Origin of the sequence: Leifsonia sp. C5G2 (assembly GCF_013359685.1) — a bacterium.
Lineage (GTDB): Bacteria > Actinomycetota > Actinomycetes > Actinomycetales > Microbacteriaceae > Leifsonia.
The window spans coordinates 279,723-334,718 of the sequence record NZ_JABFMV010000003.1; the positions used below are offsets into that span (position 1 = coordinate 279,723).

58 protein-coding genes and 1 pseudogene (2 of these 59 running past the window's edge) are annotated in these 54,996 nt (G+C 71.8%); 19 read left to right on the forward strand and 40 right to left on the reverse strand.

From position 1 onward, the window contains the following. From HNO83_RS06065 to HNO83_RS06085, 5 genes are all read right to left on the reverse strand, one after another. A protein-coding gene (locus tag HNO83_RS06065; RefSeq protein WP_175336609.1) for a prephenate dehydrogenase crosses the window boundary here: on the reverse strand, positions 1-727 show its 5' portion. Its footprint begins 362 nt before the window's first position; only the first 727 of its 1,089 coding nucleotides appear in the window; the start codon lies at positions 725-727; its stop codon lies beyond the left edge, outside the window. A gap of 120 nt (positions 728-847) precedes the next feature. Then, complete coding sequence (locus HNO83_RS06070) at positions 848-1,612, reverse strand: pseudouridine synthase (RefSeq protein ID WP_175336610.1); 765 nt, start codon at positions 1,610-1,612, stop codon at positions 848-850. Further along, positions 1,602-2,252, reverse strand: coding sequence for an SMC-Scp complex subunit ScpB (gene scpB / locus HNO83_RS06075; protein ID WP_175336611.1), 651 nt, complete (start codon positions 2,250-2,252; stop codon positions 1,602-1,604). The genes HNO83_RS06070 and scpB overlap by 11 nt, the downstream gene beginning before the upstream one ends. Next, complete coding sequence (locus HNO83_RS06080; RefSeq protein ID WP_175336612.1) at positions 2,242-3,084, reverse strand: segregation and condensation protein A; 843 nt, start codon at positions 3,082-3,084, stop codon at positions 2,242-2,244. Before HNO83_RS06080 ends, scpB begins: the two co-directional genes overlap by 11 nt. Continuing rightward, on the reverse strand, positions 3,068-3,928 hold the full coding sequence (locus HNO83_RS06085) for a ParA family protein (RefSeq protein WP_249776547.1): 861 nt from the start codon (positions 3,926-3,928) through the stop codon (positions 3,068-3,070). Before HNO83_RS06085 ends, HNO83_RS06080 begins: the two co-directional genes overlap by 17 nt. 155 nt (positions 3,929-4,083) lie before the next feature. On the opposite strand from HNO83_RS06085, the gene HNO83_RS06090 reads away from it, so the two are divergent. Beyond that, a complete protein-coding gene (locus HNO83_RS06090) occupies positions 4,084-4,602 on the forward strand; it encodes a GNAT family N-acetyltransferase (protein ID WP_249776548.1) in 519 nt (172 codons plus the stop codon). 73 nt (positions 4,603-4,675) lie between these two features. Here the strand turns inward: HNO83_RS06090 and xerD are convergent, their stop codons facing one another. The 8 genes from xerD to tyrS all read right to left on the reverse strand — a co-directional run bounded on the left by xerD (position 4,676) and on the right by tyrS (position 13,012). Continuing rightward, positions 4,676-5,581, reverse strand: coding sequence for a site-specific tyrosine recombinase XerD (gene xerD, locus HNO83_RS06095; RefSeq protein ID WP_175336614.1), 906 nt, complete (start codon positions 5,579-5,581; stop codon positions 4,676-4,678). Next, on the reverse strand, positions 5,578-6,204 hold the full coding sequence (locus HNO83_RS06100) for an NUDIX domain-containing protein (protein WP_175336615.1): 627 nt from the start codon (positions 6,202-6,204) through the stop codon (positions 5,578-5,580). The genes xerD and HNO83_RS06100 overlap by 4 nt, the downstream gene beginning before the upstream one ends. Continuing rightward, positions 6,204-7,943: a CTP synthase gene (gene pyrG, locus HNO83_RS06105; protein ID WP_349627093.1), complete on the reverse strand. Its 1,740-nt coding sequence runs from the start codon at positions 7,941-7,943 to the stop codon at positions 6,204-6,206. Before pyrG ends, HNO83_RS06100 begins: the two co-directional genes overlap by 1 nt. 34 nt (positions 7,944-7,977) lie before the next feature. Next, positions 7,978-9,720, reverse strand: coding sequence for a DNA repair protein RecN (gene recN, locus HNO83_RS06110; protein ID WP_175336616.1), 1,743 nt, complete (start codon positions 9,718-9,720; stop codon positions 7,978-7,980). Beyond that, entirely contained in the window at positions 9,713-10,630 is a 918-nt protein-coding gene (locus HNO83_RS06115) for an NAD kinase (RefSeq protein WP_349627098.1), read from the reverse strand. Before HNO83_RS06115 ends, recN begins: the two co-directional genes overlap by 8 nt. 97 nt (positions 10,631-10,727) lie before the next feature. Further along, positions 10,728-11,528: a TlyA family RNA methyltransferase gene (locus tag HNO83_RS06120; protein ID WP_175336618.1), complete on the reverse strand. Its 801-nt coding sequence runs from the start codon at positions 11,526-11,528 to the stop codon at positions 10,728-10,730. Then, positions 11,515-11,670, reverse strand: coding sequence for a hypothetical protein (locus HNO83_RS06125; protein WP_175336619.1), 156 nt, complete (start codon positions 11,668-11,670; stop codon positions 11,515-11,517). Before HNO83_RS06125 ends, HNO83_RS06120 begins: the two co-directional genes overlap by 14 nt. A gap of 22 nt (positions 11,671-11,692) precedes the next feature. Beyond that, entirely contained in the window at positions 11,693-13,012 is a 1,320-nt protein-coding gene (tyrS, locus tag HNO83_RS06130) for a tyrosine--tRNA ligase (protein WP_175336620.1), read from the reverse strand. 141 nt (positions 13,013-13,153) lie between these two features. Between tyrS and HNO83_RS06135 the strand changes: the two genes are divergently transcribed. Further along, positions 13,154-13,783, forward strand: coding sequence for a DNA-binding protein (locus HNO83_RS06135; RefSeq protein ID WP_175336621.1), 630 nt, complete (start codon positions 13,154-13,156; stop codon positions 13,781-13,783). Beyond that, positions 13,780-14,382 carry a hypothetical protein gene (locus HNO83_RS06140; RefSeq protein WP_175336622.1) on the forward strand — a complete coding sequence of 201 codons (603 nt, stop codon included), beginning with the start codon at positions 13,780-13,782 and terminating at the stop codon, positions 14,380-14,382. The genes HNO83_RS06135 and HNO83_RS06140 overlap by 4 nt, the downstream gene beginning before the upstream one ends. Positions 14,383-14,437: 55 nt before the next feature. Here the strand turns inward: HNO83_RS06140 and HNO83_RS06145 are convergent, their stop codons facing one another. From HNO83_RS06145 to HNO83_RS06195, 12 genes are all read right to left on the reverse strand, one after another. Then, complete coding sequence (locus tag HNO83_RS06145) at positions 14,438-15,457, reverse strand: hypothetical protein (protein WP_175336623.1); 1,020 nt, start codon at positions 15,455-15,457, stop codon at positions 14,438-14,440. A gap of 348 nt (positions 15,458-15,805) precedes the next feature. Further along, the gene (locus HNO83_RS06150) at positions 15,806-16,435 is read right to left on the reverse strand and encodes a DNA-3-methyladenine glycosylase (RefSeq protein ID WP_175336624.1); all 630 of its coding nucleotides are present in this window, start codon (positions 16,433-16,435) and stop codon (positions 15,806-15,808) included. A gap of 1 nt (position 16,436) precedes the next feature. Further along, positions 16,437-16,559, reverse strand: a complete 123-nt coding sequence (locus HNO83_RS20555; protein ID WP_283810064.1) for a hypothetical protein — start codon at positions 16,557-16,559, stop codon at positions 16,437-16,439. Continuing rightward, positions 16,559-18,013 (reverse strand): argininosuccinate lyase, encoded by a 1,455-nt coding sequence (argH, locus tag HNO83_RS06155; protein ID WP_175336625.1) that lies wholly within the window; start codon positions 18,011-18,013, stop codon positions 16,559-16,561. The genes HNO83_RS20555 and argH overlap by 1 nt, the downstream gene beginning before the upstream one ends. After that, entirely contained in the window at positions 18,010-18,981 is a 972-nt protein-coding gene (gene argF, locus HNO83_RS06160) for an ornithine carbamoyltransferase (RefSeq protein ID WP_175336626.1), read from the reverse strand. The genes argH and argF overlap by 4 nt, the downstream gene beginning before the upstream one ends. A gap of 37 nt (positions 18,982-19,018) precedes the next feature. Next, positions 19,019-20,164 carry an acetylornithine transaminase gene (locus HNO83_RS06165; RefSeq protein WP_249776550.1) on the reverse strand — a complete coding sequence of 382 codons (1,146 nt, stop codon included), beginning with the start codon at positions 20,162-20,164 and terminating at the stop codon, positions 19,019-19,021. 92 nt (positions 20,165-20,256) lie between these two features. Then, the gene (gene argB / locus HNO83_RS06170) at positions 20,257-21,159 is read right to left on the reverse strand and encodes an acetylglutamate kinase (protein WP_175336627.1); all 903 of its coding nucleotides are present in this window, start codon (positions 21,157-21,159) and stop codon (positions 20,257-20,259) included. Positions 21,160-21,164: 5 nt separating this feature from the next. Next, positions 21,165-22,319 (reverse strand): bifunctional glutamate N-acetyltransferase/amino-acid acetyltransferase ArgJ, encoded by a 1,155-nt coding sequence (gene argJ, locus HNO83_RS06175; RefSeq protein WP_175336628.1) that lies wholly within the window; start codon positions 22,317-22,319, stop codon positions 21,165-21,167. Further along, positions 22,316-23,374: an N-acetyl-gamma-glutamyl-phosphate reductase gene (argC, locus tag HNO83_RS06180; RefSeq protein ID WP_175336629.1), complete on the reverse strand. Its 1,059-nt coding sequence runs from the start codon at positions 23,372-23,374 to the stop codon at positions 22,316-22,318. Before argC ends, argJ begins: the two co-directional genes overlap by 4 nt. A gap of 310 nt (positions 23,375-23,684) precedes the next feature. After that, the gene (pheT, locus tag HNO83_RS06185; RefSeq protein ID WP_175336630.1) at positions 23,685-26,231 is read right to left on the reverse strand and encodes a phenylalanine--tRNA ligase subunit beta; all 2,547 of its coding nucleotides are present in this window, start codon (positions 26,229-26,231) and stop codon (positions 23,685-23,687) included. Continuing rightward, complete coding sequence (gene pheS / locus HNO83_RS06190) at positions 26,231-27,271, reverse strand: phenylalanine--tRNA ligase subunit alpha (protein WP_175336631.1); 1,041 nt, start codon at positions 27,269-27,271, stop codon at positions 26,231-26,233. Before pheS ends, pheT begins: the two co-directional genes overlap by 1 nt. A 109-nt stretch (positions 27,272-27,380) precedes the next feature. Further along, complete coding sequence (locus tag HNO83_RS06195; RefSeq protein ID WP_175336632.1) at positions 27,381-28,181, reverse strand: TrmH family RNA methyltransferase; 801 nt, start codon at positions 28,179-28,181, stop codon at positions 27,381-27,383. Between the two features lie 86 nt (positions 28,182-28,267). Here HNO83_RS06195 and HNO83_RS06200 point away from each other — a divergent pair, with 86 nt between their 5' ends. After that, positions 28,268-28,648 carry a hypothetical protein gene (locus HNO83_RS06200; protein ID WP_175336633.1) on the forward strand — a complete coding sequence of 127 codons (381 nt, stop codon included), beginning with the start codon at positions 28,268-28,270 and terminating at the stop codon, positions 28,646-28,648. A 3-nt stretch (positions 28,649-28,651) separates the two neighbouring features. Here the strand turns inward: HNO83_RS06200 and HNO83_RS06205 are convergent, their stop codons facing one another. Then, positions 28,652-29,230: a TetR/AcrR family transcriptional regulator gene (locus tag HNO83_RS06205; protein ID WP_175336634.1), complete on the reverse strand. Its 579-nt coding sequence runs from the start codon at positions 29,228-29,230 to the stop codon at positions 28,652-28,654. A 78-nt stretch (positions 29,231-29,308) separates the two neighbouring features. Here HNO83_RS06205 and HNO83_RS06210 point away from each other — a divergent pair, with 78 nt between their 5' ends. Next, entirely contained in the window at positions 29,309-30,196 is an 888-nt protein-coding gene (locus tag HNO83_RS06210) for an aldo/keto reductase (RefSeq protein WP_175336635.1), read from the forward strand. Positions 30,197-30,265: 69 nt separating this feature from the next. Here HNO83_RS06210 and rplT read toward each other — a convergent pair whose 3' ends face one another. The 3 genes from rplT to infC are packed head-to-tail and all read right to left on the reverse strand — an operon-like array spanning position 30,266 to position 31,542. Beyond that, positions 30,266-30,658: a 50S ribosomal protein L20 gene (gene rplT, locus HNO83_RS06215; RefSeq protein ID WP_175336636.1), complete on the reverse strand. Its 393-nt coding sequence runs from the start codon at positions 30,656-30,658 to the stop codon at positions 30,266-30,268. Positions 30,659-30,691: 33 nt separating this feature from the next. After that, a complete protein-coding gene (gene rpmI, locus HNO83_RS06220; RefSeq protein WP_175336637.1) occupies positions 30,692-30,886 on the reverse strand; it encodes a 50S ribosomal protein L35 in 195 nt (64 codons plus the stop codon). Further along, on the reverse strand, positions 30,886-31,542 hold the full coding sequence (infC, locus tag HNO83_RS06225) for a translation initiation factor IF-3 (RefSeq protein ID WP_175336719.1): 657 nt from the start codon (positions 31,540-31,542) through the stop codon (positions 30,886-30,888). Before infC ends, rpmI begins: the two co-directional genes overlap by 1 nt. Before the next feature lie 268 nt (positions 31,543-31,810). On the opposite strand from infC, the gene HNO83_RS06230 reads away from it, so the two are divergent. Next, positions 31,811-32,185 (forward strand): DUF1844 domain-containing protein, encoded by a 375-nt coding sequence (locus tag HNO83_RS06230; RefSeq protein ID WP_175336638.1) that lies wholly within the window; start codon positions 31,811-31,813, stop codon positions 32,183-32,185. A gap of 1 nt (position 32,186) precedes the next feature. Beyond that, on the forward strand, positions 32,187-33,983 hold the full coding sequence (locus HNO83_RS06235; protein WP_175336639.1) for a gamma-glutamyltransferase family protein: 1,797 nt from the start codon (positions 32,187-32,189) through the stop codon (positions 33,981-33,983). Between the two features lie 83 nt (positions 33,984-34,066). Here HNO83_RS06235 and HNO83_RS06240 read toward each other — a convergent pair whose 3' ends face one another. From HNO83_RS06240 to HNO83_RS06250, 3 genes are read right to left on the reverse strand one after another with little or no spacing between them, the layout of a single operon-like run. After that, positions 34,067-35,452, reverse strand: coding sequence for a pyridoxal phosphate-dependent decarboxylase family protein (locus tag HNO83_RS06240; protein WP_175336640.1), 1,386 nt, complete (start codon positions 35,450-35,452; stop codon positions 34,067-34,069). 48 nt (positions 35,453-35,500) lie between these two features. Continuing rightward, positions 35,501-36,931 (reverse strand): amidase, encoded by a 1,431-nt coding sequence (locus HNO83_RS06245; RefSeq protein ID WP_175336641.1) that lies wholly within the window; start codon positions 36,929-36,931, stop codon positions 35,501-35,503. Positions 36,932-36,940: 9 nt separating this feature from the next. Then, the gene (locus tag HNO83_RS06250; protein ID WP_175336642.1) at positions 36,941-38,098 is read right to left on the reverse strand and encodes an alpha/beta hydrolase; all 1,158 of its coding nucleotides are present in this window, start codon (positions 38,096-38,098) and stop codon (positions 36,941-36,943) included. 103 nt (positions 38,099-38,201) lie between these two features. Here HNO83_RS06250 and HNO83_RS06255 point away from each other — a divergent pair, with 103 nt between their 5' ends. The 4 genes and pseudogenes from HNO83_RS06255 to HNO83_RS06270 form a co-directional block, all read left to right on the forward strand. After that, on the forward strand, positions 38,202-38,597 hold the full coding sequence (locus tag HNO83_RS06255; protein WP_115696134.1) for a GntR family transcriptional regulator: 396 nt from the start codon (positions 38,202-38,204) through the stop codon (positions 38,595-38,597). Further along, on the forward strand, positions 38,594-39,526 hold the full coding sequence (locus tag HNO83_RS06260) for an ABC transporter ATP-binding protein (protein WP_175336643.1): 933 nt from the start codon (positions 38,594-38,596) through the stop codon (positions 39,524-39,526). The genes HNO83_RS06255 and HNO83_RS06260 overlap by 4 nt, the downstream gene beginning before the upstream one ends. After that, positions 39,523-40,320: a hypothetical protein gene (locus HNO83_RS06265; RefSeq protein ID WP_175336644.1), complete on the forward strand. Its 798-nt coding sequence runs from the start codon at positions 39,523-39,525 to the stop codon at positions 40,318-40,320. Before HNO83_RS06260 ends, HNO83_RS06265 begins: the two co-directional genes overlap by 4 nt. Before the next feature lie 202 nt (positions 40,321-40,522). Continuing rightward, a pseudogene (locus HNO83_RS06270) lies at positions 40,523-40,882 on the forward strand (DMT family transporter); the annotation flags it as partial. 210 nt (positions 40,883-41,092) lie between these two features. Here the strand turns inward: HNO83_RS06270 and HNO83_RS06275 are convergent. The 6 genes from HNO83_RS06275 to HNO83_RS06300 form a co-directional block, all read right to left on the reverse strand. Then, positions 41,093-41,323, reverse strand: coding sequence for a hypothetical protein (locus tag HNO83_RS06275; RefSeq protein WP_175336646.1), 231 nt, complete (start codon positions 41,321-41,323; stop codon positions 41,093-41,095). A gap of 2 nt (positions 41,324-41,325) precedes the next feature. Then, positions 41,326-41,871: a DUF2781 domain-containing protein gene (locus tag HNO83_RS06280; RefSeq protein ID WP_175336647.1), complete on the reverse strand. Its 546-nt coding sequence runs from the start codon at positions 41,869-41,871 to the stop codon at positions 41,326-41,328. Positions 41,872-41,891: 20 nt separating this feature from the next. Further along, complete coding sequence (locus tag HNO83_RS06285; RefSeq protein ID WP_249776522.1) at positions 41,892-42,944, reverse strand: hypothetical protein; 1,053 nt, start codon at positions 42,942-42,944, stop codon at positions 41,892-41,894. An 89-nt stretch (positions 42,945-43,033) separates the two neighbouring features. After that, positions 43,034-43,612 (reverse strand): GNAT family N-acetyltransferase, encoded by a 579-nt coding sequence (locus HNO83_RS06290; RefSeq protein ID WP_175336648.1) that lies wholly within the window; start codon positions 43,610-43,612, stop codon positions 43,034-43,036. Between the two features lie 35 nt (positions 43,613-43,647). Next, positions 43,648-44,340 carry a uracil-DNA glycosylase gene (locus HNO83_RS06295; RefSeq protein WP_175336649.1) on the reverse strand — a complete coding sequence of 231 codons (693 nt, stop codon included), beginning with the start codon at positions 44,338-44,340 and terminating at the stop codon, positions 43,648-43,650. Positions 44,341-44,345: 5 nt separating this feature from the next. After that, a complete protein-coding gene (locus HNO83_RS06300) occupies positions 44,346-44,867 on the reverse strand; it encodes a phosphoribosyltransferase (protein WP_175336650.1) in 522 nt (173 codons plus the stop codon). Between the two features lie 42 nt (positions 44,868-44,909). Here HNO83_RS06300 and HNO83_RS06305 point away from each other — a divergent pair, with 42 nt between their 5' ends. Both HNO83_RS06305 and HNO83_RS06310 read left to right on the forward strand, forming a co-directional pair. Next, entirely contained in the window at positions 44,910-46,388 is a 1,479-nt protein-coding gene (locus HNO83_RS06305) for an MFS transporter (RefSeq protein ID WP_175336651.1), read from the forward strand. A 2-nt stretch (positions 46,389-46,390) separates the two neighbouring features. Further along, entirely contained in the window at positions 46,391-47,182 is a 792-nt protein-coding gene (locus tag HNO83_RS06310) for an aminoglycoside adenylyltransferase domain-containing protein (RefSeq protein ID WP_217498748.1), read from the forward strand. 3 nt (positions 47,183-47,185) lie between these two features. Here HNO83_RS06310 and HNO83_RS06315 read toward each other — a convergent pair whose 3' ends face one another. Together HNO83_RS06315 and HNO83_RS06320 are read right to left on the reverse strand one after the other, a co-directional pair. Then, complete coding sequence (locus HNO83_RS06315) at positions 47,186-47,887, reverse strand: potassium channel family protein (protein WP_175336652.1); 702 nt, start codon at positions 47,885-47,887, stop codon at positions 47,186-47,188. A 3-nt stretch (positions 47,888-47,890) separates the two neighbouring features. Continuing rightward, the gene (locus HNO83_RS06320; protein ID WP_175336653.1) at positions 47,891-48,670 is read right to left on the reverse strand and encodes an SDR family oxidoreductase; all 780 of its coding nucleotides are present in this window, start codon (positions 48,668-48,670) and stop codon (positions 47,891-47,893) included. Positions 48,671-48,778: 108 nt separating this feature from the next. On the opposite strand from HNO83_RS06320, the gene HNO83_RS06325 reads away from it, so the two are divergent. The 6 genes from HNO83_RS06325 to HNO83_RS06350 all read left to right on the forward strand — a co-directional run. After that, complete coding sequence (locus tag HNO83_RS06325; RefSeq protein WP_175336654.1) at positions 48,779-50,101, forward strand: bifunctional o-acetylhomoserine/o-acetylserine sulfhydrylase; 1,323 nt, start codon at positions 48,779-48,781, stop codon at positions 50,099-50,101. Between the two features lie 120 nt (positions 50,102-50,221). Beyond that, positions 50,222-51,037, forward strand: coding sequence for a potassium channel family protein (locus tag HNO83_RS06330; protein ID WP_175336655.1), 816 nt, complete (start codon positions 50,222-50,224; stop codon positions 51,035-51,037). 40 nt (positions 51,038-51,077) lie between these two features. Continuing rightward, the gene (gene metX, locus HNO83_RS06335; RefSeq protein ID WP_175336656.1) at positions 51,078-52,283 is read left to right on the forward strand and encodes a homoserine O-acetyltransferase MetX; all 1,206 of its coding nucleotides are present in this window, start codon (positions 51,078-51,080) and stop codon (positions 52,281-52,283) included. A 15-nt stretch (positions 52,284-52,298) separates the two neighbouring features. Beyond that, entirely contained in the window at positions 52,299-53,465 is a 1,167-nt protein-coding gene (locus tag HNO83_RS06340) for a sensor histidine kinase (protein WP_175336657.1), read from the forward strand. A 20-nt stretch (positions 53,466-53,485) separates the two neighbouring features. Next, on the forward strand, positions 53,486-54,679 hold the full coding sequence (locus HNO83_RS06345) for a hypothetical protein (RefSeq protein ID WP_249776523.1): 1,194 nt from the start codon (positions 53,486-53,488) through the stop codon (positions 54,677-54,679). Between the two features lie 33 nt (positions 54,680-54,712). Beyond that, positions 54,713-54,996, forward strand: partial view of a response regulator gene (locus HNO83_RS06350; protein ID WP_175336659.1) — the start only. It continues 370 nt past the right edge of the window; the window shows 284 of its 654 coding nt (coding positions 1-284); its start codon is at positions 54,713-54,715; its stop codon lies off the right edge, out of view.

Genomic DNA, 54,996 nt, shown 5'->3' on the forward strand with positions numbered 1-54,996 from the left:
GGATCTCGACGATCGCCGGAGCGTTCGCCCCGAGGATCTGCACCCACAGCTCCGGCTCGCTCGCCGCGATGCGCGTGACGTCGCGCACGCCCTGGCCGGCCAGCGCGAGCGCCGCGTCGGGTGAGTCGGTCAGCCGCTTGGCCATGAGGGAGGAGACGATCTGGGGGGCGTGCGAGACGAGCGCGACGGCGGCGTCGTGCTGCGCAGCCTCCATCTCGACGGGCGTCGCGCCGAGGTCGAGGATGAGCGCCTCGACCAGGCTCACCGCCGAGCGCGGGTTCTCCGGACGGGCGGCCACCACCCAAGGGCGGCCGACGAACAGGTCGGCGCGCGCCGCGGACGGCCCGCCGCGCTCGCGCCCGGCGAGCGGGTGCCCGCCGACGTAGCGGGACAGGTCGACCCCGGCCTGCTCGAGCTCGGCGAGCGGCGCGACCTTGACGCTGGCCACGTCGGTGACCACGGACCCGGGATGCGCCGCCAGCTCGTCGGCGATGACGCGGCCGGTCAGATCCGGCGGCACGGCCACGACGATCAGCGCCGGCTCCGCTCCCCCGTCGTCGAGACGCCCGGCGCCATAGTCCGCGGCCAGCCGGAGGTGGGCAGGCGAGGCGTCGGCGAGCACCACGTCGACACCGCGGGCGCGCAGCCCGAGTCCGACGGACGCGCCGAGCAGCCCCGCGCCGACGACACGGACAGGCCCGGTCAAGCGGGCAGCGATCTCAGTCACCCGTCCACCCTATCCAGCGCCGCCGACCCCCGTTCACCGCGGGCTTCATTCGTGCCGAATGTGCGCTATTCGTCACGGATACCGCACATTCGGCACGAATCGCGGCGGGGAGCCGACGCGTCAGCGGGACTCGCGGGAGATGGTGAGCAGCTGGCCGAGCTCGGCCTTCGTGAGGTCGCGCAGCTGGCCGACCTTGAGGGTGCCGAGGTGCAGCGGTCCGAACTGGCGGCGCACGAGCTCGACGACCGGGTGACCGACCTCGGCGAGCATCCGCCGCACGATCCGGTTGCGACCGGAATGCAGCGTGATCTCGACCAGCGACTCCCCCTCGCGCTGGTGCGACTGCAGCAGCTTGGCCTTGTCGGCGGCGATCGGGCCGTCCTCCAGCTCGACGCCCTTCGTCAGCCGCGAGAGCGTCTGCGGCGTCACGAGCCCGCGCACGCGCGCGATGTACGTCTTGGTCACACCGAACGAGGGATGCGCCAGCACGTGCGCCAGCTCCCCGTCGTTGGTGAGGATGAGCAGCCCGGAGGTCTCCGCATCCAGCCGGCCCACGTTGAACAGCCGTTCGGGATAGCCGGCCGTGAACCGCGACAGGTCGGGGCGCCCCTGCTCGTCGCGCATCGAGCTCACCACGCCGACCGGCTTGTTGAGCATCACGTAGCGGCGGGAGGTGTCCAGCTGCACCGCCGTTCCGTCGACCGCGACCTTGTCCGTCGCGGGGTCGATGCGGCTGCCGAGCTCGGTCACGACCTTCCCGTTGACGGTGACCCGGCCGGCGACGATGAGGTCCTCCGACACCCGCCGCGAGGCCACGCCGGCGGCCGCCATCACCTTCTGCAGGCGCTCGCCCTGCGAACCCTGCGCGCCGGTCTCAGCGGACATCGCCGTCGAATCCGTCGGCGCCGTCGCTGAGGAGCGGCGAGATCTTGGGCAGCTCGTCGATCGAGTTGATGCCGAGCTGGGTGAGCAGCAGGTCGGTGGTGCCGTAGTTGATCGCGCCCGTCTCGCTGTCGGTGAACAGCTCCGTGATGAGGCCGCGGCCGAGCAGCGTCCGCACCACCGAGTCCACGTTGACGGCACGGATGGACGCGACGGCCCCACGGCTGATCGGCTGCTTGTACGCGATCACCGCGAGCGTCTCCAGCGCCGCCTGCGACAGCTTGGTCGGGTTCTGCTGCAGCACGTACCCGGAGACGACCCCGTCGAACTCCTCGCGCACGTAGATCCGCCAGCCGCCGCCGACCTCGCGCAGCTCGAATCCGCGGCGGACGCCGCCGTCCTCGCCGTCGAAGTCGGCGACCAGGGCCGCGATCGCGGTGCGCACGCGCCTCACCGGCGCGCCGACGGCGGTCGCCAGCGTGACGACGCTCATCGGCTCGTCGGCGACCATCAGGATGGCCTCCAGCGCGCGCTCGATCCGCGCGTCCTCGACCGGCGCCGGCACCTCGGTGGTGTCCGTCACATCGTCGCCGCTGACCACGACCTCCTCGACCGCGTCCGCGGCCACGTTCTCAACCGTCATAGTCGGCTCCCAGATTCGACAGGTTCTCCTCGGACCAGTGCTCCGCCGTCCAGCGCAGCGTCAGCTCCCCCAGCGGCTCCAGCTGCTCGAACGCGAGCGCCGCCCGGCGGTACAGCTCGAGCACCGCGAGGAACCGGGCGACGACCACGCCCTTCTGCTCCGCGCCGGCGACCAGCTGCCGGAAGCTCATCGGCTCGCCGTGCCGCAGCATCCCGACCACGATCGCCGCCTGCTCCCGGATGCTGATCAGCGGAGCGTGCAGATGGTCGAGCCCGACCACGGGAATCTCGCGGGGCGTCATGGCCAGGGTCGCGAGCGCGGCGAAGTCGTCGAGGCTCAGCGTCCAGACCAGCTCTGGCGTGCTCTGACGGAACTTGTCCTCCAGCCGCACCGTGCGCGCGTGGCGGGCGCGCTCGGTTTCCAGCCGCTGGGCGAACCAGGCGGACGCCTCCTTGAAGGCGCGGTACTGCAGCAGCCGGGCGAACAGCAGGTCGCGCGCCTCGAGCAGGGCGACGTCCTCGGCATCCACCAGCTCGCCCTGCGGGAGCAGCCCCGCCACCTTGAGGTCGAGCAGGGTCGCCGCGACGAGCAGGAACTCGCTCGCCTCGTCGAGGCTCTCGTCGGTGTCGAGCTGCCGCAGGTAGGCGATGAACTCGTCCGTGACCTTGCTCAGCGAGATCTCGGTGATGTCGAGCTCGTGCTTGGTGATGAGCGAGAGCAGCAGGTCGAACGGGCCCTCGAAGTCGCCGAGCGAGACGCGGAACCCCGCAGGCTCTGCGGCTTCGGCCGCCGCGGCGGCGTCCGGTTCGGCCGTGTCAGGCGACGGCGCCACGGAACACCAGTTCCCGCGCCAGCTGCCGGTACGCCTCCGCCGCCTGGTGCTCCGGCGCGAACTGCGTGATCGGGGTGGCGGCGACCGACGCGTCCGGGAACTTCACCGTACGCGAGATCACCGTCTCGAGCACCCGGTCGCCGAAGGCGTCGACGACGCGCTCCAGCACCTCGCGCGAGTGCAGCGTGCGCGAGTCGTACATGGTGGCGAGGATGCCGTCGAGCTCGATCGCCGGGTTGAGCCGCTCGCGCACCTTGTCGATCGTCTCGATCAGCAGGGCGACGCCGCGCAGCGCGAAGTACTCGCACTCCAGCGGGATGAGGACGCCGTGGCTGGCGGTCAGGGCGTTGACGGTCAGGATGCCGAGCGAGGGCTGGCAGTCGATCAGGATGACGTCGTAGTCGTTCGACACCTTGCGCAGCACGCCGGCGAGGATCTGCTCGCGCGCCACCTCGTTGACCAGGTGCACTTCGGCCGCCGACAGGTCGATGTTCGCCGGGATGATGTCGAGGCCGGGGACCGACGTGGTCTGGATGGCCCCGTGCACATCCGCGTTGCGGTTCAACAGCAGGTCGTAGATCGTCGTGGCGTCGTGCGTCTGCGCCCCGAGACCGGCCGAGAGCGCGCCCTGCGGGTCGAAGTCGATGGCGAGCACGCGGCGGCCGTAGTCGGCGAGCGTGGCACCCAGGTTGATGGAGGTGGTCGTCTTGCCGACGCCGCCCTTCTGGTTGCAGAGCGCGATGATCTTCGCCGGACCGTGCTGCGCGAGCGGAGCAGGTGCGGGGAACGCGCGCAGGGGACGACCGGTGGGCCCGGGCTTCACGGCGATGGATGCGTCATCCATGCCCGGAAGCTGGGTCTCGACCTCGTCGTTGCGCGTCACCTGGGTGTTCCTCGTCCCTCTCATCACCGGTTCTGTCAAGGGAACAGTCTATGCGCGCCGTGCCCCGCTTGCGGGGCGTGCGCCCGGCGGTTCGGTACGGTGGTCGGGTGCAGCCGATGCCGTCCGCTCTGGAGACCCCGCGCCTGCGCCTGCGCCCGCGCGACGGGCGCGACGCCGGGTGGAACCTCGCGCTGCTGGCCGAGCGCCCGCTGGGCCGCGCGGCCGGAGGCCTCGAGGAGGAGCGCGAGCGGCTGGATGCGCAGCGCGCCGCGTTCGACGAGCGCGGCTTCGGGCTGTACACGGTCGAGCTCGCCGAGACGGGTGAGCCGGTCGGCTATTGCGGGCTCGTCGTCGGCCGGGCGACCGCTGCGCAGCCGGAGCTCGCCTACGAGCTGCTGCGCGGGCACGTCGGCAGCGGGTACGCGACCGAGGCCGCGGCGGCCGTGGCGGACGCCGCGTTCGACGCCGGGTTCCCCGTGGTCTGGGCGACGGTGGCGACCTGGAACGCGCCGTCGTTCGGCGTGCTCCGCAAGCTCGGCTTCGCCCCGACGCGCCGGGCCGGCTTCGACGGCGGCTACGTCTTCGTCTGGCTGCGCCGCCGCGCCCCGCGCCGCCGGCACCGCACCCTCCCCTGACCCCGCGCGTTCGTCACGAACGGCGCGCGTTCGTCACGAATCGCGTCGATTCGTCACGAATCGCGACCGGGGGTCAGCGGGCCCGGGGGTGCGCGGAGACGTAGACGTCGCGGAGGGTGTCGGCGGTGACCAGCGTGTAGATCTGCGTGGTGGCGACGGAGGAGTGGCCGAGCAGCTCCTGCACGACGCGGACGTCCGCTCCCCCGGCCAGCAGGTGCGTCGCGAACGAGTGGCGGAGGGTGTGCGGCGAGACGTCCATGTCGAGCTTCGCGCGCTCGGCGGCGGCGCGGATGATCAGCCAGACGTTCTGCCGCGACAGCCGCGCGCCGCGCATCCCGAGAAACAGCGCGGGGGTCGCCCGGCCGCGCGCCGACAGCACGGGACGTGCCCGCACCAGGTACGCCGAGACGGCCGCCTGGGCGTACGAGCCGAGCGGGACGATGCGCTGCTTGCTGCCCTTTCCGGTGAGCCGCACGACGTCGGTGTCGATCACGTCGTCCACGTTGAGCCCGACCGCTTCGCTGACGCGCGCTCCGGTCGCGTACATCAGCTCCAGCAGGGCCTTGTCGCGCAGGTCCGCGACCTCGTCGCCGTCCGTGGCGGCGAGCAGCGCGGACACCTGCTCGACCGTGATCGCCTTCGGCAGCCGGCTCGGGAGCTTCGGCGGCCGCAGGTCGCGTGCGGCGTCCACCTCCACGCGGCCCTCCTCCAGCAGGAAGCGGTGGAACCCGCGCACCGTCGACAGCATCCGGGCGAGGGATGACGCGGTCAGCGGCGACTCCTCCCGCGTCCCCAGGTGCACGGCGAACGCGGAGAGGGTCGCGGGCGTGACCGCGGCGACGTCCGCGACGCCCTGCTGCTCCAGCCAGTCGCCGTAGACGGCGAGGTCGCGCCGGTAGGCGGCCACCGTGTTCGCCGAGAGGCCGCGCTCGATGGCGACGTGCCGCAGGAAGGCGTCGACGTCGGCCGCGACGGTCATCTGCTCAGCTTGGGATGGCTCGGCCACGGCTCGTCCGCCGCGCCGAGCGTGCTCCATCCCTGCTCCCGCGCGGTGCGTGCGGTGAGCAGGGCGATGATCAGCGGGGCGTTGTGGACGCGGCGCTGCAGCACCGCCTCCACCGCCTCGTCGAGCGGCGTCCAGCGCAGCTCGATGTCGGCCTCCTCCGCCTCCCGGTCGAACGCGGAGCCGGTGGGGCGCACGCCGCGCGCGAGGTAGAGGCGGATCGACTCGTCGTTGCCGCCGGGGCTGGTGAACACGTCGCTGAGCACGTTCCACTCGTCGGCCTCGAGGTCGGTCTCCTCGGCCAGCTCGCGCTTCGCCGCGGCCAGCGGGTCCTCGCCGTCCTGGTCGAGCAGCCCGGCCGGGATCTCCCAGTCGCGGTGCCGGACGGGGTGGCGGTACTGCCGGATGAGCAGCACGCGGCCGTCGTCGTCCATCGCCAGGACGGCGACGGCCCCGGTGTGGTCGACGTACTCGCGGGTGATCTCCTCGCCGTTGTAGCGGAAGACGTCGCGGCGGACGTTCCAGATCTTCCCCTCGAAGGCCGTCTCGGTGGAGACGATCTCCGGGTGGAACGGCTCGTCGTTCAGCTCCGCGGCCATCAGGCCCCGGCCGCCAGCTCGGCCTCGGCCTCGGTGTCGGCCTCGGTGACCTCGAAGAGCAGGCTGGCCTTCTGGCGCTCGAGCGCCGCCCCCACGAGGCCGGCGAACAGCGGGTGCGCGCGGTTCGGGCGCGAGCGCAGCTCCGGGTGCGCCTGCGTCCCGACGTAGAACGGGTGCACGTCACGCGGCAGCTCCACGTACTCGACCAGGTGCCCGTCGGGCGAGGTGCCGGAGAACCACAGGCCGGCGTCGGCGATCTGCTCGCGGTAGTTGTTGTTCACCTCGTAGCGGTGACGGTGACGCTCCGACGCCTCCGGGGCGCCGTACAGCTCCTCGACGATCGAGCCCTCGGCGAGGTTCGCCGGGTACAGGCCCAGGCGCATGGTGCCGCCCAGGTCGCCGCCGGCGATGATGTCCACCTGTTCGGCCATGGTGGCGATCACGGGGAACTCGGTCTCCGGGTCGAACTCGGACGACGACGCACCGGCGAGGCTCGCCTCGTGGCGCGCGTACTCGATGACCATGCACTGCAGGCCCAGGCACAGGCCGAGCGCCGGGATGCCGTTCTCACGGGCGAAGCGCAGCGCTCCGACCTTGCCCTCGATGCCGCGCACGCCGAACCCGCCGGGCACGCAGATCGCGTCCACGTCGCTCAGCTGCGCCGCGGCGCCCTCCGGGGTCTGGGCGTCGTCGGAGGCGATCCACTTCAGCTTCACCTTGGTGCGGTGGGCGAAGCCGCCCGCGCGCAGCGCCTCGGTGACGGACAGGTACGCGTCGGGCAGGTCGATGTACTTGCCGACCAATCCGATGGTGACCTCGTGCTTCGGGTCGTGCACCGCCTCCAGCAGCCGCGCCCAGCCGTCCCAGTCGACGTCGCCGGCCTTGTCGAGGCCCAGCTGGTCGATGATGTACGCGTCGAGACCCTGCTCGTGCAGCATGGTCGGGATGTCGTAGATCGACGGAACGTCGACCGCGTTCACCACGGCCTGCTCGTCGACGTCGCACATGAGCGCGATCTTGCGCTTGTTGCTCTCGGACACCGGCCGGTCGCTGCGCAGCACGAGCGCGTCCGGCTGGATGCCGATGGAGCGGAGGGCCGCGACGGAGTGCTGCGTCGGCTTGGTCTTCTGCTCGCCGGAGGCGTTCATGAACGGCACGAGCGAGACGTGCACGAAGAAGCAGTTCTTGCGACCGAGCTCGTGGCGCACCTGACGGGCCGACTCGATGAACGGCTGCGACTCGATGTCGCCGACCGTCCCGCCGATCTCGGTGATGATGACGTCGGGCGCAGGCTCGCCGTCGGGGCCGGGCTGCGCCTGCAGCCGCATCCGGCGCTTGATCTCGTCGGTGATGTGCGGGATGACCTGCACCGTGTCGCCGAGGTACTCGCCGCGGCGCTCCTTGGCGATCACGTTCGAGTAGATCTGCCCGGTGGTGACGTTCGCGGACTGGCCGAGGTTGATGTCGAGGAAGCGCTCGTAGTGCCCGATGTCGAGATCGGTCTCCGCGCCGTCGTCGGTCACGAAGACCTCGCCGTGCTGGAACGGGTTCATGGTGCCCGGGTCCACGTTGAGGTACGGGTCGAGCTTCTGCATGACGACGCGGAGACCGCGAGCCGTCAGAAGGTTGCCGAGAGAGGCGGCCGTGAGACCCTTCCCCAACGAAGAAACGACACCACCTGTCACGAAGATGTGCTTGGTAATGCCGTTGTTTGAGCCCGCGTCTGAATTATCCACCACGGGCTTGTAGCTTATCACCTGAACCGGGGCACCCTCAGCGCCGTGCCGCGGCAGCCAGCTCGACGAGCTCGCGGGCGTGGGCGAGCCCGCTGTCGGAGTCGGGCAGGCCGGAGAGCAGGCGCGCCATCTCGGCGATGCGCTCGTCGCCGTCGAGGCGGCGGACGCTGGAGGCGGTCACCGCGCCGTCGCTGCCCTTGACGACCGTGAGGTGGTTGTTCGCGAAAGCGGCGACCTGGGCCAGGTGGGTCACCACGATCACCTGCGCCGACTCGGCCAGGCGGGCGAGCCTGCGGCCGATCTCGGTCGCGGAGGCACCGCCGACCCCCGCGTCGACCTCGTCGAAGATGAACGTCGGAACGGGGTCGCTTCCGGCGATGACGACCTCGATCGCGAGCATGACGCGCGACAGCTCGCCGCCGGACGCCCCCTTGCCGAGCGGGCGCGGTTCGGCGCCGGGATGCGGCTGCAGCAGGATCGCGACCTGGTCGCGCCCGGTCGCGCTGTACGTGGTCAGGTCGTCGGGGTCGCGCTGGGTCACCTCGACGACGATCCGCGCGTCCGGCATCGCCAGGGCCGAGAGCTCCTCGCTGACCGCCTCGGCCAGTCGCGCGGCCGCCGTCGTGCGCTCGGCGCTGAGGCCGGCGGCGAGCTCGCGCACGAGGGCGGCGTCCTCCTCGACCTCACGGCTCAGCTCGTCGATGCGGTCGGCGTCGCCGTCGAGCTCCAGCAGCCGGAGGCTGCCGGTCTCGAGGGTGCGGATGACGTCGTCGAGCGTCGGACCGTACTTGCGCACGAGCGACGCGAGCTCGGCGCGGCGCTCCTGCACGACCTCGAGCTCCTGGGCGCCGTCGGTGTCGAGCGCGGCGAGGTAGGTGGACAGCTGCGCCGCGATGTCGGAGATCAGGTAGTTCGCCTCGGCGACCGAGTCGGCGAGCGGCTGCAGGGCGGAGTCGTGCGGCGCGACGCGCTCCAGCTGGCGCCGGGCGTTGTCGAGCAGGCCGAGCGCGTCGGCCCCCTCGGACTCCTCGGCGCTGAGCAGCTCACGGGCGGCGGCGGCGGCGAGCCGCAGCTCTTCGAGGTTGGTGAGGCGTTCGGCGCGCTCCGCCAGCTCGTCGTCCTCGCCGGGCTGCGGCGCGAGAGCCTCGATCTCGGCCATCGCGATGCGCAGGTCCTCGGCCTCGCGGGCGCGGCGGTCCTGATCGGCCACCAGCTCGTCCAGCTCGGCGCGGTTGTCGCGCCAGCGGTGGAACACCTGCTCGTACGTGTCGAGGGCCGCGGCGAAGGAGGGGCCGGCGAAGCGGTCGAGCGCGGCCCGCTGCGCGATCGCGGAACGGAGCCGGATCTGGTCGGACTGGCCGTGCACGACGACCAGCTGCTCGCCGAGCTCGGTCAGCACGGCGACCGGAGCGCTCCGGCCGCCGACGACCACGCGCGAGCGGCCCTCCGCCGAGACCGAGCGGCTGAGCACGAGCTCCGACTCGTCGGCATCGATCGCATCCACGTCTCCCCCGGCATCGCGCACCCGCTCGACGACGTCGCCCGCCGAGGGCACGCGCCAGCGGCCCTCGACCCAGGCCTGCGTGCTGCCGAGGCGCACGGCGCCGGTGTCGGCGCGCTCGCCCAGCAGCAGCCCGAGCGCGGACACGACCATGGTCTTGCCCGCGCCGGTCTCGCCGGTGATCGCCGTGAAGCCGGGCCCCAACGGCAGCGAAGCGTCTGCGATGACGCCAAGGTCTCTGATCGAGATCTCCTCGATGCCTCCACGCACCTCAGTCACGCCCGGCCGGCCCCCTCCATCCCGTCACGGGAAGGTTGAACTTGTGCACGAGGCGGTCGGTGAACGGCCCCGGGTGCAGCCGCGCGAGCCGCACCGGGATGGGCGACCGGCGCACGACGACACGCGCGCCGCGCGGCAGGTCGAACGGACGGCGGCCGTCGCACCAGAGGATGCCGGCGCCGCCCGCGCGGTCGAGCAACTCGACCGCGAGAGACGAGTCGGCGTCGACCACCAGCGGCCGGGAGAACAGCGCGTGCGCGCTCAGCGGCACGAGCAGCAGCGCGGCGACACCCGGCCAGACCACCGGACCGCCCGCGGAGAACGAGTACGCGGTGGAGCCGGTCGGCGTCGACATGACGACGCCGTCGCAGCCGAAGCTCGACATCGGGCGGCCGTCGACCTCGATGACGACCTCGAGCATCCGCTCGCGGCTCGCCTTCTCGACCGTCGCCTCGTTGAGCGCCCAGCTCTCGTAGACGACCTCGCGGCCGACCTTGACGCGGGCGGAGAGCGTCATGCGCTCCTCGACCTCGTAGTCCTTGGCCAGTCCGCGCGCGACCGCGGTCTCGAGGTCGTCGCGCTCGCTCTCCGCGAGGAAGCCGACGTGGCCGAGGTTCACGCCGAGCAGCGGGGCCGAGCAGCCGCGGACCAGCTCGGCGGCGCGCAGGATGGTGCCGTCGCCGCCCAGCACGATCACCAGCTCCAGCTCGCTCGCGGGCACGTCGTCGCCGAGCACGGCGACCGCGTCGAGCGACGGATCGGCGGCCAGGAGGTCTCGACGCTCGTCGGCGCTGAGCACGGGGACGACGCCCGCATCGAGCAGTTGCCGGGACACCCGGACACCCGCCTCGAGCGAGTCTTCACGACCGGTGTGCGCGACGACGAGGATGTACCGCGTCGCTCCACCGATCTGTGCCACGTCGTCTCCTCTCGAAAGCCGTCCTCCCATTCTGTCTGTTTTCGGCTGGGAAACGGTGCCGCAGGCCGGGTTTGTGGAGAACGTTCACCTAGCGCGAAAGGCGCACGACCTCCTCGCGCAGCCCGGAGGGGTCCTGCGCGCCCGCCCGGAACCAGCCCAGGTACTCGTGGTTTCCGTGTCCGCCGGCGATCGGGGAGGCGATCAGCCCGGCCGTGCCGAGCCCTGCGTCATGGGCGGCCCACAGCACGTCGGAGATGGCGTCGGCGCGCAGCCCGGCATCCCGGACCACGCCCTCCCGGATGCCCTGCCTGCCCACCTCGAACTGCGGCTTGATCAGCAGCACGAGGTCGGCGACACGCACGGCCGTCGCCACGAGGGCCGGGAGCACCTGGGTCAGCGAGATGAAGGAGAGGTCGGCCACGACGAGATCGGGCAGCACGTCGTCGCCGGTGAGGCCCGCGAGCACGTCGGGACTGAGCGATCGCACGTTGACGCCCTCGTACGACTCCAGGCGTTCCTCGCCGTGCAGCGCGGGCGACAGCTGGCCGTGACCGACGTCGACGGCGATCACGCGCGCGGCCCCGCGCTCCAGCAGCACCTGGCTGAACCCGCCGGTGGAGGCACCGGCGTCGAGCGCCACCCGGCCGGCCGGGTCCACACCGAACGCATCGAGCGCCCCGATCAGCTTGTGGGCGCCGCGGCTGACGTAGTGGTCCGCCCCGGCGACCTGGACGTCCTGCCCCTCGCCCACTTTGGCGGAGGCGCGCGTCTCCGGGCGGCCGTCCACCGTCACCAGCCCCTCGGCGATCAGCGTCGCCGCGTGCGAGCGCGACCGGGCCAGGCCGCGCTCGGCGAGGGCGACGTCCAGGCGACGGTCAGCCCCGGCCATGCTCGTCGTCGCCTTCCAGCGTGCGGCGGAGCTGCTCGTGCAGCTGCGCGTACGCCTCCGCTCGCGCGGCCAGCGGCTGCTCCTCGATCACGTCCAGGCGGTCGACGAGGCCGTCCGGGACGGCCTGCTGCTCATCCGACATGGGTCAACCGTACGTCAGAGCGTCACGCGACGAAGACACCCGCGAGCGTCTTCTTGCCGCGCCGCAGCACGACCATGTCGCCGGGGAGCACGTCGGAGCCGATCGTCTGCTCCGCGTCCTCCACCTTCGCGTTGTTGACGTAGACGCCGCCCTGGGCCACCGCCCGGCGCGCCTCGCCGAGGCTGGAGGTGAGACCGGTGTCGACCAGCGCCTGGGCCACGGTGGACGACGGCTCGGTCGTGGTGGTGTTGGGGAGCTCTCGCAGGGCGGCCTCGAGCGTCGTCTCATCCAGGGCGGACAGGTCGCCCTGGCCGAACAGCGCCTGGGAGGCCGCGATCGCCGCGTCCGTCGCCGCCACGCCGTGGACGAGCGACGTGACCTCGAAGGCCAGCCGGCGCTGCGCCTCCCGCTTGAACGGCTCGTCGGCGACCTTCTGCGCGTACTCCTCGATCTCGGCGCGCGACAGGAACGTGAACACCTTGAGCCGGTCGATGACGTCGGCGTCGTCGGCGTTGAGCCAGAACTGGTACATGGCGTACGGCGTGGTCATGGTGGGGTCGAGCCAGATGGCGTTCCCCTCGCTCTTGCCGAACTTGGTGCCGTCGCTGTTCGTGATCAGCGGCGTCCCGATGGCGTGCACGTGGACGCCCTCCACCTTGCGGATGAGCTCGGTGCCGCTGGTCAGGTTGCCCCACTGGTCGCTGCCGCCGGTCTGCAGCACGCAGCCGTATTGGCGGTACAGCTCCAGGAAGTCCATGCCCTGCAGGATCTGGTAGCTGAACTCCGTGTACGAGATGCCCTCGTCGGAGTTGAGGCGCGCGGCGACGGCGTCCTTCTTCAGCATGGTGCCGACGCGGAAGTGCTTGCCGATCTCGCGCAGGAAGTCGATCGCCGACAGCGGCGCCGTCCAGTCGAGGTTGTTCACCAGGCGCACGGCGTTGTCGCCCTCGTCGGAGAGGAAGCGGGTGACCTGCGCCTGCAGCGAGCGCACCCACTCGGCGACCGTCTCCTTGGTGTTCAGCGTGCGCTCCGCAGTGGGGCGCGGGTCGCCGATGAGGCCGGTGGAGCCGCCGACGAGGCCGAGCGGGCGGTGCCCGGCGAGCTGGAGGCGCCGCATCGTGAGCAGCTGCACCAGATTGCCGAGGTGGAGGCTGGACGCCGTCGGGTCGAAGCCGCAGTAGTACGTGATCGGGCCGCCCGACAGCAGCTCCTTCAGCGCGGACTCATCGGTGGAGACGTGGACGAGTCCCCGCCACGTCAGCTCGTCCCAGATGTCGTCGAAGGACGCGTCATTGGTCTGTTCGCTCAGCGTGCGCTCGCGGGTGGGTGCGGTTTCGGACACCCGATCAGGCTACCAGCGGGAGCGGTCGGCCTTCTGGCGGCGATCAGGTCCACAGCCCTGATCGCCTAGCCATCAGGCCCACAGTCCTGATAGACTCCGGATCAGGGATTCAGACCTGATGACCGACCTGAGGGGAGAGCCATGTTCGTGGTCACGGCCGACCAGGTCGACAGCCGACGGCGAGCCGACCTGGTCGCATCCACTCTCGACACCCTCGGCGAGCGCTTCGCCGGCAGGCTCGCGCTGCCTCCCGACCGGAACGCCGGCGACGAGCTGCAGGCCCTCACCGCCGACGCGGCCACCGCGCTCGAGCTCGTCCTGACGCTCACCCGCGAGGGCGCGTGGAGCGTCGGCCTGGGGATGGGGCGGGTACGCCTCCCGCTCCCCGCGAACACACGCGAGGCGACCGGCGACGCGTTCGTCGCCGCCCGGGCCGCCGTCACCCGTGCGAAGCGCGCCCCAGCCCGTTTCGCGGCCTCCGCCGAGGTCGCGCCGGAGCCGGCGGTGGACGTGGAGGCCCTCGTCACTCTGCTGCTGACCCTGCGCGAGGGCCGCACCGCGGCCGGGTGGGAGCTCTATGACCTGGTCGTCGCGGGCCACACGCAGGCGGAGGCCGGTGCGCGTCTCGGCATCACGCCGCAGTCGGCGAGCGACCGGGCCCGCGCCGCCGGCCTCCGGGCGGAACTGGCCGCCATCCCCGCCCTGACTAGGCTGTTGGCACGCGCCGACGCCGCCCAGGCACCGGAGCGGGACGCCGAGGAGGACGCATGACGAGCTGGCCGCCGATCCCCGCCGCACTGGCCTCGATCTGGCCGCACGCGCTGTGGGCGCTCGCCCTGATCCTGCTGATCGCCTCGCTCGGCTGCATCGCGGTGACTCTGCGGTCGCCGCGCCGGCCGCTCGTCTACTGCGCCGCGGGGCTCCTCGCGGCGGCCGTGATCGTGGTGCTCATCCCCCTGCAGCATGCGCCGTTCGTCTACCAGCTGCTCATCGGGATCACCGCGCTCGCGCTCGCCGTGCTCGGCGGCTGGCCGGCGTCCCAGCTCGTGCTGGCGCTCGCGACGCGGGACACCACCCGGCCGAGCCCGCACGACGGCATCCTGGTGCGGGCGCTCACCCCGGAGGGCGAGACCACGCGGGAGGTCCTGCGCGGAGGGACCACGATCGGCCTGCTGGAGCGCCTCGCCGCCGCCGGGACGATCATGGCGGGCTTCCCCGAGGGGCTCGCGGTGCTGATCGCCATCAAGGGCGTCGGCCGCTTCACCGAGCTCGAGCAGGCGGAGGCCCGCGAGCGCTTCATCATCGGCACGCTGACCAGCATCGTCTGGGCGTGCGTCTGCGCCGGCGTCTTCCGCATCGTCGCGGGCTGACGTCCTGCTGCGACGGCGCCCGCCTCCGAGCGGAGACGGGCACCGTCGTCGGACGTCAGTCGACGGTCGCGACCAGCTTGCCCTTCGCAAACGCCACATGGAGCCTGACGTATCCAATTTCACCAGTCACGTCCTCAACCGCCGGCTCTCCGGAATAGTTCGGCCCTGAGATCCTCGCAGTGAACGAACCGCTTGTCATACCTATGCCTCGGTCAGAGAAGAGCACCCGCGGATACTCGACGATCGTCACCGCTGCGTTCGCCTTCGAGGTCGGAATGTCATCGGGATAGTCCAGTGAGATGCCGCAATCCTCGACGTCGTCGAAAGTCGTCTTCGCTGCACAAGCATCGAAGTGAGCATTGACCTGCTCCTGCGCTTCCTCGATGTAGGCATCACTGGGAGCCAGGGCGAAATCGAAGTCGTCGAATTCTGGCGAGATGACGAACTTCTTGTCACCTGCGAGGGTGAAGTATTTGTTCGACGGAGAGACCCCGTATACGCCCGGGTAGGCGCGGAGGCCGTCTGCTTTGTCGCCGACTACGACATCCGACCCGACCACCTTGTACTCCAGCTTGTATGGGGCGCTGGGAACCGCTCCGGCAAGTCCCTCGCTTACGAACCATCCCTTATCGTCGCGATCGACGTAGACGTACCACGAGTACGACTTACCGCTCAGCTTGAACTTTACTGGTACGTACGTCCTGTCCGAGCGAGCACTCTTGTCGGCCTCGCCTACGGAGACCGCGGTGATGCGTTCTGCCTTGCTCAGCGCCTGACCGGTGAGGAGCGCGTTGTCCTCGTCCTTCGTGTCGACACGGGCCAGCGTGCTGGCCGCGGCGGCGTCGCCCTTCGCGATCGCATCCAGGTACTGCTGGGCAGTCGCCTTCGCCCCTCCGCCGGCGCCGGCGACGAGGTTCACCCCGACGACGCCGGCCACGACGGCGAGCGCCACGAACGCCAGGCCGCCGCCGCCCGCCCACCACATCCACGGCTTGATCGCGCGCTTCGGCTCCGGCTCCGGCGCGCCCGGCATCGGGGGCGGGAAGGCGCCGGCCGGCATGCCCTGATCTGTCATCTCTTGTCTCCTCAACGATTCGAGCCCGGGACGCGATGGGATCGGGTCGCCGATCGGTCCGGGAAGTGTTCGCCCATAGAGACGCGGATGCGGCGCCCTTCATGACGCCGATTGCAGGTATTCGTCGCGCGGTCGGCGGCGCGGACGGACGCGCGGGCGAGCACGGGCATCGATCGGTGCGGCCGGGCGGCCCTCTGGGGAAGGACCTTCAACCCGGCCGCACGGTCCGAAGACCTCGAGCAGTGCAGCGAGAGTCAATGCTCGACTCTCACACAGTGCGGCACGGGCGGCCCTGAAGCCTAGGCACCATCTGGATGCCTCGAGCACACCGCGCGACGACCCGGCCGCTCAGTCGTGGGACTTGGGGTGGCGCTTGTAGGGCGAGACGGTGGGGTCGCCGGGCAGCCAGTAGCGCCAGGGGAAGGCGAGACCGCCGCCCGCGCCCGAGACACCGGTGCGCAGGCCGGCGACATAGTCGGCCTGCTCGTCCGGGAGCAGCAGGTCGAAGGGCGGCGCGAACACGTCGGCGCCGTCGTCGGCGAGGCTCATCCCTGCGGCGACCACGAGCCGGGCCGGGCCTCTGGCCAGGTCGCGGTGCGGGATGCGGCGGCCGGTGAACCCGACGCGCCGGCGCTCGGCCAGCACCTCCCCCTCGACGACCTCCGCCGCGCGCAGCAGCACCGCCGACGCCTCGCCCTCCGGCGAGCAGACGATGTTCGCGCAGACGTGCATCCCGTAGGTGAAGTACGTGTACACGTGGCCGGGCGGCCCGTACATGACCGCATTCCGCTTGGTCCGGCCGCGGAAGGCGTGCGAACCGGGGTCGAGGCCGTCGCCGATGTACGCCTCCACCTCCGTGATCCGCAGGGCGACCGGCCCCTCCTCGGAGTCGTGCCGGAGCACGGCGCCCAGCAGCCGCGGGGCGACCTCCAGCGAGGACGCCAGGAAGTCCTCCCGCCGCGGGCGGTGCAGCGTCACGTCAGAAGATCCGGCCGCCCGCGGCGACCGCCACGATCAGGCCGACCACGATCACGGCGACCGCGACCACCACGACGACCGTGATGATCCACGGCCGCTTCTTCTCGGGTTCCCACCGCGCCATCAGACCAGGTCCCTTCGTGAGGCGCGCAGGGAGAGCGCCGCCTTGCGCACGTGCTCGGTCAGCGCGGCGAGCTGCTCGGCGACCCGGTCGGGAGCGGTCCCGCCGACGCCGTCGCGGCTCGCGACCGACCCTTCCACCGAGAGCACGGAGCGCACCTCCGGCGTCAGCAGCGGAGACACGGCGGCCAGCTGCTCGTCGGAGACCTCGTGCAGCTCCAGCCCGTTCTCCTCGGCGAAGCGCACCAGGCTGCCGCTCAGCTCGTGCGCCGTCCGGAACGGGACGTGCTGCTTCACCAGCCACTCGGCCACATCCGTGGCGAGCGAGAAGCCCTGCGGCGCCAGCTCCGCCATCCGCTCTGTGTCGAAGCGCAGCGTCGCCACCATCCCGGTGAACGCCGGAAGCAGGACCTCGAGGGTGCGCACCGAGTCGAAGACCGGCTCCTTGTCCTCCTGCAGGTCGCGGTTGTACGCGAGCGGGAGTCCCTTCAGCGTGGCGAGCAGGCCGGTGGCGTTGCCGATCAGGCGGCCGGACTTCCCCCGGGCTAGTTCGGCGATGTCCGGGTTCTTCTTCTGCGGCATGATCGACGACCCGGTCGAGTAGCCGTCGTCGAGCGTGACGAAGCCGAACTCGCGCGTGTTCCACAGGATGATCTCCTCGGCGAACCGCGACAGGTCGACGCCGATCTGGGCGGCGACGTACGCGAACTCGGCCACGACATCCCGTGCGGCCGTTCCGTCGATCGAGTTCTCGGAGCTGCGCGCGAAGCCGAGCTCCCTGGCCACCAGCAGCGGGTCGAGGCCGAGCGTCGAGCCCGCCAGCGCGCCCGCCCCGTACGGGGAGACGTCGGCGCGCGCATCCCAGTCGCCCAGGCGCTGCAGGTCGCGCACCAGCGGCCAGCAGTGGGCGAGCAGGTGGTGCGCGAGCAGCACCGGCTGCGCGTGCTGCAGGTGGGTGCGGCCCGGCATGACGGCGGTGGGATGCGCCCCCGCCTGCGACGCGATGGCGTCGACGAGCGCGATCAGCTGTTCGGCGATGATGCCGGCGTGGTCGCGCAGGTAGAGCCGGATGAGCGTGGCGATCTGGTCGTTGCGGCTGCGGCCGGCGCGCAGCTTGCCGCCGAGCTCGGCCCCCGCCCGCTCGATCAGCCCGCGCTCGAGGGCGCCGTGCACGTCCTCGTCGGTCTCGGCGGCGACGAACGCACCGGAGGCGACATCGGCGTCCAGCCGGTCGAGCGCGGACAGCATCCCGTCCAGCTCCTCAACCGTGAGGTAGCCCGCGGCGGCCAGCGCCTTGGCGTGGGCGCGGGATCCCGCGATGTCGTAGGCGGCGAGCTCCCAGTCGAAGTGCGTCGACTTGCTCAGAGCGGCGAGCTCGGGCGACGGTCCGCCGGCGAACCGGCCGCCCCAGAGCGAGCCCTCGCCGGTCTTGCCGACGCCGGTGGTCTCGTCGGTCATGCTGCGCTCCCGTTCTTCTCCAGCGGCCCGTTCTTCTCCAGCGGCCCGTTCTTCTCCAGCAACCAGGCGAGCAGCGCCTTCTGCGCGTGCAGGCGATTCTCCGCCTCGTCCCAGATCACCGACTGCGGGCCGTCGAGCACGTCGGCGCTGACCTCGTAGCCGCGGTACGCGGGCAGGCAGTGCAGGAAGATCGCGTCCGGATCGGCGAGACCCATCAGGCGGGAGTCGACGGTGTAGTCGCCGAAGACGGCGACGCGCTCGGCCTTCTCGTCCTCCTTGCCCATCGAGACCCAGGTGTCGGTGACGAGCACGTCGGCTCCCGCAGCGGCCTCGGCCGGGTCGGTCAGCACGGTCACCGAGCCGCCGGTGCGGGCGGCGATCGCCTCCGCGTCGGCCACGACGGCCGGGGACGGCGCGTACGACGCGGGCGCGGCGATGCGCACGTGCATGCCCGCCGTCGCGCCGCCGAGCAGGTAGGAGTGCGCCATGTTGTTGGCGCCGTCGCCGAAGTAGCTCATGGTCAGCCCCTCCGTGCGGCCCTTGTGCTCCCGGACGGTCAGCAGGTCGGCGAGGATCTGGCAGGGGTGGAAGTCGTCCGACAGGGCGTTGACGACCGGGACGCGCGTCCCCTCCGCCATCTCCTCCAGCCCTGACTGCGCGTAGGTGCGCCACACGATCGCGGAGACCATCCGCTCCAGCACGCGCGCGGTGTCGGCCAGCGACTCCTTGCCGCCCAGCTGGCTCTCCCCGCTCTGGATGATGAGCGGGCTGCCGCCGAGGTCCGCGATCCCGACCGCGAACGAGACGCGGGTGCGGGTCGAGGTCTTGTCGAAGATCACCGCGACGGTCTGCGGACCGGCGAGCGGCTTCACCGAGAAGCGGTCGCGCTTGAGGTCGGCGGCGAGCGCCAGCACCTCCGCCTGCTCGGCGGGGCTGAGGTCGTCGTCGCGGAGGAAGTGCCGGGTCATGCAGTCCGCCATTTCTTGGGTCGTCGTGGGGAGGAGGTCAGAGGGAGGCGAGCGCGCGGCCGAAACGCTCACGGAACTCCGCGAGCTCGGCGTCGCCGACGATGAGCGGCGGCGCCAGCCGGATGCTCGACTCGTTCGGGGCGTTGATGATCAGACCGTTCGCGAGCGCCGCATCGGAGAGCCGGTGCGCCTCGCCGTCGGTCAGACCGATCCCGATCAGGAGGCCGTGGCCGCGCACGTCGTCGATGAGCGGCGAGCCGAGCGAGCGGATGAGCTGCTTCAGCTCCTCGCCGCGGCGCGCGGCGTTGCCGACCAGGTCGGAGCGCTCGATCTCGGCCAGCACGGCGTTGCCCGCGGCGGTCGCCAGCGGGTTGCCGCCGAAGGTCGACCCGTGCTGCCCCTGCGTGAACAGGTCGGAGGCCCAGCCGAAGGTGACGAGTGCGCCGATCGGCACGCCGCCCGCCATGCCCTTCGCGACGGTGACCGCGTCCGGGAGGATGTCCGCGTGCTGGTAGGCGAACCACCGGCCGGTGCGGCCGACGCCCGTCTGGATCTCGTCGACGATCAGCAGCGCGTGGTGCTTCTCGGTGAGCTCGCGGGCGCGGCGTAGGAAGCCCTCCGGCAGGTCCAGCACGCCGGCCTCGCCCTTGATCGGCTCGACGAACAGGGCGGCGACCCGGTCGTCGATGGCCGCCTCCAGCGCCTCGATGGTGGAGTCGATGTGCTCGACGCCGCCCGGAAGCGGCTCGAACGCCTCGCGCATCGGCGGCTTGCCGGTGAGCGCGAGCGAGCCCATGGTGCGGCCGTGGAAGGCGTTGTGCAGGGCGAGCACGCGCGTCTTCCTGCCGTGCGGCCCCTTGTTCAGGCGGGCGAGCTTGAAGGCGGCCTCGTTGGCCTCCGCGCCCGAGTTGCCGAACAGCACGCGGCCCTCCTCGCCCGCACCGGTGATGGTGCGGAGCCGCTGGGCGAGCTCGAGCTGCGACGGAGTGGAGAAGTAGTTGGAGACGTGGGCGAGCGTCGCCACCTGCGCGCTCACCGCATCCACCAGCGCGGGATGCGCGTGGCCGAGCGCGTTGACCGCGATGCCCGCGAGGAAGTCGAGGTACTCGTTGCCGTCGACGTCCCACACCCGGCAGCCCTCGCCGCGCACGAGCATGCGCTTCGGGGTCGCCAGGGTCCGCATGATGGCGTCGCCGAACGGCGCCTTCCACCCTCCGTCGAGCCAGGCGCCCGCGACCTCCCCGGTCGTGGTCCCGCTCCCGTTCAGCGCCTCGCTCACGCGGGCACCACCTCCGTCCCGATTCCGGACTGCGTGAAGACTTCGAGCAGGATGGAGTGCGCCACCCGCCCGTCGATGATGGCGGCCTTCGCCACTCCCCCGTCGACCGCGTCGAGGCACGCCGCCATCTTCGGGATCATGCCCGACTCCAGCGACGGCAGCAGCGCGCGCAGCTCGTCCGCGCCGATCTTCGACAGCAGCGAGTCGCGGTTCGGCCAGTCGCTGTAGAGGCCGGCCACGTCGGTGAGGATGACGAGCTTCGCTGCGCCCAGGGCGACGGCGAGCGCGGCGGCCGCGGCGTCGGCGTTGACGTTGAGCGCCTGGCTCGCGTCGTCGACATCCGGTGCGATCGAGGAGACGACCGGGATGCGGCCGGCGGCGAGCTGCGTGAGCACCGCCTCCGGGTCGACCGCCACCACGTCTCCGACGAGGCCGAGGTCGACCTCCTCGCCGTCCACGACGGCCGCACGCCTGCGGCCTTGGAACAGCCCGGCGTCCTCGCCGGAGAGGCCGGCGGCGAGCGGTCCGTGCTTGTTGATGTTGCCGACGATGTCGCGATTGATCTGGCCGGTGAGGACCATCCGGACCACGTCCATCGCCTCGGGCGTCGTCACGCGGTAGCCGCCGCGGAACTCGGACGCGATGCCGAGCCGGTCGAGCATCGCCGAGATCTGCGGGCCGCCGCCGTGCACCACGACAGGGCGGAGGCCGGCGTAGCGCAGGTAGACCATGTCCTCGGCGAAGCTGCGCTGCAGCTCCTCGCTGACCATGGCGTTGCCGCCGAACTTCACCACGATGATCTGGTCGTGGAAGGTCTTCAGCCACGGCAGCGACTCGATCAGGGTCGCGGCCTTCGCGGCGGCCTGCTCGTGGTCGGCGGTCTGTTCGTCGTCGGTCATCGTCATCAGCTGGCGTACGCGCTGTTCTCGTGCACGTAGTCGTGCGTGAGGTCGTTGGTCAGGATGGTCGCCGTCTCCTCGCCCGCGTGCAGGTCGATCAGGATGTGGACCTTCCGCGGAGTCAGGTCGACCAGGTCGCGCGGCTGGTCGGGCTCCCCGCCGGTGCAGATCTGGACGCCGTTGATCGCGACGTCGATGCCGTACGGGTCGAACTCGGCGTCGGTGGTGCCGACGGCGGCCAGCACCCGGCCCCAGTTGGGGTCGTTGCCGAAGATGGCGGCCTTGAAGAGGTTGCTGCGCGAGACGGCGCGGCCGACGGCGACGGCGTCGTCCTCACTCGCGGCGCCCACGACCTCGATCGCGATGTCGTGGGAGGCGCCCTCGGCGTCGGCCTGCAGTTGCTCGGCCAGGTCGCGGCACACCGCGGTGAGCGCGAGGGTGAAGGCCGCCTCGTCGGGCTCGACGCCGCTCGCGCCGGAGCCGAGCAGGGCCACGGTGTCGTTGGTGGACATGCAGCCGTCGGAGTCGAGCCGGTCGAAGGTGACGCGCGTGGCGGAGCGGAGGGCGGCGTCCAGCTGCTCGGAGCTGAGCACGGCGTCGGTCGTGAGCACGACGAGCATCGTGGCGAGACCCGGCGCGAGCATCCCGGCGCCCTTGGCCATGCCGCCGATCGTCCAGCCCTCGGGGGCGCGGTGCGCCGCCTCCTTCGGGCGCGTGTCGGTGGTCATGATGGCCTCGGCCGCGCCGAGCCCCGCGTCGGTCGCGAGTGCGGTGGCCGCCGAGGAGACCCCGGCGATCAGCTTGTCGAGCGGTAGCTGGTCGCCGATGAGTCCGGTGGAGCAGACCAGCACGTCTCCCGCGGAGACCTCCAGCTGCTCCGCGACCGCCTCGGCCGTCGCGTGCGTGGTCTGGAAGCCCTGCGCGCCGGTGTAGCAGTTCGCGCCTCCGGAGTTCAGCACGATGGCCGAGACCACGCCGTCCTGGATGACGCGCTCGCTCCACAGCACCGGGTTCGCCTTGCAGCGGTTGGTGGTGAAGACGGCGGCCGCCGAGGTCAGCGGGCCGAGGTTCTTGACGAGCGCGAGGTCGCGCTTCCCGCTCGCCTTGAGGCCGGCGACGACGCCGGACGCGGCGAACCCGGAGGGGGCGGTGACGCTCACGGTGCGACTCCGTTCACGGTCAGGCCCGCGGTCTCGTCGAGGCCGAGGGCGATGTTGACGGACTGCACGGCGGCGCCGGCCGTCCCCTTGTACAGATTGTCGATCGCCAGCACGGTGACGACCCGGCCGGCGGCCTCGTCGAGGGCGACGCCGATCAGCACGGTGTTCGCGCCGAGGACATCGGAGGTGCGGGGCACGGTTCCTGCGGGCAGCACCTGCACGAACGGTTCGCCGGCGTAGGCCGCCTCCCACGCCTGCTGCACCTGCTCCGCCGTCGTGCCGGGCTTCACCCGCGCCGTCGACGTGGCGAGGATGCCGCGCGACATCGGCACGAGCACCGGGGTGAACGACAGTGTCGGGGCGGCGGCTCCGGCCTTGCGGAGGTTCTGCTGGATCTCCGGGATGTGCCGGTGCGTCCCGCCGACCGCGTACGGGTTCGCGGAGCCGAGGATCTCGCTGGCCAGGTACATCGTCTTGAGCGACTTGCCCGCGCCGGAGGGCCCGACGGCGAGCACGGAGACGATGTCCGCATCCTCGATCAGCCCGGCCTGGATGCCCGGCGCGAGGGCCAGCGACACCGCGCTCGCGTTGCAGCCGGGGGCCGCGATGCGACGGGCGCCGACCAGGTGCTCGCGCTGCTTGCCGACCGTGCCGTCGGCGGCGACGACCGGCAGCTCGGGGACGCCGTACGCCCAGGCGCCGAAGTGCTCGCCGCCGTAGAAGGCCGCCCAGTCCGCCGGGTCTTCGAGCCGGTGGTCGGCGCCGCAGTCGACGACGACGGTGTCCTCCGGCAGCTGGGCGGCGATCTCGCCGGAGGTGCCGTGCGGCAGGGCGAGGAAGACGACATCGTGGCCGGCCAGGTTCTCCGGCGTGGTGTCCTGCAGGGTGAGGTGCGCGAGCGAGCGCAGGTGCGGCTGGTGCGCGATCAGCGGGTGGCCCGCATTCGAGTGCGCGGTGACGGTGCGGATCTCGAGGTCGGGGTGGGCGGCCAGGATGCGCAGCAGCTCACCGCCCGCGTATCCGGATGCGCCTGCGACGGCGACCGAGAGAGTCATGCTTCTTCCTTTTCGAGTGGACGACGGGAGTCTCGGCGACGGCGGCGCCCACGTCGATCCACAGCTTCAGGACCGCCCGGAACGCCGCCTAGCTTCGGCGGTCGCGCAGGCGTCGGCGCAGGGCGCGGGCGGCGAGAGCCGCACGCGTCGAAGCGGTGCGCCGGACGGAAAGCATGCGACAACCCTAGCGCGCCCGCCCCGGGCGCCGCCAAATCCGGCCGTCGCGGCGACTGCGGTGCTCTGGAACGACCGCGGCGCGGCGAACGACCGCAGTCGTTCCGCCGCGCCGCCGTCACGGGTGGTCGCCGCCCTACTCGCGGATGGTGGCGCCGAACAGATCGCCGGCCCGGGCGGCGCCGGCGAGCTTGGCCTCGCTCGCCTCCGCCGCGGTGAGGGTGCGGTCGAGGGCGCGGAAGCGCAGGGCGAAGGTGAGGCTCTTGCGCCCCTCCGGAAGCCCCGGGCCGCGGTAGTCGTCGACGAGCCGGATGTGCTCCAGCAGCTCGCCGGCGCCCTCCCGGACCGCGCGCAGCACGTCGCCGGCCGGTGCGTCCTCGGGGACGACGAGCGAGAGGTCCTGCGTCGCCGCAGGGAAGCCCGCGATCGCCCCGGCGACGATGTCGGCGGGAGCGACGGCGATGAGTGCGTCGAGGTCGAGCTCGAACACCGCGACGACGCGCGGGAGGTCGAACTCGTGCGCGAGCGCGGGCAGCAGTTCGCCGGCGTAGCCGACCGGGACCGCCGAGCCGTCGGCGGCGCGCGCGACGAGCTCTGCCGTGCGCCCCGGATGCAGCGCCTGGTGCGACGACTGGACGACGTCGACCGTCACGCCGACCGCCGCGGCCGTCTGCCGCACCATGTCGAGTACGTCGACGAGTCCTGCCGGCGCGGCGGGCATCCCGGGCTGCTTCTCGACGGCGTCGCCGACCACCAGGCCCGCGAGGTGCCGCGGCTGGGCGGGGATGCCGGCGTTCAGGCCCGCGAGCACGTCGTCGCCGGGGAGCGCAGCGCCGGGCGGCAGCGTCTCGCTGCCGATCGGGCCCTCGCCCGGACGGAACACCGTGCCCAGCTCGTACACGCGCAGGTCGACCAGGCCACGGGCGAGGTTGCGCTTCGCTGCGTCGATCAGGCCGGGGAGGAGCGAGGCGCGCAGGTAGGGGGCCGTCGCGTCCAGAGCGTTCGCCAGCCGCACCGCGGGAACCGCCGCACCCGCCTCCGCGGTGCCGAACAGGTCGTTCTGTGCCTCGCCGACGAACGGGAAGGACAGCACCTCCGTCGCGCCGTTGTCGGCCAGGATCTGCGCGACACTGCGGCGCAGCCGCTGCTCGCGGGTCAGGCCGCGGCCGGGAGGCGCGACGGGCAGCACCGACGGGATGCGGTCGTAGCCCACGATGCGGGCCACCTCCTCCGCCAGGTCCGACTTGTCGCGCAGGTCGGGGCGCCACGTCGGGGGCGCGACGAGCAGGCCGCCGCCGGTCGCGGTGACCCGGCCGCCGATCTCCGCCAGCGCGCCGCGGATCTCGTCGTCGGTGAAGTCGACGCCGATGAGCGAGGCGATGTAGCCGTCGGGCAGGCGGATGGGCTCCGCCGCCACCGAGGCGTCGAGCAGCGAGCCGAGGTCGTCGGCGTGGCCGCCCGCGAGCTGCTCGAGCAGCTGCACGACGCGTGCCGCCGCGGCGACCGCGACCTGCGGATCCACCCCGCGCTCGAAGCGCTTGGAGGCCTCGCTCGGCAGCTTGTGGCGACGTGCGGTGCGGGCGATCGACACCGGGTCGAAGTTGGCCGCCTCGATGAGCACGTTGCGGGTGCCTGCGCCGATCTCGGTGGAGGCGCCGCCCATGACGCCGGCGAGGCCGATCGCGCCGGAGCCGTCGGCGATCACGAGGTCTTCCGGGTCGAGCTTCCTGGTCTGGTCGTCGAGCGTGACCAGGGTCTCCCCCGGCGCCGCGCGGCGCACCACGATGCCGCCCGAGAGCTTGTCGAGGTCGTAGCCGTGGATGGGCTGCCCCAGCTCGAGCATGACGTAGTTGGTGATGTCGACGATGAGCGAGATCGAGCGGATGCCGGCGAGCTTCAGCCGCGCGATCATCCACGCGGGCGTCGGGCGGGTGCCGTCGACGTCGCGGACCACGCGCGTCACGAAGACGCTCGCGCCGACGCGCCCGCGGATGGGCGCGGTGTCCTCGATCGTGACGCTGAACCCGCTGGCGTGCTCGGCGGCGGCGCTCACCGGCACCGCGTCGGCCGGGTCGCGGAAGGCCGCGCCCGTCGCGTGGGAGTACTCGCGGGCGATGCCGCGGATGGAGAACGCGTAGCCGCGGTCGGGCGTGACGTTGACCTCCACCGCCGCGTCGTCGAGCCCGAGCAGGGCCACGGCGTCGGCGCCGACCTCCGGGTCGAGCCCGAGCGTGGTCAGGCGCAGGATGCCGTCGTGGTCCTCGCCGAGGCCGAGCTCGCGCGCCGAGGCGATCATGCCGTCGGAGATGTGGCCGTAGGTCTTGCGGGCCGCGATCGGGAAGGGTCCGGGCAGCACGGCGCCCGGCAGCGTCACGACGACCTTGTCGCCGGGGAAGAAGTTGCGCGCGCCGCAGACGATGCCGCGCACGTCGGCGCCGCCGTCGGCCGCGGCCTGCCCCTCGGGCGCCACGCGCACCTGGCACCAGCGGATGGTCTTGCCGTTGCTCTGCGGCTCCTCGACGAACTCCAGCACCTGGCCGACGACGATCGGCCCGGACAGGTCGAAGGTGTGGATGTCCTCCTCCTCGAGCCCGACGGAGACGAGGGCGGCGTGCACCTCCTCCGGCGTCGTTCCGGGCTCCAGGTCGACGAACTCGCCGAGCCAACTCAGGGGGACGCGCATCAGACCACCATTCCGAACTGCTGGGAGAACCGGACATCGCCCTCGGCCATGTCGCGCATGTCTTTGACGTCGTTGCGGAACATCAGGGCCCGCTCCACGCCCATCCCGAAGGCGAAGCCCGAGTACACGTCGGGGTCGATGCCGGCCGCGCGCAGCACATTGGGGTTGACCATGCCGCAGCCGCCCCACTCGATCCAGCGCGCGCCGCCCTTGAAGGTCGGGTGCCAGAGGTCGAGCTCGGCGCTCGGCTCGGTGAACGGGAAGTAGTTGGGCCGCAGGCGCACGCGCGCCTCCTCGCCGAACAGGGTCTTGACGAAGTGGTCGAGCGTGCCGCGCAGGTGCGCCATCGTCAGGCCCTTGTCGACGGCGATGCCCTCGGTCTGGGTGAAGACCGGGAGGTGGGTCGCGTCGAACTCGTCGGTGCGGAAGACACGACCCGGCGCGATGCGGTAGACCGGCGGCTCGTCGGTCAGGAGGGCGCGGAGCTGCACGGGCGAGGTGTGGGTGCGGAGCACCAGGTGCGCGTCGGTGGGCTCCACGAAGAACGTGTCCTGCATCGCGCGCGCCGGGTGGTCGGCGTCGAAGTTGAGGGCGTCGAAGTTGTACCACTCGCTCTCGAGCTCGGGGCCCTCGGCGAGCTCCCAGCCCATGCCGATGAAGACGTCGGCGATGCGCTCCTGCAGCAGGCTGAGCGGGTGACGCGCACCGGGGGTCCAGCGCGAGGGCAGGGCGGTGACGTCGAGCGTCTCCGCGGCGAGCTGAGCCGCCTGCTCCTGCTCCGCGATCTGCGCCTCCTTGGCCGTGAACGCCTGGTTCACGCGCGCGCGGGCGCCGCCGACGAGCTTGCCTGCCGCGGCCTTCTGGTCGCCGGGGAGCGACCGGATGCTCGCGTTCAGGCGCGCAAGGGGCGAGCCCTCCGCCGTGTGGTCGTGGCGCACCGTCTTGAGGGCCGCCGAGTCGCTCGCGGCGTCGATCGCGGCGAGCGCCGCCGAGACGGCCGCTTCGACCGCGGATTCGGTGATCTCCGTGGTATCTGACACGGTCACCCAGTCTAGTCGGCGCGCTCTCCCTCACTCCGCCCGGTCCGGCGAGGTGCTCGTCGTTGCTGTCGACACGCCGCGCGAGGCAGCGACGACGAGCACCTCGCGGTCAGGAGCGCTGCGCAAAGGCCGATTCGTAGAGGCAGACGGAGGCGGCGGTGGCGAGGTTCATCGACTCCGCGCGGCCGTAGATGGGGACCGTGACCACACGGTCGACCAGGTCGAGCAGCTCGTCGGCGAGCCCGTGCGCCTCGTTGCCGAACACCCAGGCCGTCGGCCGGGAGAGCTCGCCGTCGCGGCGGGCGGCGAGCAGGTCCTCGCCCTTGATGTCGGCGGCGAGCACCTGCAGTCCGGCCGCATGGGCGCGGCCGACGACGTCGGCGAGGCCTGCGCCGACGGCGACCGGCACGTGGAACAGGGACCCGGTGGTCGAGCGGACCACCTTCGGGTTGTAGAGATCGACGGTGCGCCCGGTCAGGATGACGGCGTCGGCGCCCGCGGAGTCGGCTGCACGGATGATCGTGCCCGCGTTGCCCGGGTCGCGCACCTCCTCCAGCACCGCCACGAGCTTCGGGGAGCCGGTGAGGATGTCGCGGATCGAGGTCGGGAACTGCCGCGCGACCGCGACGAAGCCCTGCGGCGTGACGGTGTCGGCCATGGCGACCAGCACGTGCTCGGTGACGAACTCGACCTCGATGCCGGCGTCGGCCGCGGCGCGCGCGATGTCGGGGTACCGCTCCAGCGCGGTGGGGGTGGCGAAGAGGTCGACGAGCAGCTCCGGGCGGAAGCCGAGCGCCTCCTCGACGGCCTGCGGCCCCTCCAGGAGGAAGAGCCCCGTCTCCGCGCGGGCGGGACGCTTGGCGAGCTTGGCGACGGCCCTGACGCGCGGCGAGCGCGGGTTGTCCAGCATGGCACCAGCTTAGGGGCGATGAACCGTGCGGCTCCGCGTCTCGTGATGAACACGAGACCAGAGGAGGTCGAACGATGAGGACATGGATGAGGACGGCGTGGATCGCCGGCGGCGCGGCGGTCGCACTGGGGCTCGGCACGGCGGCCGCGGTCGCGGCGACGGGCGGCGGCGAGGGCGCGGACGACGGTCCTCGCATCGTGCAGAGCAGCATCCCGGCCGTGGTCGACCGCACCCCGCGCCCAACCCCGAGCGACCTGCCGAGCACGGTACCGGTCGCACCGCCCACCACCCACGACTTCGGGGAGGACCACGGCGCGGACGCCCCGGCTACCCACGACGTCGGCGACGACCACGGGGTGGACGACCCGGCCACGCACGACCTGAGCGACGACCACGGCGCGGACGACCCGGCCACGCACGACGTCGGCGACGACCACGGCTCTGGCGGCCACGGCGCCGACGACTGAGCGCTACTCCCCCGCCGCGAGCCCGCGGACGAGCAGGTCGAGCAGCCGTCCGGTCTGCCCGGGGTCGGCGCTGTTCGCGGTGGTCAGGAACACCCCGATCATCGCGGCGGTGACGTCGTCCGCCGCCATCCCCTCTCGGAACACGCCCTGCTCCGCGCCCGCCGCGAGGATGAGGCCGACCGCTTCGTTGACGCGGCGGCGCGTGTCCGCCGACTCCGCGGCCGACCGGATCGCGCCCGCCCGCACCGACTCCGCCATCCCGCGCTTGGTCGCGATGAACCCGGCGTAGGTATCCAGGAAGGCGCGGAGGGCCGCATCCGGCGTGTGCCGGGCGAGCAGGTCGGGCACGGTCGCGAGCACCGCATCCAGTTCGCTGGCGTACACCGCCGCGACCAGCTCCTCCCGGGTCGGGAAGTTGCGGTACAGCGTCCCGATGCCGACCCCGGCCGAGCGCGCGATCGCCTCCAGCGACGCGTCCTCGCCCGCCGCGGTGAACGCGGTGCGCGCGGCGTCGAGGATCGCGGCGCGGTTGCGCGCGGCATCGGCGCGCGGGCGCCGCGCGGCGCGGGTGACGTCGGACAAAGTGGAGGCACCTCCGGTTAAGTGCTACGGTCACAAGAGCGGAGGCTCCTCCGCTTCAGCCTCATTCTAGGAGGGGATATGACCGGAACCATCACCCGACCCGGCGGAACGGCCCAGCTCGGCACGCGCACCGTCTCGCGCGTCGGCTACGGCGCCATGGCGCTCGAGCGCTTCGAGTACGATCCTGAGGCCGCCGTCGCGCTGCTCCGTCGCGCCGCCGAACTCGGCATCGACCACATCGACACCGCCGACTTCTACGGCCGGAGCGTCTCCAACGACCTGATCCGCCGCGCGTTCGGAAGCGACGAGGCGGTCACGGTCGTCACCAAGGTCGGCGCCGTCCGGGTCGAGGGCGGCACGTTCCCGCTCGCGCTCGAGCAGCGCCCGGAGCAGCTGCGCGAGCAGGTGCACGCCAACCTGCGCTCGCTCGGCCGCGACCGGCTGGACGTGGTCAACCTGCGCCGGCCGGAGGTCGGGCCGGGCATCACCGTCCCCGACGACGAGCTGGTGGACCTCGACGACCAGTTGGCCGAGCTCGTCGCCCTGCGCGACGAGGGCACCATCGGCGCGATCGGGCTCAGCGCCGTCCGCCACGCCACCGTCCAGCGCGCCCTCCCCGCGGGCATCGTGTGCGTGCAGAACGCATTCTCGGTGCTCTCCCGCGAGTTCGAGGACGCGCTCGCGCTGTGCCTGGCCGAGGGCGTCGCGTGGGTGCCGTATTTCCCGCTCGGGAGCGGGTTCCCGCAGCTGCCCAGCGTCACGGAGGACCCGGTGGTCCAAAGCGTCGCCTCGGAACTCGGCGTGACGCCGGCCCAGGTCGGACTGGCGTGGCTGATCGGTCACGCCCCGAACATCCTGCTCATCCCCGGCACCGGCAGCATCCCGCACCTGGAGGAGAACGCGGCGGCCGGCGGCGTCTCACTCACTGCGGAGCAGCGGGAGCGTCTGGACGCGATCGCCGCCTAGCGAGGCCGCGAGAACAGAAAACGGCCCGGGCGACAGCTGTCGACCGGGCCGTTCACGTTGGTGGGTCGCTTACGCGGCGGCGTCCGCCTTCGGGGCCGAGGTGTCGGCCGGCAGCGCCTTCTTGGCGGTCTCGACGAGGGCCGCGAAGGTCGCGGGCTCGGTGACGGCCAGGTCGGCGAGGATGCGGCGGTCGACCTCGACGCCCGCCAGGTTCAGACCCTGGATGAGGCGGTTGTAGGTGAGGCCGTTCGCACGGGACGCGGCGTTGATCCGCTGGATCCAGAGACGACGGAAGTCGCCCTTCTTCTGGCGGCGGTCGCGGTACGAGTAGACCAGCGAGTGGGTGACCTGCTCCTTGGCCTTGCGGTAGAGGCGCGACCGCTGACCGCGGTAGCCCTCGGCGCGCTCGAGGATGACCCGACGCTTCTTGTGGGCGTTGATCGCCCTCTTCACTCTTGCCATTAGTCGATTCCTTCTTGAAGTACGTGTCGGGGGTTACTTGCCGAGCATCCGGCGGATGACCTTGGCATCCACCTCGGGCACGACCTGCTCGGCGTTCAGACGGCGCTTGCGGCTGCTGGACTTGACCTCGAGGTTGTGGCGCATTCCGGACTGCTGCTTCATCACCTTGCCGCTGCCGGTGAGCTTGAAGCGCTTCTTGGCTCCGGAGTGGGTCTTCTGCTTGGGCATTACTTCTCCTCGTTCGTCGCCTGGGCGGGCGAACTCTCGTCGGACTGAGCAGCGTCGGCTGTCTCAGCAACCGCCTCCTGGTCGCGCCCCTGGGCGCGCGCCTTCGAAGCGGCACGTACTGCGTTGGCCTCGGCCTTGGCCTCGGACTTGTTCTTGAGCGGGCTGATGATCATCACCATGTTGCGCCCGTCGATCGTGGGGTTCGACTCCACGGTCCCGAGCTCGGCGACGTCCTCCGCGAAGCGCTGCAGCAGGCGCACGCCCTGCTCCGGGCGCGACTGCTCGCGTCCACGGAAGAGGATCATGGCCTTCACCTTGTCGCCGGCCTTCAGGAAGCCCTCGGCGCGCTTGCGCTTGGTCTCGTAGTCGTGCTTGTCGATCTTGAGGCGGAAACGGACCTCTTTGAGGATCGTGTTCGCCTGGTTGCGCCGGGCCTCCTTGGCCTTCTGCGCAGCCTCGTACTTGAACTTGCCGTAGTCCATGATCTTGGCGACCGGCGGCTTGGAGTTGGGCGCGACTTCGACCAGGTCGAGGTCGGCCTCCTGCGCGAGTCGCAGAGCGACCTCGATCTTGACGACACCGACCTGCTCACCGCTGGGGCCGACGAGTCGAACTTCGGGGACGCGGATACGGTCATTCGTACGGGGATCGCTGATGTTTTTCTCCTCTGATCAAGCGATGCTTCTCGGCCACGGAAGGTCGGTGACGTTCCGGCGAAAGAGGAGGTTCCACGCACCAGCACGGCCTGCGATCTTTCGATCACAGGCCTGGTACCGCACCCTGTCTACCCCCGCGTTCGCACGCGGTGGCGGAGTGCAACGACCCGGTAACCTGTATAGCGGTCAAGCGCGGGTGGGAGGAATCTCCACTTTCGTACCGGGACATCAAGCCCCGGAGCCTGAAGAATTCTAGCAGAGGAAAGCAGTGAGCGACACATCCTTCACCTTCGACGACTCCGCCGACGACGCCGACGGTGTCGCGGAGGCCACCCGCGACATCGCGGAGGTCCCCGCCGTCGAGGTGATCACCACCACCGCCGTGCACCTGATGAGCGCCGCCGCGGTCAAGACCGGCCTCGCCGACGACCCGGAGAACCAGACCGATCTGGATGAGGCGCGCAAGCTGATCGACGCCCTCGCCGGCCTCGTGACCGCGAGCGCGGCGCACGTCGGCGACCAGCACGCCCGCAGCCTGCGCGACGGCCTGCGGTCGCTGCAGCTCGCCTTCCGCGAGGCCTCGGCCATCCCGGACCCGATCGGCAAGGGACCGGGCGAGAAGTACACCGGCCCCGTCAGCTGACATGGCGTTCACGCCGCCTGCCGTGTTCACCACCCGGCCCACCCTGCAGGGAACGTTCGGGATGAGCGCGTCGACGCACTGGCTCGCCACCGGAGCGGCCCAGGCGGTGCTGGAGCGCGGCGGGAACGCGTTCGACGCGGCCATCGCCGGCGCGTTCGTGCTGCACGTGGTCGAGCCGCACCTCAACGGCCCGGGGGGCGACCTCGTCGCGCTGTTCGCGACCGCCGACGACCCGACGCCGGTCGTGCTGAGCGGGCAGGGGCCGGCGCCCGCCCATGCGACGCCGGAGCACTACCGGGCGGAGGGTCTGGAGCTCGTGCCGGGCTCCGGAGCGCTCGCCGCGGCCGTCCCCGGCGCGGTGGACGCCTGGCTGCTGCTGCTGAAGGACCGCGGCACCTGGGAGCTCGCCGACGTGCTGGCCTTCACGATCGGCTACGCGGAGGATGGCCACCCGGTGCTCGAACGCGTGTGCGCCACGATCCGCACCGTCGCACCGCTGTTCGCCGAGCACTGGCCGACGTCCGCCGAGCAATGGATGCCCGGCGGACGCATCCCGGAGCCCGGCCAGCTGATCGCGAACCCGGCATACGCGCGGGTCCTCCGCGGTCTGATCGCAGCGGGGGACCCCGCGGGCAGCCGGGAAGAGCGGATCGAGGCGGCCCGCACAGAGTGGGCGACCGGCGCGGTCGCGACCGCGGCCGCCGCCTTCGTGCGCACCCCGCACCGGCACTCCGACGGCGCCGACCACGCGGGCGTCATCGCCGAGGACGACTTCGCCGCCTACCGCGCGGCCTACGAGCCCGCGGTGACGCTCGACTTCCGCGGCAGCACCATCGCGAAGGCGGGCGCCTGGACGCAGGGGCCGGCGCTGCTGCAGACCCTCACGCTTCTGGACGGCTTCGACGACGACCGGCTCGACCCGTCGACGGAGCTCGGCGCCCACACCGTGCTGGAGGCGCAGAAGCTCGCGTACGCCGACCGCGACGCGTACTACGGCGACGCCGACGTTCCGCTCGACGTGCTGCTCTCCCCCGGCTACGCCGACGCGCGCCGCGCGCTGATCGGCGAGACCGCGTCGGCCGAGGTCCGGCCCGGCGAGGTGCCGGGGGTGGCGCCGTTCCGTCCGCCGCTGCGGACCGCGTACACCCCGCCCTCCGGCATCGCGAGCGAGGGCGTCGGCGAGCCGACGGTGTCCCGGAGCGGCGAGACCCGCGGCGACACGTGCCACATCGACGTGGTCGACCGCTGGGGCAACATCGTCTCGGCGACGCCGTCGGGCGGCTGGCTGCAGTCGTCGCCCACCATCCCCGAGCTCGGCTTCTGCCTCGGCACGCGTCTGCAGATGACCTGGCTGGAGGAGGGCGGTCCGGCGACGCTCACCCCGGGCCGGCGGCCGCGCACCACGTTGACGCCGACGCTGGTGCTGCAGGACGGCGTTCCGGTCGCCGCGCTCGGCTCGCCCGGCGGAGACCAGCAGGACCAGTGGCAGCTGCTCTACCTGCTGCGCACGATCGTGGGAGGCTACACGCCGCAGCAGGCGATCGACGCGCCCGCGCTGCACACCACCTCCATCGCGGAGTCGTTCTGGCCGCGCACCTGGACCCCAGCGGGCGCCGTGGTCGAGGACCGCCTGGGCGACGACGTGATCGCGGGACTCGTGGCGCGCGGTCACCGCGTGGTCCGGGCGGGCGACTGGACGCTCGGCCGCCTCTCCTCCGTCGGCCGCGACCCCGGGACGGGCGTGCTCTCGGCCGCCGCCAACCCGCGCGGCATGCAGGGCTACGCCGCAGGCCGCTGACACCTGCCGCGCGACTGCGGCCCCCCGTCACGTCTGCGGCGGCGCGCGCAGCCGCAGACGTTCCGGCGGGCCGCAATCGCGGCTCAGCCGGCGGCGGCGGCGGCGACGGCCCGGCGGACGGCCTCCACGGTGCGGGAGGCCTCGTCCGCGTCGGTCAGCCAGTTGCTGACCGAGAAGCGCAGCACCGCACGGCCGTGCCAGGTCGATGCGGAGGCGAGCGCACGCCCGTCGGCGAGCAGCGCCTCCCCCACGGCCCGCGTGCGCTCGTCGCTCCCGAACGCCGCGCACACCTGCGTGTAGACGACATCGTTGAGCACCTCGCCGCCGGGTAGGCCGCGCACACCGTCTGCGATGACCGTCGCCGAGTCCGCCAGCCGCTGCACGAGCTCCGCGACGCCCTGCCGTCCCAGCTGCGCCAGCGTCGCGTACACCGGGACGCCGCGCGCCCGCCGCGACAGCTCCGGCACCCGGTCGGACGGGTCGGCCACCGAGTCCGACGAGGCGAGGTAGGCGGCGTGCTGCGCCATGGAGCGGTGCAGCGCCCCGGGATCCGCCACGGCGACGATGCCGCAGTCGTACGGCACGTTCAGGGTCTTGTGCGCGTCCGTCGCCCAGGAGTCGGCGTCGGCCACCCCGGCGACGAGCGGCCGGAGCGCCGGAGCGGCCGCCGCCCACAGTCCGAAGGCTCCGTCCACGTGCACCCAGGCCCCGGCGCGGTGCGCGACCCCGATCGCCTCCGCGAACGGGTCGAACGCGCCCGAGTGGATGTTGCCCGCCTGCAGCACGACGATCGCCGGCCCCTCGCCCTCGTCGAGCGCCTCCGTCAGCGCGTCCACGCGCATCCGGCCCTGCTCGTCGACGGGGATGGCGCGCCCGTGGCCGAGTCCGGCCATCGACGCCGCGCTGTCGACCGAGCCGTGTCGCTCGGCCCCGACGAAGAGCCGCACCGCGGGACCGCCCGCGAGGCCGTCGGCGGCGGCGGCCCAGCCCACGCGCCGCAGCACCTCGTCGCGGGCCACCAGCAGGCCGGCCAGGTTGGCCACCGTCGCGCCCGTGACGAAGCCGATCTCCGAGCCCGCGGGCAACCCGAGCAGGTCGACGAGCCATTCGGCGGCGAGCTCCTCGGCACCGGCGACGCCCGGGGTCACCGAGCGCAGGCCGTTGTTCTGGTCCCACGCCGAGGTGAGCCAGTCCGCGGCGAGCGCCACCGGCTGCGCGCCGCCCATCACCCAACCGTGGAAGCGGGGCGAGTGGATGCGCATGAGCCCGGGCTCCGCCGCCTCCGCCAGGTGCCGGAGCACCTCGACGGCGCCGGGTCCGCGTTCGGGCAGCTCCCGGCCCAGCGCATCCTTCACCTGTTCGACGTCGGCGCGGGGCGGGATGCGCCCCTCGCGCACGTCGCCGAGCCAGCGCCCGGCGAGCGCGACGGCCTCGTCGAGCGCCGGTCGGAACGCATCCTGGTCGCTCACGCGGGCATGCTAGCGGTCCACCCGCTCTTGCGGGAGTCCCCTACCGGATCACCAGACCGGCGGTCGGCGGTCGGCCCAGCGCACGCGCCGCTCCAACTGCGCCGCCAGCGAGAGCAGCGTCCGCTCGCCGCCGGGCCGCCCGATCAGCTGCACGCCCATCGGCAGCCCGTTCTCGGTCTGCGAGACCGGGAGGACGATCGCGGGCAGCCCGGTCACGTTGAGCATCGAGGTGAACGGCGTGTACTGCACCTGCTGGGCGAAGTTCCGCTCGCCGTCCTCCTGGTCGTACCAGCAGACGGGCCGCGGGGTCAGCGCCATGGCGGGGGTGAGCACGGCGTCGAACGACGACAGCTGCCGGACGAACGACCGCTCGTACGCGGTCAGCGCCGACAGCGCCTCGCTCAGCTCGCGGGCACTGAGCGAGCGTCCCCGCTCGACCAGCCAGGCCGTGAGGGGTTCCAGCAGTCCCAGCCTCTCGCCCTCGGCCGGGATGCGCGCGGCGCCGGCCTGCCAGATGGTGCGGAACGCGGGCGCGTAGCTGTCGTCGGGCTCGAGCGCGGTCTCCTCCAGGCCGTGGCCCATCCCCGAGAAGGCGTCCACCGCGGCCTCGAGCGCGGCCATGGCCTCCGGCGCGATCTCGATGTCGTACGCGCCGTCCCACGCGGAGGTGGTCATCACCCCGAGCTGGAACCGGCCCTCCCCGCGCACGGCCGTTCCGAGGAAGGGGCCGTCGTCGTCGTAGGGCGCACGCAGCGTGTAGTGGTGGTCGATCGTGCCGTCCGGCCGCTTCGCGATCATGCCGTCGAGCAGCAGGGCCGCGTCGGCGGTGGTGCGGGCGAGCGGGCCGTCGACGACCAGGCCGGCGAGCGACTCGATGCCGCTGCCGGCGGGCACCAGCCCGCGGGACGGCTTCAGCCCGACGAGGCCGCAGGCGGCGGCCGGGATGCGGATGCTGCCGCCGCCGTCGGATCCCGGCGCGAACGGCAGCAGCCCGGCGGCGACCGCCACGGCCGCACCGCCGCTCGACCCTCCCGCCCCGAGCCGGGTGTCCCAGGGGTTGCGCGCGGGCGGCGCGGCGAGCGACTCCGTGTAGGCGGGGAGGCCGAACTCGGGCGCGTTGGTCTTGCCCAGGCTGACAGCGCCCGCGTCGTCGAGGGTGCGGACGATCTCGTCGCTCTCCTCGGGGACGAACCCGGCCATGGCCCGCGAGCCGAACCCGGTCGGGACGCCCGCGCGCTGCCAGAGGTCCTTGTCGCCGGAGGGGAGGCCCCACAGCGGAGCCGTCTTCGGCACGCTCTCCGCGACCTCCTCGGCCCGCTCGAGTGCCCGGTCGCGGGTGACCGTCACGAACGCCCCGAGCTGCGGGTCGAGCCGCTCGATCCGGTCGAGGTAGTGCGCGGCGAGCTCCCGGGGCGACACCCGCCCGGTCTGCAATTCCTGCCAGAGGTCGAGGGCGGTCAGCTCGTGGAGGTCGGCCATGGCGCCAGGCTAACCCAGCCGGTCGTCCTCGCGTGCGGCGGAGAGGAACTCCACCACCGCGTCCGTGAAGCCCTCCGGGTCGACGTTGTACTCCCAGCCGTGCTCCGCGGGCGGCGACTCGATCAGCCGAACCAGGGAAGGGTTGGCCATCGCGAACAGCACCGAGCACGACAGCGGCACCTGGCGGTCGCCCGCCGAGTGGATGACGAGCGCCGGAACGGTGAGCCGCTCCGGCCGCGTCCAGTCCAGCTGCACGAAGTCGATCGGCTCCGGGAGGCCGACACGGGCGCCTGACCGGGCGTCCGAGAGCGTGCGGAGCGCCGCCGCCGCGACCCACCCGGGCAGCCGTCGCTCGCGGGCACCCTGGCGGATCGCGGCGCGCCAGTCGGTCACCGGAGCGATCAGCACCAGCCGGTCGATCAGGTCGCGGTGCGCGCTGCGCTCGGTCAGCTGCAGGGCGATCGCCGCGCCGAGGGACCAGCCGATCAGCACGACGCGCTCGGCGCCGCAGTCGACCGCGTGGCCGATCGCCGCGTCCACGTCGATCCACTCGCGCGCGCCGAGCGAGGATACCCGCCCACCCTCGGCGTCCGGCGCCTCGCCGTCGCCGCGGTACGAGACGACGAGCGAGGTCATCCCGAGCGCGTCGGCGGCGGGGACGGCCCGGAGCGCGCCGATGCGCGTCGACCCCAGCCCGTGGATGTGGACGGCCCACGTCGTGGAGCGGTCCCGCCCGGTGGGGGCGATCTCCCAGGCGGGCGCGACTCCCCGGGCGACCGGCACCGCCACCTCCCGGAAGCCCGGCGACAGGTCCGCAGGCCCGGCGTGCACGTGCCCGGTCCAGCGGCCGCGGACGTGTCCCGCCAGGTCGCCGGTCACGGTCACGAGCTCCCGCGTGACCGTGCCTTCGACCGGGTCGAGCCCGCACACCGGGCCGACGACGGCGTGACCGCCGCTGCCGAACCACAGCCCGAACAGGCCGGCGTGCGTCGTCCACCGATCGGCCTCGAGGGTCACGGTCGCCGCGTCGCTCCGGTGGATGCGCGTCACGCGCGGCCGGCCATGGACCACGACGGCGCGCGCGGCCGCGATCCCGATGCCGCCCGCGATGCGCCCCACGATCAGGACGAGTGCGACGATGCACCCGACAGCCAGAAGCCAGCCCATACCCTCCAGACGAGGCGGGGACCTCGAACATGACGGGGGTCTTGACAGAACCCCGTCCGGCCTGGTTGGTTAGTTACATGAGTAATGAACCGGTGAGGCTCGGATGATCGACGAAGGCAAGCCGATCTTCGTGCAGATCGCCGAACAGATCGAGGACGACATCATCGACGGGGTCTACCCCGCCGAGACGCAGGTGCCGTCGACCAACGAGTTCGCCGCCTTCTACCGGATCAACCCCGCGACCGCGGGCAAAGGCGTGAACCTCCTCGTGGACGCGGGGATCCTCTACAAGAAGCGAGGCATCGGCATGTTCGTCTCCGACGGCGCGCGCGAACGACTCGTCGCGAAACGGCGCGACGCGTTCCGCGACGAGTACGTCCGTCCCCTCCTGGCAGAAGCCGCGAAGCTCGGCATCGGCCCCGACCAGCTCTCCCGGATGATCGCGACGGCCGCAGCGCCCGAGCCGACCACACCCCTGACGAAAGGACTGAGCGCATGAGCGCCGCCCCCGCCCCCGCCTCCATCGCCCCGGCGGTGCAGGTCACGGGCCTCACCAAGCGGTACGGCACGTTCGCCGCGATCGACGACGTCAGCCTCCGCATCGAGCCCGGCCGCATCCACGGGCTGCTCGGCCGCAACGGCGCGGGCAAGACCACGCTGATGCAGCTGATCACCGGCCAGGATTTCGCGACCGAGGGCGACATCCACGTCTTCGGCGAGAAGCCGACCGAGAACGCGCGGGTGTTGCAGAACATCTGCTTCATCAAGGAGAGCCAGCGCTACCCCGAGGACTTCCAGCCGAAGCACGTGCTGCGCAGTGCGCCCTGGTTCTTCGAGAACTGGGACGCGGAGTTCGCTGAGCAGCTGGTGGAGGAGTTCCGCCTCCCGATGAACCGCCGCATCAAGAAGCTGTCCCGCGGTCAGCTCTCCGCCATCGGCGTGATCGTCGGCCTCGCCTCCCGGGCACCGCTCACCTTCTTCGATGAGCCGTACCTCGGCCTCGACGCGGTCGCGCGACAGCTGTTCTACGACCGCCTCCTCGAGGACTTCGCGGAGCATCCACGCACGGTCGTGCTGTCGACGCACCTGATCGACGAGGTGGCCAACCTGCTCGAGCGGGTGATCGTCATCGAGCAGGGTCGCATCCTCATGGATGAGGACGCCGAGACCCTGCGCACCTCCGCCACCACGGTCGTCGGGCCGCGGGCGGCCGTCGAAGCGTTCGTGCGGAGCCGGGAGGTCATGCACCGCGACGGCCTCGGCGGTCTCTCCTCCGTCACCGTCGCGGGGCTCGGGCCCGCCGACCGGGCGGAGGCCGCCGCCGCGGGCCTGGAGCTCGCACCCGTGTCCCTCCAGCAGTTGATCGTCCGCACCACCGGGGTCCGCTCGCCGGACGCCCACGAGACAGGAATCGAGCAGAGCGCATGACCGCAGCACACCCCCCGGCACACCCTGCGGCCGCACCCGGCCGCGCGCCGGCCGCCGCACCCGGCGCCGGAGCGCGCATCTGGCGGGTCGTCCGGCTGAACCTCGTCAACAAGTGGACCGTGATCTGGATCCCCGCGATGATCATGTTCTTCATCGGCGTCGTGAACTGGCTGATCTGGTGGATCATCTGGTCGGCCAGCGCGCCCGGGGACCGGGCCGACGCCATGGACGGCACCCAGTGGAGCGGCGGAGCGTTCTACATCTTCGTCTACATGATGGTGATCGCCATCCAGGTCGTCTCCTCCACCTTCCCCTTCGCGCTGGGCTACAGCGTGACGCGCCGCGACTTCGCGATCGGCTCCGGCCTGACCTTCCTCGTGCTGGCCGCCGGGTACGCGCTCGGGTTCGCGCTGCTGTCGACGCTCGAGGAGTGGACGAACGGCTGGGGGCTCGGCGGACATCTGTTCACGTCGGTGTACTTCGCCGGAGAGACGTTCGCAGGGCGCCTGTTCATGGTGTTCGCCGCGATGCTGTTCTTCTTCGCGGTCGGCGCCTTCTCGGCGGCCCTGTTCATGCGCTGGCGGATGTACGGCATCCTCGCCGCCGGCGCCGTGCTCGCCCTGCTGATCGTCGGGGCCGTCGCGCTGCTCACGTATACGCAGAACTGGCCGGCCGTCGGCGAGTGGTTCGTCGCGAACGGTCCGATCGGGGTGACCGCCTGGCTGCTCCTGCCGACCGTCGTCGCGGCCGCAGCGGGCTACGCGGTGCTCAGCAGGGCGACGCCCCGCAGCTGACCGCACAGGCCGTCCGGAGGGGGTCCGGACGTGGACGTGGCCGGGAGTCTCGCAACTCCCGGCCACGGTTTCGTGCCATCGGCCTCACTCGTCCGGCGCGGGTTCCGCTCCGTCCGACGATGTCGTCGCCCTCAGGCTAGGTCGAGCCGGCGACACGGAGCGGAACGTGCGGTGAACTCATAGCGGGAGGAGGGCGGATGCCCCGGTTTTCGCTAGCGTGGCATCCGTGCTCGGCTATCTGTTCCTGGCGGTCGCCATCGCGACCGAGGTCGTCGCGACGACATTCCTGAAGTTCACCTCCGGCGACAACGCCAAGTGGTGGGCCTTCGTGATCGTCGTGGTCGGCTACCTGGCGTCCTTCTTCGCCCTCTTGCTCGCCCTCGGCCGCGGCGTCCCGCTCGGCATCGCCTACGCGATCTGGTCGGCGGTCGGCGTCGCCGCGATCGCCATCATCTCGTGGGTGTTCTTCAAGGAGTCGCTGACCTGGGTGCAGATCGCGGGCCTCGTGCTCGTGATCGGCGGCGTCGGGCTGCTGGAGCTCGGCGCGCGCCACCCGGCGTGACGCCCGTCGGAGACTCGGCGGCTCAGCCCTGCCGCGGGGCGTCGGCCCGACGTCGGCTTCCGTCGGAGATTCGGCGGCTCAGCCTTCGAATCTCCGACGTTAGGCGGTGCTGCAGGAGATTCGAACGTTCGATCGCTGACCACGGCAGGGCGCCGGCGGTTCCGCGGGGCCGGGCACCTGCCGGAGAGGAGCACGCGGCGCCGGCCGCGCTCAGGCGGACCCGACGAACGCCTCCAGCGCCTCATCGAGCGTGCGCGCGGGCGCGATGAACGGGTAGACCGCACCGACGCCCGCCGGGACGTACTCGCCCTCCGGTGTCACCGTGATCTCGCCGAGCAGCCGCCCGCGGCCGAGCTCCGCGTCCTCGTCCGGGAACGAGTGGTCGTACACGTCGTAGCGGTCGCCGTCCTCGTAGACGGTCAGGTCTTCCAGCAGCGGCATCGTCAGAACCTCCTCGTGAACGGCAGCGGCTTGCGCATCCGGATCAGCAAGAGCAAGGGTACGAGCACGTAGGGGCCGTTGTAGAGCAGGAACACGACGGGGTTCGGCGTGCGCTGCCCGTCCGGGCCGAAGAACTCGACACCGAAGATCGGGATGGCGGTCAGGCTGATGATCATGGTCGCGTAGATGACGGCGAACAGCTGGATCCAGTTGAACCCCTTCACCAGGCTGATCACGAGCAGCACGTAGAACGGCAGGTAGACGAACGCGCTCGTGCCGGTGATGAACCGCAGCCAGAGCGGCTCCTGCATGTAGAGCGGGTCGTACTGCGACGAGTAGGTGTAGTTCCACTGGGCGAGGATGTTGGTCGTCGTCGCCGTCTGCGGGATCCCCAGCGTCGGGATGGCGTCGCTGATGATGCAGGTCACGATGAACAGCGAGAACATCACGATGAAGAAGATGTCGAACGGACGCTTGCGCAGCGGCAGGTTCGCCGGCCTCGCGGGCGCGGCGGCGACCTGTCCGGTCTCAGGGGTCACGGTGCTCACGGGGGCGAGCCTAGCGCCGGTCAGCCCGTGTAGCCGACGTTGACGAGCACCTGCTTCGCGAGAGCCCTGGCCCGGTCGGCGGTCAGGCCGCCCGCCCCGGAGACCTGCACCCAGCCATGGGCGGCGACCACGTTGAGCACGCCGCTGGGCGAGACGTACGCCGACTCACCGATCCCTGTGACATCGGAGGACCCGGCCGGGCGTGCCTTCGCGGCCGACTCCGCAGCGCCGGGCAGCACGGACACGTTGACCGAGTAGCTGACGGACTGGTCGTCGGAGATCCAGGTGCACCAGTATCCCCCGACCTGTCGATCGATGTTGAAGAGCGACGTGGAGTACTCGCCCCCGTCGCTCTTCACCTCGCGCGCGGCCGGGAGCCCGGCGAGCTCGCCGAGCTGGCTCGCGGTCGCCAGGGAGTCGCAGTCGCTCGCGCCCCGGAGGTTCGGGGTCGGCACCCACAGCGGCCCCGGCGCCCCGAGAGCAGCCACGACGCCGTGGACCTGCTCCAGCGCCCGCGTGGCGGCATCGGACGGGAGCTGGACGTCGCTCCCCGCGATCAGGTAACCCGACGACCCATAGTGGGGCGTGAGGAAGAGGAACCCCATCGGGGTGCCCTGCGGTTCCAGTGTGTAGGCGTCGGGTGCGACCGCCGGGGAGTGGATGCCGGCGCCCTGCTCCCCGTCGAGCCAGCCGTCGAACGCCTCGCGCGTCACCTCCGGGCCGACGGCGACCCGCACTTCGAGACCGCCGGGCCCCTCCACCCCGTTGGACCAGTGGCACCTCAGGGCTCCCACGCGCTCGTCGGCCCACGACGAGTTGCGCTCGGTGCGGTCGTCCGGTGCGGGCGTCAGCCCGTCCCCGATCTCCGCCAGGACGGAGGCGGGCAGGAGGGCGTCGCACGTGGTCGGGACGCGCAGGGCCTGGGCCGTGGGAACCGGCGACGGGCTCGGGGATGCGACGGCGGCGGGGGTCTCCCCGCGGGTCGGCTCGCCCGCTTGCGCGTGCGCGCATCCGGCCAGCACGAGCGCCGCCGCAGCGGCACCGAGCAGACTCATCGAGACGCGTCCAGACATGTATTCCCCCCTCGGCATGCGCGCGATCGACTCGCTCAGGAGGACGCTAACGCATCGGGCCGGTGCAGAGTACGGCCGTCATCCAAACGTTACTTTAGGGACTTCTGCATCAGCACCGTGCCCAGCCAGCGGTCGAACTTGTAGCCGACGCGGCCCATCCGGCCGATCTCGGTGAAACCGAAGTTCTCGTGCATCTTGATCGAGGCCTCGGCGCCCTTGTCGGCGATCACCGCGATCATCTCCTTGAGCCCGGCCTCCCTCGACCGGTCGATCAGGGCCTGCATGAGGACCGGCCCCAAGCCCTTGCCGGTGGAGGCTGCACCCAGATAGATCGAGTTCTCGACGGTGAAACGGTAGGCGCGCTTCTGCTTCCAGGGCTGCACGAGGGCGTAGCCGAGGATCTGGCCGGTGGGCGACTCGGCGACGATGAACGGCATCTTGAGCTTGGTCAGGTACGCGTACTTGCTCTTCCACTCGCGCAGGGTCATCGCGTCCTCATCGAACGTGACGGTGCTGTTGGCGACGTAGTGGTTGTAGATCTCGCGGACGTGCGGGAGGTCTTCCGGGCGCGCGTCGCGGATCGCGTACTCGAACGGCGCCTCGGCGGCCGGGGTTTTGCGCAGGTGACGCGGGAGGACGCGGCGCTCCTGATATTCCTCTTCCAACACGACATCAAGCGTACGTCGCGCGCGTTGCGGGCGTATTACGGATGCAGGGTCCAGTCGACCGGCTTCTCGCCGGCACGTTCGAGGAGCGCATTCGCGCGCGAGAACGGCTTCGAGCCGAAGAAGCCGCGCGAGGCGGAGAGCGGGCTCGGGTGCGGCGACTCGATGACGGGGTTGCCGTCGAGCAGCGGCTTCAGTGTGGCGGCGTCCCTCCCCCACAGGATCGACACGAACGGGCGGCCGCGGGCGACGAGCGAGCGGATGGCGTGCTCGGTGACCGCCTCCCACCCCTTCCCGCGGTGCGAGGCGGGCTCGCCGGGGCGGACGGTGAGGACCCGGTTGAGCAGCATGACCCCGTTGCCGGCCCAGTCGCTCAGGTCGCCGTGGGGCGGAGGCACGAGCCCGAGGTCGTCCCGGAGTTCGCGGTAGATGTTCTGCAGGCTCCTCGGCAGCGGCCGGACGTGCCGTTCGACGGCGAACGAGAGGCCGATCGGATGCCCGGGCGTCGGGTACGGGTCCTGGCCGACGATCAGCACGCGCACGTCGGCGAGAGGAGCACGGAAGGCGCGGAGGACCGCGTCCCCGGCCGGCAGGTACGGCCGCCCGGCAGCGACCTCGGCGCGGAGGAACTCCCCCATCGCGGCGATGCGGTCGGCGACCGGTTCGAGCGCGGCCGCCCAGCCGGGATCCATCGAGCCGTCGGCGGCGAGCTCGGCGAGCGTCTTCGGCATAGGCGTCAGTGCGTGGCGGCGGTCACCGGCGGCAGGGCCGACCACGGGAAGGTGATCCAGCGGTCGGTGCGCCGCCAGACGAAGTCCGGCTCGAGCACGGTCCGGGGCTTGGAGTAGAGGCACACGGTCCGCACGTCGGCGCCGGAGGCCGCGATCAGGTCGACGACCATCGCGAGCGTGCGGCCGGAGTCGGAGACGTCGTCGACCAGCAGCACGCGCCTGGCGTCGAGGGCCGACGAGTCGAGCATCGGCGGGAGCACGACCGGCTCGGGGAGCCGCGTGTCGACGCCCGTGTAGAACTCGACGTTGAGGGCGCCGCAGGCCTTGATCCCGAGCGCGTAGGAGATCGCTCCCGCCAGGAGCAGGCCGCCGCGGGCGATGGCGACGACCAGATCGGGCTCGAAGCCCGACTCGACGACCTCGCCGGCGAGATGACGCGCCGCCTCGCCGAACTCCAGCCAGCCGAGGACCTCCCGCTCCGTCTCCTGGAGGACGTCTGCACCGGAATCGTCGAGTTCGCTGGCCATTGTTCTACCGTACCGGGGGTCCGCCGGTGTTAGCATCCGCGCATGACATCGGAGAGGACGTCGGCCCAGCGCGGGGCCACGGTCGCGATCGGAGCTATGGCGGGGCTCATCGGCTGGCTCGCGCTCGTGGAACTGACCAGCGGCATCCTGCAGGGCTACTACGTCCCGCTGATCTCCGACATCGTGAAGCATCTCGGCATCCACGACGCCGACTACAACTGGTTCGAGGCGGCGCAGCTGCTCGTCTCCGCACTCGTGCTGCCGGTGCTGGCGAAGCTCGGCGACATGTTCGGGCACAAGCGCATCCTGCTGATCGCGACCGCGCTCACTGCGCTCTCCACCTGGGCGCTCGCGTTCTCCGGCGACTTCGTCTCGTACCTGCTCGCGTTCGCCCTGCAGGGCTTCTACGTGGTCTGGCTGCCGCTCGAGGTGGCGCTCATCTTCGACCGGGGCCGGCGAACGGGCGCGGCGGCCTCCCGTACGCGCCGCGCGGCCGGGCTGCTCGTCGTGGCACTGGAGGCCGGTGCGATCCTCGGCGCTGTCGGCGCGGGCCTGCTGTTCGAGGCGCTCGGCGGCAACGTCGCCCTCACCCTGACGGTCCCGGCCGTCGCGGTGACCCTCGTCTTCTTCGCCATCCTGTTCGGCGTGCCCGAGTCGGAGCCCGTCCCGGGACGTTCGCTCGACGGCGTCGGCTTCACCCTGCTCGCGCTGGGGCTCCTGCTCATCACCTCCGGCCTCACCTTCCTGCGCTTGAACGGCGTCGGCACCTGGTGGGTGTGGGGGCTGATCGTGCTCGGGCTGCTGTCGTTCCTCCCGTTCGGGCGCTGGGAGCTGCGCCAGAGCGACCCGGCCATCGACCTCCGCGTGCTCCGGAAGCCCACCATGTGGCCGGTGCAGCTCACGGCGGGACTCATCGGGATCAGCCTGCTCGGCGCACAGGCCCCGCTCAGCACCTACGCGGGCACCGACCCGGCGAACGGCTACGGGCTGGGGCTCACGGCCGGGCAGCGCAGCATCCTGATCGGCGCCTACCTGATCTCGATGATCGTGGGGGCCCTGCTGTTCCCGCTCGTCTCGTCGTGGCTGACGCCGCGGGTGACCCTCATCGGCGCATCCTTCCTCGTCGCGATCGGCTACCTGCTCTTCCTGCCGTTCCACCTCCAGACCTGGGAGGTGTTCACCAACATGGCGATCGCCGGACTCGGCTCCGGCGCGCTCGTCGGGGCGCTCCCCGCCGCGGCGGCAGCCGCCGCCCCGCGCGGTCAGACGGGCGTCGCCACCGCCCTGACCAACACCACGAAGACGGTCGGCGGCTCGTTCGCGTCCGCCGTCTTCGGCGTCGTGCTGCTGGCCGGCGCCGCGACCGTGACGGCGACCGCGGCCAGCCTGTTCGGCTACATGCTGGTCTGGACGATCTGCGGACTCGGCGCTCTCCTCGCCGCCGTCCTCCTGTTCTTCGTGCCGCGGCTGGCGTTCGCGGACCCCGAACCCGTCGAAGCACCCGAACCCGCCATGGAGTGATCATGCCCGAGCAGCTCCCGCCCACCGTCGCCGACGCCCTCACCGAGTTCCTGCTGGAGCAGAGACGCCGCGCCCCCGGGCTGGTGAGCCGCGCGATCGTCACCGGCTCCGCCTCCGCCGGGGACTGGCATCCGGGAGTCAGCGACATCGACGTGGTGTTCGTCGTGACGCGCGACCCGGTGGACGACCTCCCCGCCCTCGCAGAGCTGCACGCCTCCTCCGACCCGCACATCGACGGCGTGTACCTGACGGAGTCCGAGATCGCCCGCGGGCCCGACATCGTCCAGACCGCGCCGCAGGTCGTGGAGGGGGTGCTCGTCTCCTCCCTGCCCGGCGCGCAGCTCAGCTGGGTGACCTGGCGGGAGCTCGAGTCCGGAGTCCAGGGGATCGTCGACGGCGGCGACGTGATCTGGAGCCCGGTGTCGGACCGGCATCCCGGTACCGCCCAGGGCGTGGTCGCCTTCTCGCGCGACAACCTGCAGGACTACTGGCAGCGGATCGGGGACGCTCTGGAGGCCGAGCTCGCCGAGCGGGCGGAGCACGAGCCGCTGCGTCCCGAGACCGTGCGCTGGGTCGCTCTCGGCCCGATCCGGCTGGTGGCCACGATCGAGACCGGCGAGGTGCTCTCCAAGACCGCCGCGGCCGAGCATGCCGCCGAGCGCTGGCCCGAGCACACGGAGCTGCTGCAGCGTGCGGTGCGCGACCGCTCAGGCGACCGCCAGGAGTTCACCGTGCGCGACGGGCGCGAGGCGCTCGACCTGCTGCGCAAGTGCGTCCGCGTCGCCGAGGAGTGAGCGTCAGCCGCGGTCCTCGCGGCCGTCGTGCGGCCGCTCGTGCCCGTCACGGGGGTCGTCGTGGCGTCGCAGGTGCTGCGTGCGCTCGTTCAGGTAGTTGACGATGGTCGCGCTCGCGGTTCCGACGATCGCGATACCGCCCATCATGAGGACCACGGCGAGGAGCCGGCCGGGCACAGTGACGGGGTAGTAGTCCCCGTAGCCCACCGTCGCCATGGTGACGCATGCCCACCAGAGCGAGTCGCCGAAGCTGCGGATGTTGGAGCCGACGGCGTAGCGCTCCACCCGGAACTCGGCGAGCGCGATCACGTAGATGAACATCAGTACGGTGACCCCGGCGACGATCACCACCCGCCGGCGCAGGTGCGACGCCGTGTTCCCGCGCAGGGCCGGGATGCGGCGCAGCCCGGTCAGCAGCCGGAACGGCCGGACCAGCGGGATGAACACCGAGAGCAGGTCGATCAGCGAGTGCCGGACGAAGTCCGCCTTGTGCTCGGCGAGCGTCAGCCGCACCACGTAGTCGACCAGGAAGAACGCCCACACCGCCAGCAGCACCACCACGAGCACGTTGTGCAGGTCGGGGGTCGGACGCTCATCGAGGGTGTCCCAGGAGTACGCGATCAGGAACAGGAACGACGCCGCCATTGTCGGCCAGGCGGTGGCCCGCTCCCAGCCCTCGCGCTTCGCGTCGTTCGCGATCCCCATGCGTCAGCCTTCGGTCCTGACCTTCAGCTCGCCCTTGTGCAGCCGGTACGGCGCGGCCTGGGCCACCGGCTTGACCACGATCAGGTCGAGGTCGACGTGGCGCGGCAGCGTCAGCGCGTGCACGATCGTCTCGGCGACGTCGTCCGCCGACAGGGGCTCCGGGACGTCCTCGTAGACGGCGTCGCGCCGCGCCTGGTCGCCGCCGAAGCGCACGAGCGAGAACTCCTCGGTCGCGACCATCCCCGGGGCGATCTCGACGACCCGGATGGGCTCGCCGTTCAGCTCCAGCCGCAGCACCTCGGTCAGCGCATGCTCGGCGAACTTCGCCGCGTTGTAGCCTCCGCCGCCCACATACGCCGTGAGGCCGGCGATGGAGGTGACGACCGCGATGTCGGCATGACCCGTCTCCCGAGCGCCCTCACGCAGCAGCGGGAGCAGGGCGGAGAGCACGCGCTTGGTGCCGATGACGTTGATCTCGTACATCCACACCCAGTCGTCGACACTGGAGGACTCCACCGAGTCGAGGCCGTGCGCGCCGCCCGCGTTGTTCACGAGCGCGTGGACGCCGCCGGTCGCCGCGAGGTGGTCGCGGAGCGCATCCACGTCCTCCTGCCGCGTCAGGTCGGCGGCGAACACCTCGGCGCCGGTCTCCTCGGCGAGCGCCCGGAGGCGGTCCTCGCGCCGGGCGACGCCGACCACGTCCCACCCCTGCTCCCGGAAGGCGCGCACCGTCGCCGCCCCGATGCCCGAACTCGCTCCCGTCACGACCACACGTCTTGCCATGAGGCCATTGTGGCGGGTTACGGCGTGTTTCGGAGGCGTTGCCCGCGCGCGGTCACGCGAATAGCCTTCCAACGACCCGCCCACACGCCTACCCGAAAGAGAGAAGCCATGACCGACGCCGCCGAATGGCAGTTCGAGACGAAGCAGATCCACTCCGGCGCTGCGCCGGACCCGGTGACCAACGCCCGGGCGACCCCGATCTACCAGACCACCTCCTACGTGTTCAACAACGCGGAGCACGCCAAGAACCTGTTCGCGCTTGCCGAGTTCGGCAACATCTACACGCGCATCCAGAACCCCACGCAGGCCGTCGTCGAGGAGCGCGTCGCCGCGCTCGAAGGGGGCACCGGGGCCCTCCTCGTCGCCTCCGGGCAGGCGGCCGAGACCTTCGCGGTGCTGAACATCGCGCAGGCCGGCGACCACATCGTCTCCTCCAGCTCGATCTACGGCGGCACGTACAACCTGTTCAAGTACACGCTCGCCAAGCTCGGCATCGAGACCACGTTCGTCGAGAACCAGGACGACGCCGACGAGTGGCGCCGCGCCGTCCGCCCGAACACCAAGCTGTTCTTCGCGGAGACCATCGGCAACCCGAAGATCAACATCCTCGACATCGCCCTCGTCGCCGACGTGGCGCACGAGGCGGGCGTCCCGCTGATCGTCGACAACACGATCGCGACCCCGTACCTCATCCGTCCGTTCGAGCACGGCGCCGACATCGTGGTGCACTCGGCCACCAAGTTCCTCGGCGGCCACGGCACGGTCATCGGCGGCATCATCGTCGACGGCGGAACCTTCGAGTGGTCGAAGAACGTGGCGAAGTTCCCGGGCCTCACCGAGCCGGACCCGTCGTACCACGGCGCCAGCTACACGGCCGCGGTCGGCGACGGCCTCGCCTACATCATCAAGGCCCGCGTGCAGCTGCTGCGCGACCTCGGCTCGGCGATCGCCCCGGCGAGCGCCTGGCAGCTCATCCAGGGCATCGAGACGCTCTCGCTGCGCGTCGAGCGGCACACGCAGAACGCGCAGGAGATCGCCGAGTTCCTCGAGGCGCACCCCGACGTCGCGTCGGTGAACTACTCCGGCCTCCCGACGAGCCCGTGGTACGCGGCCGCGAACAAGTACGCTCCCAAGGGCGTCGGCGCGGTGCTGTCGTTCGAGCTCAAGGGCGGTGTGGATGCGGGCGCGGCCCTCGTCGACAACCTCTCGCTGTTCAGCCACCTGGCGAACATCGGAGACGTCCGCAGCCTCGTCATCCACCCGGCGTCGACGACGCACTCGCAGCTCACCCCCGAGCAGCAGCTGACCGCGGGCGTGACCCCCGGCCTGGTGCGCCTCTCGGTCGGCCTCGAGAACATCGACGACCTGAAGGCCGACCTGTCCGCCGGCCTCGCCGCCGCCCGCTCGGTCGTGGAGGCTGCGCGCGCGTAACCCGCCACCATCCACTACACGAAGAGTGCACGCGGAACCCCGGTTCCACGTGCACTCTTCGTGTACTCGGGAGTGGATGGTGTCTGCTCGCAGTGAGGGCGGCCGCAGCACAATGTGGCCATGACCACACCACGCGGGGCGAGGAAGGTCCGCTCCGAACTGAAGAACACCGCCTACGAGATCTTCATCGGCCTTCTCTCGATCCTCTCGATCGCGAACCTGGTGCTCATGTACGGGTTCGCCTCCGATCCCTCGCTGCAGCTGATCCTGTCGGCCATGAACGCGCTGTTCAGCGTCATCTTCCTCGGCGACTTCCTGTACCGGCTGCTGACGGCGCCGTCCGCCGGGCGGTACTTCTTCCGCGGCTTCGGCTGGGCCGACCTGCTGGCGAGCCTGCCGTTCGCTCAGCTCAAGGTCCTCCGTGTCTTCCGGCTGCTCCGCGTCGTGCGGCTCCTGCGTCAGGTCGGCATCCGCGCCGTCGGCAGGACGCTGCTGCACGACCGCGCGAACAGCGCCCTGATGACGCTGCTGCTGCTCGGCATCCTGGTGCTGCAGTTCGGCAGCCTGTCGATCCTCGCCGTGGAGGAGGACGCGAGCGGTGCGAACATCCGCTCCGCCTCCGACGCGCTCTGGTACACGATCGTCACGATCTCCACCGTCGGCTACGGCGACCAGTACCCGGTGACGAACACCGGCCGCCTGATCGGGACGGCGATCATCATCGTCGGCGTCGGCATCTTCGGCACCTTCACCGGATACCTCGCCAACCTCTTCCTCGGACCGCGGCGCGGCGGCGAGGCGGCGGCGGAGCCGGCCCCGGCGGCCGACGAGACGCGCCCGGGACCCACCGCCGACCGCCTGCGTGCGCTGCTCGCCCAGTCGGAGGCGGCGAGCGCGGAACTGCGCCGGCTGCTCGCCGAGACGGACGGGTCGTAACACTTCGGTCCCGCTCCCCGCGCTCAGGAAGAATGGGCCCATGGAGTGGCAGACATCGGCCGACACGGCGCCGTCGAGTTTCATCACGGAGGCCCAGGCGAGGACGCTGCTCGGCAAGCCTCCCGCGAGCGGCGCGTGGAAGGAGTCCGACCCGCCCGGCGACCGGCAGTTCGCCGGCATCGGGGCGTTCACGTTCGAGAGCGGCGAGAGCCTCCCGTTCGTCCGGGTCGCCTACGAGACCTGGGGCGAGCTGTCGCCGGAGCGCGACAACGCCGTGCTCGTGCTCCACGCCCTCACCGGCGACTCGCACGCCATCGGCCCCGCGGGCCGCGGCCACAGCACGCCCGGCTGGTGGCAGGGCATCATCGGCCCCGGCAAGGCGATCGACACCGACCGCTGGTTCGTCGTCGCGCCCAACATGCTCGGCGGCTGCCAGGGAACGACCGGGCCGGCCTCCCTGGCCCCGGACGGCGCCGAGTGGGGCGCGCGCTTCCCGTTCACGACCATCCGGGACCAGGTGAACGCGCAGGCGGCGCTGGCCGACGCACTCGGGATCGAGCGCTGGGGCGCGGTCGTCGGCGGCTCGATGGGCGGCATGCAGGCGCTGGAGTGGGGGGTCTCGTTCCCCGACCGCGTCGCGCGCCTCGCGGTGATCGCCGCTCCCCCGTACTCGACCGCCGACCAGATCGCCCTCAACTCGGTGCAGATCGAGGCGGTGCGGACCGACCCGCTGTTCCGCGGCGGCCAGTACTACGACGCGGAGGACGGCGACGGCCCGCACCGCGGGCTGGCGCTGGCCCGGCGGATGGCCCTGCTGAACTACCGCAGCCCGTCGGAGCTCAACGCGCGGTTCCAGCGCGCCTGGCAGAGCGGCATCAGCCCGCTCGGCGGCGGCGGCCGGTTCGCCGTCGAGTCGTACCTCGACTTCCACGGCAACAAGTTCACCCGCCGGTTCGACGCGAACAGCTACCTCACCCTGGTGGAGGCGATGAACTCCCACGACGTCGGCCGCGGCCGCGGCGGGCTCGCGGCGGCCCTGTCGCGCGTGACCGCCCGCACGCTGGTCGTCGGCATCGACAGCGACCGGCTGTTCCCCGTCGAGGGCCAGGAGCAGATCGCCTACCACGTCCCGGACACGCTGGACGGTAGAGTTCCAGTGGTGATCCGCTCGGACTTCGGCCACGACGGGTTCCTGATCGAGGACGACGCCGTCAGCGCGCAGCTGAGGCGGCTCCTGACGGAGTGACGGAGATGGAGGGGCATGTCGCGCATCCAGAAGGAGCGTGATCGTCTCCTCGCATCCACCGCGCGCAGCGTCGGCCTGACCGCGACGGCGACCGCGCTGATCTGCCTGAGTGTGCCGGGCTCCCTGCCGATCGCGCTGTACCTGGCGTCCCTGGTGCTCATGGTCTGCCTCGCCTACGCCCAGTGGCAGCTGGCGTCCCTGCTGCGGCTCACACTGTGGATGTGGGTGATCGTGGTCGCGGGCGTCGCCCTCATCCTGCTGCACCTGCTGCCGGGAACCGCTCTCGGCCCCTCGGCGATCAGCGCCGTCGGCGTGATCGGCGCCGCCGGGGTGGCGTGCGTGTGCGTGCCGGCCGTCACCTCCCGTTCCCGCGTCCTCCTGCTGGTGGTGTCGGCCGCGGCGACGGTCGCGGCTCTCGCCCTCACCCTGTGGCTGACCGGCTCGCGGATGGTCGAACCGCTCGTCTTCACCGTCACCGGCTGGATCGTCCTGACCGCGACCGGCGTCTGGCTGTCGCGCACGGTCCCCCGCACGCTCAAGCGGATCTCGACGATGAGCCGCGCGTACCGGGTGGAGCGGCAGGCGAGCGAGACGGAGGCGCGCCGCCGGCAGAGCGCGCGCCTGCTGCACGACACGGTGCTCGCGACGCTCACGCTGCTGGCGCACTCCGGCGTCGGCGTCAGCCACAGCGCGCTGCGAGAGCAGGCGGCGGAGGACGCGGCCCTGCTCCGGCAGCTGCGGCTCGGCTTCACGCCCGACCCGGCGCGTTCCGGCGACTACAAGCTCAAACCAGTCGAGGAGTCCACCCTCGGGAACACGCTGGAGTCGGTCAAGCAGCGCTTCCGCCGCATGGGCCTCGAGGTCAACTGGCACGGTGCCGGCCAGGTGCTCCTGCCGAGCGACGTGCTGGACGCGTTCCTGCTCGCGCTCGGCGAGTGCCTGGAGAACGTGCGGAGGCACTCCGGGGTGAACGAGGCGCATGTCACGATCACCGACGACGAGACGAACGTGCGCGCGATGGTGACCGACGCGGGCAAGGGCTTCGACGTGGCGACGATCGACACCGGCCGGCTGGGCTTCACGGAGTCGATCGTCGCTCGCCTGCGGGATGTCGGCGGGAACGCCCGCCTGTTCTCCTCTCCCGGCAGCGGGACGACCGTGGTGCTGGAGGTGCCGAAGTGACCGGAGTGGATGAGCGCACCGTGCCCCGGCGCACCCTCGGGCGCGGAACCGCGGGCGACGAGCGGGACGCGCTCAGCCGCGCCCGCCTCGACCTCGGGTTCAACGTCGCGACGGTCGCGCTGATCGCGTTCCTGCTCGTGCTGTTCGCGCTCAACGTTCCGGAGTACCCGATGCTCGGCCTGACCGTCGTCGCCTGGGTGCTCGTCGCCGTGACCCTCGTCGCCGCCCTGGTGCTGCGCTTCCGGCTCCCGGACGAGCTGCCGCTGTGGCTCTACCTCGGCGCCCTCGCCCTGTGGGCGGCCGCGGTCGCCTTGGACATCGTGGGCACCTGGCCGATCGGCGGAGCCGTGGTCCCGCTCACGGCGGCCGCCGCGGTGGGGCCTGCGCTGCTGCTGTGCGCACCGGTCCGTCCCGCCCGTGACATCGTGCTCGCGGCGGTCGCGCTCGGGGTGGTGCTGATCGCCGTCGAGATCTCCCGGTCCCTCGCCGACCCGCAGCTGCTCGGTCCGGGACTGGTGACGGTCGCCATCGCGGTGGCACCGCCGCTGGTCGGCGTGCAGATCGTGCGGTCGCTGCGCACCCTCGTGCAGCTGGAGCTCGACCTGGTGCAGGTGCAGAGCACGGTCGCCTCGCCGGGCTACGCGATCGGGATGCTCGCGTCGGAGGAGCTCGCGCGCCTCGACCTCGCCGCGGAACGGCTCCTCGACGGCGTCGCGACGGGCCGAACCTCCCTGCCGCTCGACGACGACACGGCCGACGCGGCGGCCTCCGTCGCCACCGAGTTGCGGCTGCACCTCATCCAGGGCCGGAAGGAGACGTGGCTGTACCACGCGGTCACCGAGTCGGCGCTGCTCGGCCCGACGGTGACGCTGACGGATGCCGACGGGCTCGCCGCCGGACTGAACCGGGACCAGCGCGACGGCCTCCTCACCGCCGTCTGGCTGCTCATCAGCGATCCGGTCCGCGCGGGCTCCGGCCAGCCGCGGACGCTCACGCTCGACCTCTCCCGGCCGGTCGGGACCTACCCGAGGACCGCGAATCCGGGGGCGACCATGCGGATCGTCATCGAAACCAGCGGTGTGCCGCGAAACGGGGTAGACCCTGCGGCATGGCAAGCTATCCGTAAGGTGGGCCGCTATGTCGAGTCGTTCTCCGGGACGACTCTGCGCATCGAGATCACGACGGTGAGCGACCCCTCAGGTGAGCTGGGCTGAGCCCGGCGCGACCGTGACGGAGAAAGGCAGGCCATGAGCGAGGAACCGCCCATTCGAATCGCCATCGTGGACGACCACAAGATGCTGCTCGGCGCCCTGACGGAGTGGATCCGCAACGCGGCGGACGACATCAGCATGGTGGCCGCCGTCGCGAGCTGGCCCGAGTTGCTGACGCACCCGGAGTTCCCGGTGGACGTCGTGCTGCTCGACCTGGATCTGAAGGACAACATCCCGATCTCGCTCAAGCTGTCGACGCTCAAGACGACCGGGGTCGCGACGGTGCTGATGAGCACCTACTCCGAACCGGCGGTGGTCCG

What these genes read in the sequence shown, in the direction of transcription:
- HNO83_RS06165 (WP_249776550.1), bottom strand. Translation starts at nt 20,164, where the DNA reads ATGCGGACCCTGGCGACCCCGAAGCGCATGCTCGTGCGCGGCGAGGGC.
- HNO83_RS06245 (WP_175336641.1), bottom strand. Translation starts at nt 36,931, where the DNA reads ATGGCCGACCTCCACGAGCTGACCGCCCTCGACCTCTGGCAGGAATTG.
- xerD (WP_175336614.1), bottom strand. Translation starts at nt 5,581, where the DNA reads ATGACCGTCGCGGCCGACGTCGACGCCTTCCTGCGGCACGTCGCCATC.
- HNO83_RS06275 (WP_175336646.1), bottom strand. Translation starts at nt 41,323, where the DNA reads ATGCCGCTGCTGGAAGACCTGACCGTCTACGAGGACGGCGACCGCTAC.
- HNO83_RS06200 (WP_175336633.1), top strand. Translation starts at nt 28,268, where the DNA reads ATGAGGACGGCGTGGATCGCCGGCGGCGCGGCGGTCGCACTGGGGCTC.
- rpmI (WP_175336637.1), bottom strand. Translation starts at nt 30,886, where the DNA reads ATGCCCAAGCAGAAGACCCACTCCGGAGCCAAGAAGCGCTTCAAGCTC.
- HNO83_RS06285 (WP_249776522.1), bottom strand. Translation starts at nt 42,944, where the DNA reads ATGTCTGGACGCGTCTCGATGAGTCTGCTCGGTGCCGCTGCGGCGGCG.
- HNO83_RS20555 (WP_283810064.1), bottom strand. Translation starts at nt 16,559, where the DNA reads ATGGCGCGGTGGGAACCCGAGAAGAAGCGGCCGTGGATCATCACGGTC.
- argB (WP_175336627.1), bottom strand. Translation starts at nt 21,159, where the DNA reads ATGACCGACGACGAACAGACCGCCGACCACGAGCAGGCCGCCGCGAAG.
- HNO83_RS06070 (WP_175336610.1), bottom strand. Translation starts at nt 1,612, where the DNA reads ATGTCCGCTGAGACCGGCGCGCAGGGTTCGCAGGGCGAGCGCCTGCAG.
- HNO83_RS06100 (WP_175336615.1), bottom strand. Translation starts at nt 6,204, where the DNA reads ATGGCCGCGGAGCTGAACGACGAGCCGTTCCACCCGGAGATCGTCTCC.
- HNO83_RS06320 (WP_175336653.1), bottom strand. Translation starts at nt 48,670, where the DNA reads ATGGCAAGACGTGTGGTCGTGACGGGAGCGAGTTCGGGCATCGGGGCG.
- HNO83_RS06140 (WP_175336622.1), top strand. Translation starts at nt 13,780, where the DNA reads ATGACGAGCTGGCCGCCGATCCCCGCCGCACTGGCCTCGATCTGGCCG.
- argH (WP_175336625.1), bottom strand. Translation starts at nt 18,013, where the DNA reads ATGACCGACGAGACCACCGGCGTCGGCAAGACCGGCGAGGGCTCGCTC.
- argC (WP_175336629.1), bottom strand. Translation starts at nt 23,374, where the DNA reads ATGACTCTCTCGGTCGCCGTCGCAGGCGCATCCGGATACGCGGGCGGT.
- pheT (WP_175336630.1), bottom strand. Translation starts at nt 26,231, where the DNA reads ATGCGCGTCCCCCTGAGTTGGCTCGGCGAGTTCGTCGACCTGGAGCCC.
- HNO83_RS06135 (WP_175336621.1), top strand. Translation starts at nt 13,154, where the DNA reads ATGTTCGTGGTCACGGCCGACCAGGTCGACAGCCGACGGCGAGCCGAC.
- HNO83_RS06195 (WP_175336632.1), bottom strand. Translation starts at nt 28,181, where the DNA reads ATGCTGGACAACCCGCGCTCGCCGCGCGTCAGGGCCGTCGCCAAGCTC.
- rplT (WP_175336636.1), bottom strand. Translation starts at nt 30,658, where the DNA reads ATGGCAAGAGTGAAGAGGGCGATCAACGCCCACAAGAAGCGTCGGGTC.
- HNO83_RS06325 (WP_175336654.1), top strand. Translation starts at nt 48,779, where the DNA reads ATGACCGACGCCGCCGAATGGCAGTTCGAGACGAAGCAGATCCACTCC.
- HNO83_RS06145 (WP_175336623.1), bottom strand. Translation starts at nt 15,457, where the DNA reads ATGACAGATCAGGGCATGCCGGCCGGCGCCTTCCCGCCCCCGATGCCG.
- HNO83_RS06315 (WP_175336652.1), bottom strand. Translation starts at nt 47,887, where the DNA reads ATGGGGATCGCGAACGACGCGAAGCGCGAGGGCTGGGAGCGGGCCACC.
- HNO83_RS06085 (WP_249776547.1), bottom strand. Translation starts at nt 3,928, where the DNA reads ATGGATGACGCATCCATCGCCGTGAAGCCCGGGCCCACCGGTCGTCCC.
- HNO83_RS06250 (WP_175336642.1), bottom strand. Translation starts at nt 38,098, where the DNA reads ATGGGCTGGCTTCTGGCTGTCGGGTGCATCGTCGCACTCGTCCTGATC.
- HNO83_RS06260 (WP_175336643.1), top strand. Translation starts at nt 38,594, where the DNA reads ATGAGCGCCGCCCCCGCCCCCGCCTCCATCGCCCCGGCGGTGCAGGTC.
- HNO83_RS06125 (WP_175336619.1), bottom strand. Translation starts at nt 11,670, where the DNA reads ATGTCGGATGAGCAGCAGGCCGTCCCGGACGGCCTCGTCGACCGCCTG.
- metX (WP_175336656.1), top strand. Translation starts at nt 51,078, where the DNA reads ATGGAGTGGCAGACATCGGCCGACACGGCGCCGTCGAGTTTCATCACG.
- HNO83_RS06090 (WP_249776548.1), top strand. Translation starts at nt 4,084, where the DNA reads ATGCCGTCCGCTCTGGAGACCCCGCGCCTGCGCCTGCGCCCGCGCGAC.
- HNO83_RS06330 (WP_175336655.1), top strand. Translation starts at nt 50,222, where the DNA reads ATGACCACACCACGCGGGGCGAGGAAGGTCCGCTCCGAACTGAAGAAC.
- HNO83_RS06310 (WP_217498748.1), top strand. Translation starts at nt 46,391, where the DNA reads ATGCCCGAGCAGCTCCCGCCCACCGTCGCCGACGCCCTCACCGAGTTC.
- HNO83_RS06305 (WP_175336651.1), top strand. Translation starts at nt 44,910, where the DNA reads ATGACATCGGAGAGGACGTCGGCCCAGCGCGGGGCCACGGTCGCGATC.
- HNO83_RS06265 (WP_175336644.1), top strand. Translation starts at nt 39,523, where the DNA reads ATGACCGCAGCACACCCCCCGGCACACCCTGCGGCCGCACCCGGCCGC.
- HNO83_RS06255 (WP_115696134.1), top strand. Translation starts at nt 38,202, where the DNA reads ATGATCGACGAAGGCAAGCCGATCTTCGTGCAGATCGCCGAACAGATC.
- HNO83_RS06340 (WP_175336657.1), top strand. Translation starts at nt 52,299, where the DNA reads ATGTCGCGCATCCAGAAGGAGCGTGATCGTCTCCTCGCATCCACCGCG.
- HNO83_RS06235 (WP_175336639.1), top strand. Translation starts at nt 32,187, where the DNA reads ATGGCGTTCACGCCGCCTGCCGTGTTCACCACCCGGCCCACCCTGCAG.
- HNO83_RS06210 (WP_175336635.1), top strand. Translation starts at nt 29,309, where the DNA reads ATGACCGGAACCATCACCCGACCCGGCGGAACGGCCCAGCTCGGCACG.
- HNO83_RS06120 (WP_175336618.1), bottom strand. Translation starts at nt 11,528, where the DNA reads ATGGCCGGGGCTGACCGTCGCCTGGACGTCGCCCTCGCCGAGCGCGGC.
- scpB (WP_175336611.1), bottom strand. Translation starts at nt 2,252, where the DNA reads ATGACGGTTGAGAACGTGGCCGCGGACGCGGTCGAGGAGGTCGTGGTC.
- HNO83_RS06300 (WP_175336650.1), bottom strand. Translation starts at nt 44,867, where the DNA reads ATGGCCAGCGAACTCGACGATTCCGGTGCAGACGTCCTCCAGGAGACG.
- argF (WP_175336626.1), bottom strand. Translation starts at nt 18,981, where the DNA reads ATGACCCGGCACTTCCTCCGCGACGACGACCTCAGCCCCGCCGAGCAG.
- HNO83_RS06295 (WP_175336649.1), bottom strand. Translation starts at nt 44,340, where the DNA reads ATGCCGAAGACGCTCGCCGAGCTCGCCGCCGACGGCTCGATGGATCCC.